At 41.1% G+C, this 54868-nt stretch carries 65 protein-coding genes, 1 tRNA gene and 4 pseudogenes (1 of these 70 cut by a window edge); 42 read left to right on the forward strand and 28 right to left on the reverse strand.

Going from position 1 to position 54868, the window contains the following annotated elements:
- Nucleotides 1–199, forward strand: a pseudogene (locus AC2VE5_RS03110) (hypothetical protein); the annotation flags it as partial.
- A 104-nt stretch (nt 200–303) separates the two neighbouring features.
- Here the strand turns inward: AC2VE5_RS03110 and AC2VE5_RS03115 are convergent.
- Nucleotides 304–435: transfer RNA gene (locus tag AC2VE5_RS03115), tRNA-OTHER, on the reverse strand.
- Nucleotides 436–620: 185 nt separating this feature from the next.
- Here AC2VE5_RS03115 and menB point away from each other — a divergent pair.
- Nucleotides 621–1454 (forward strand): 1,4-dihydroxy-2-naphthoyl-CoA synthase, encoded by an 834-nt coding sequence (gene menB / locus AC2VE5_RS03120; protein ID WP_486886438.1) that lies wholly within the window; start codon nt 621–623, stop codon nt 1452–1454.
- 178 nt (nt 1455–1632) lie between these two features.
- On the opposite strand, the gene AC2VE5_RS03125 is transcribed toward menB, so the two are convergent.
- Together AC2VE5_RS03125 and AC2VE5_RS03130 are read right to left on the reverse strand one after the other, a co-directional pair.
- On the reverse strand, nt 1633–1932 hold the full coding sequence (locus tag AC2VE5_RS03125) for a hypothetical protein (RefSeq protein ID WP_486886322.1): 300 nt from the start codon (nt 1930–1932) through the stop codon (nt 1633–1635).
- A gap of 505 nt (nt 1933–2437) precedes the next feature.
- The gene (locus AC2VE5_RS03130) at nt 2438–2989 is read right to left on the reverse strand and encodes a DciA family protein (RefSeq protein ID WP_486886323.1); all 552 of its coding nucleotides are present in this window, start codon (nt 2987–2989) and stop codon (nt 2438–2440) included.
- A 156-nt stretch (nt 2990–3145) separates the two neighbouring features.
- Here AC2VE5_RS03130 and AC2VE5_RS03135 point away from each other — a divergent pair, with 156 nt between their 5' ends.
- The 5 genes from AC2VE5_RS03135 to AC2VE5_RS03155 all read left to right on the forward strand — a co-directional run bounded on the left by AC2VE5_RS03135 (nt 3146) and on the right by AC2VE5_RS03155 (nt 7328).
- Entirely contained in the window at nt 3146–3841 is a 696-nt protein-coding gene (locus AC2VE5_RS03135) for a PspA/IM30 family protein (RefSeq protein WP_486886324.1), read from the forward strand.
- Between the two features lie 207 nt (nt 3842–4048).
- A complete protein-coding gene (locus tag AC2VE5_RS03140) occupies nt 4049–4831 on the forward strand; it encodes a PspA/IM30 family protein (protein WP_486886325.1) in 783 nt (260 codons plus the stop codon).
- 141 nt (nt 4832–4972) lie between these two features.
- On the forward strand, nt 4973–5305 hold the full coding sequence (locus tag AC2VE5_RS03145) for a thioredoxin family protein (protein WP_486886326.1): 333 nt from the start codon (nt 4973–4975) through the stop codon (nt 5303–5305).
- Between the two features lie 71 nt (nt 5306–5376).
- A complete protein-coding gene (locus tag AC2VE5_RS03150; protein ID WP_486886327.1) occupies nt 5377–6564 on the forward strand; it encodes an LL-diaminopimelate aminotransferase in 1188 nt (395 codons plus the stop codon).
- Nucleotides 6565–6893: 329 nt separating this feature from the next.
- Nucleotides 6894–7328: a response regulator gene (locus AC2VE5_RS03155; protein ID WP_486886328.1), complete on the forward strand. Its 435-nt coding sequence runs from the start codon at nt 6894–6896 to the stop codon at nt 7326–7328.
- 17 nt (nt 7329–7345) lie between these two features.
- Here AC2VE5_RS03155 and AC2VE5_RS03160 read toward each other — a convergent pair whose 3' ends face one another.
- On the reverse strand, nt 7346–7525 hold the full coding sequence (locus AC2VE5_RS03160) for a hypothetical protein (protein WP_486886329.1): 180 nt from the start codon (nt 7523–7525) through the stop codon (nt 7346–7348).
- A 417-nt stretch (nt 7526–7942) separates the two neighbouring features.
- On the opposite strand from AC2VE5_RS03160, the gene uvrC reads away from it, so the two are divergent.
- Nucleotides 7943–9886, forward strand: a complete 1944-nt coding sequence (gene uvrC / locus AC2VE5_RS03165; protein WP_486886330.1) for an excinuclease ABC subunit UvrC — start codon at nt 7943–7945, stop codon at nt 9884–9886.
- Between the two features lie 41 nt (nt 9887–9927).
- A complete protein-coding gene (locus tag AC2VE5_RS03170) occupies nt 9928–10281 on the forward strand; it encodes a hypothetical protein (protein ID WP_486886331.1) in 354 nt (117 codons plus the stop codon).
- Between the two features lie 134 nt (nt 10282–10415).
- Here AC2VE5_RS03170 and AC2VE5_RS03175 read toward each other — a convergent pair whose 3' ends face one another.
- Nucleotides 10416–11156, reverse strand: a complete 741-nt coding sequence (locus AC2VE5_RS03175; RefSeq protein WP_486886332.1) for a metallophosphoesterase family protein — start codon at nt 11154–11156, stop codon at nt 10416–10418.
- Nucleotides 11157–11299: 143 nt separating this feature from the next.
- On the opposite strand from AC2VE5_RS03175, the gene AC2VE5_RS03180 reads away from it, so the two are divergent.
- Together AC2VE5_RS03180 and AC2VE5_RS03185 are read left to right on the forward strand one after the other, a co-directional pair.
- A complete protein-coding gene (locus AC2VE5_RS03180) occupies nt 11300–11908 on the forward strand; it encodes a MiaE family protein (RefSeq protein ID WP_486886333.1) in 609 nt (202 codons plus the stop codon).
- A gap of 1 nt (nt 11909) precedes the next feature.
- Nucleotides 11910–12446: a GNAT family N-acetyltransferase gene (locus AC2VE5_RS03185; protein WP_486886334.1), complete on the forward strand. Its 537-nt coding sequence runs from the start codon at nt 11910–11912 to the stop codon at nt 12444–12446.
- Here the strand turns inward: AC2VE5_RS03185 and AC2VE5_RS03190 are convergent.
- From AC2VE5_RS03190 to ndhC, 3 genes are read right to left on the reverse strand one after another with little or no spacing between them, the layout of a single operon-like run.
- Entirely contained in the window at nt 12443–12985 is a 543-nt protein-coding gene (locus AC2VE5_RS03190; protein WP_486886335.1) for an NAD(P)H-quinone oxidoreductase subunit J, read from the reverse strand. The genes AC2VE5_RS03185 and AC2VE5_RS03190 overlap by 4 nt on opposite strands.
- Nucleotide 12986: 1 nt before the next feature.
- A complete protein-coding gene (gene ndhK, locus AC2VE5_RS03195; protein WP_486886336.1) occupies nt 12987–13718 on the reverse strand; it encodes a photosynthetic/respiratory NAD(P)H-quinone oxidoreductase subunit K in 732 nt (243 codons plus the stop codon).
- Nucleotides 13709–14071 (reverse strand): photosynthetic/respiratory NAD(P)H-quinone oxidoreductase subunit C, encoded by a 363-nt coding sequence (ndhC, locus tag AC2VE5_RS03200; RefSeq protein WP_486886337.1) that lies wholly within the window; start codon nt 14069–14071, stop codon nt 13709–13711. Before ndhC ends, ndhK begins: the two co-directional genes overlap by 10 nt.
- Before the next feature lie 283 nt (nt 14072–14354).
- Here ndhC and AC2VE5_RS03205 point away from each other — a divergent pair, with 283 nt between their 5' ends.
- The 6 genes from AC2VE5_RS03205 to AC2VE5_RS03230 all read left to right on the forward strand — a co-directional run bounded on the left by AC2VE5_RS03205 (nt 14355) and on the right by AC2VE5_RS03230 (nt 16666).
- Nucleotides 14355–14690 (forward strand): rubredoxin, encoded by a 336-nt coding sequence (locus AC2VE5_RS03205; protein WP_486886338.1) that lies wholly within the window; start codon nt 14355–14357, stop codon nt 14688–14690.
- A gap of 91 nt (nt 14691–14781) precedes the next feature.
- Nucleotides 14782–15789, forward strand: a complete 1008-nt coding sequence (locus AC2VE5_RS03210) for a photosynthesis system II assembly factor Ycf48 (RefSeq protein ID WP_486886339.1) — start codon at nt 14782–14784, stop codon at nt 15787–15789.
- A 199-nt stretch (nt 15790–15988) separates the two neighbouring features.
- Complete coding sequence (psbE, locus tag AC2VE5_RS03215; RefSeq protein WP_486886340.1) at nt 15989–16237, forward strand: cytochrome b559 subunit alpha; 249 nt, start codon at nt 15989–15991, stop codon at nt 16235–16237.
- 6 nt (nt 16238–16243) lie between these two features.
- Nucleotides 16244–16372 (forward strand): cytochrome b559 subunit beta, encoded by a 129-nt coding sequence (gene psbF / locus AC2VE5_RS03220; protein ID WP_486886341.1) that lies wholly within the window; start codon nt 16244–16246, stop codon nt 16370–16372.
- A 9-nt stretch (nt 16373–16381) separates the two neighbouring features.
- Nucleotides 16382–16504 (forward strand): photosystem II reaction center protein PsbL, encoded by a 123-nt coding sequence (psbL, locus tag AC2VE5_RS03225; protein ID WP_009634026.1) that lies wholly within the window; start codon nt 16382–16384, stop codon nt 16502–16504.
- 42 nt (nt 16505–16546) lie between these two features.
- Nucleotides 16547–16666 carry a photosystem II reaction center protein J gene (locus tag AC2VE5_RS03230; RefSeq protein ID WP_486886342.1) on the forward strand — a complete coding sequence of 40 codons (120 nt, stop codon included), beginning with the start codon at nt 16547–16549 and terminating at the stop codon, nt 16664–16666.
- A gap of 116 nt (nt 16667–16782) precedes the next feature.
- On the opposite strand, the gene psaI is transcribed toward AC2VE5_RS03230, so the two are convergent.
- Both psaI and AC2VE5_RS03240 read right to left on the reverse strand, forming a co-directional pair.
- The gene (gene psaI / locus AC2VE5_RS03235) at nt 16783–16905 is read right to left on the reverse strand and encodes a photosystem I reaction center subunit VIII (RefSeq protein ID WP_486886343.1); all 123 of its coding nucleotides are present in this window, start codon (nt 16903–16905) and stop codon (nt 16783–16785) included.
- A gap of 170 nt (nt 16906–17075) precedes the next feature.
- On the reverse strand, nt 17076–18398 hold the full coding sequence (locus AC2VE5_RS03240) for a hypothetical protein (protein WP_486886344.1): 1323 nt from the start codon (nt 18396–18398) through the stop codon (nt 17076–17078).
- Nucleotides 18399–18535: 137 nt separating this feature from the next.
- Between AC2VE5_RS03240 and AC2VE5_RS03245 the strand changes: the two genes are divergently transcribed.
- The 6 genes from AC2VE5_RS03245 (at nt 18536) to AC2VE5_RS03270 (ending at nt 26800) form a co-directional block, all read left to right on the forward strand.
- Nucleotides 18536–19015 (forward strand): hypothetical protein, encoded by a 480-nt coding sequence (locus tag AC2VE5_RS03245; protein WP_486886345.1) that lies wholly within the window; start codon nt 18536–18538, stop codon nt 19013–19015.
- Entirely contained in the window at nt 19015–20520 is a 1506-nt protein-coding gene (locus tag AC2VE5_RS03250; RefSeq protein WP_486886346.1) for a tubulin-like doman-containing protein, read from the forward strand. Before AC2VE5_RS03245 ends, AC2VE5_RS03250 begins: the two co-directional genes overlap by 1 nt.
- Before the next feature lie 12 nt (nt 20521–20532).
- Complete coding sequence (locus AC2VE5_RS03255) at nt 20533–23853, forward strand: hypothetical protein (protein WP_486886347.1); 3321 nt, start codon at nt 20533–20535, stop codon at nt 23851–23853.
- The gene (locus AC2VE5_RS03260) at nt 23835–24854 is read left to right on the forward strand and encodes a hypothetical protein (RefSeq protein ID WP_486886348.1); all 1020 of its coding nucleotides are present in this window, start codon (nt 23835–23837) and stop codon (nt 24852–24854) included. The genes AC2VE5_RS03255 and AC2VE5_RS03260 overlap by 19 nt, the downstream gene beginning before the upstream one ends.
- Nucleotides 24855–24920: 66 nt before the next feature.
- Nucleotides 24921–25769, forward strand: coding sequence for a hypothetical protein (locus tag AC2VE5_RS03265; protein WP_486886349.1), 849 nt, complete (start codon nt 24921–24923; stop codon nt 25767–25769).
- A 20-nt stretch (nt 25770–25789) separates the two neighbouring features.
- Nucleotides 25790–26800 (forward strand): hypothetical protein, encoded by a 1011-nt coding sequence (locus AC2VE5_RS03270; RefSeq protein WP_486886350.1) that lies wholly within the window; start codon nt 25790–25792, stop codon nt 26798–26800.
- Nucleotides 26801–26855: 55 nt separating this feature from the next.
- Here the strand turns inward: AC2VE5_RS03270 and hisS are convergent, their stop codons facing one another.
- The 4 genes from hisS to AC2VE5_RS03290 are packed head-to-tail and all read right to left on the reverse strand — an operon-like array spanning nt 26856 to nt 31013.
- Complete coding sequence (hisS, locus tag AC2VE5_RS03275; protein WP_486886351.1) at nt 26856–28139, reverse strand: histidine--tRNA ligase; 1284 nt, start codon at nt 28137–28139, stop codon at nt 26856–26858.
- 13 nt (nt 28140–28152) lie between these two features.
- Nucleotides 28153–29112 carry a putative 2-dehydropantoate 2-reductase gene (locus AC2VE5_RS03280; protein WP_486886352.1) on the reverse strand — a complete coding sequence of 320 codons (960 nt, stop codon included), beginning with the start codon at nt 29110–29112 and terminating at the stop codon, nt 28153–28155.
- A complete protein-coding gene (locus AC2VE5_RS03285; protein ID WP_486886353.1) occupies nt 29093–29950 on the reverse strand; it encodes an ion channel in 858 nt (285 codons plus the stop codon). Before AC2VE5_RS03285 ends, AC2VE5_RS03280 begins: the two co-directional genes overlap by 20 nt.
- A 49-nt stretch (nt 29951–29999) precedes the next feature.
- A complete protein-coding gene (locus tag AC2VE5_RS03290) occupies nt 30000–31013 on the reverse strand; it encodes a YihY/virulence factor BrkB family protein (RefSeq protein ID WP_486886354.1) in 1014 nt (337 codons plus the stop codon).
- Nucleotides 31014–31202: 189 nt separating this feature from the next.
- Between AC2VE5_RS03290 and AC2VE5_RS03295 the strand changes: the two genes are divergently transcribed.
- From AC2VE5_RS03295 to AC2VE5_RS03310, 4 genes are all read left to right on the forward strand, one after another.
- A complete protein-coding gene (locus AC2VE5_RS03295; RefSeq protein ID WP_486886355.1) occupies nt 31203–32651 on the forward strand; it encodes an NCS2 family permease in 1449 nt (482 codons plus the stop codon).
- A gap of 42 nt (nt 32652–32693) precedes the next feature.
- Nucleotides 32694–32918, forward strand: a complete 225-nt coding sequence (locus tag AC2VE5_RS03300) for a DUF433 domain-containing protein (RefSeq protein WP_486886356.1) — start codon at nt 32694–32696, stop codon at nt 32916–32918.
- Nucleotides 32915–33253 carry a DUF5615 family PIN-like protein gene (locus AC2VE5_RS03305; RefSeq protein WP_486886357.1) on the forward strand — a complete coding sequence of 113 codons (339 nt, stop codon included), beginning with the start codon at nt 32915–32917 and terminating at the stop codon, nt 33251–33253. Before AC2VE5_RS03300 ends, AC2VE5_RS03305 begins: the two co-directional genes overlap by 4 nt.
- 135 nt (nt 33254–33388) lie before the next feature.
- Entirely contained in the window at nt 33389–33685 is a 297-nt protein-coding gene (locus tag AC2VE5_RS03310) for a sunset domain-containing protein (protein ID WP_486886358.1), read from the forward strand.
- 91 nt (nt 33686–33776) lie between these two features.
- Here the strand turns inward: AC2VE5_RS03310 and AC2VE5_RS03315 are convergent, their stop codons facing one another.
- Complete coding sequence (locus tag AC2VE5_RS03315) at nt 33777–33992, reverse strand: type II toxin-antitoxin system VapC family toxin (RefSeq protein WP_486886359.1); 216 nt, start codon at nt 33990–33992, stop codon at nt 33777–33779.
- 168 nt (nt 33993–34160) lie between these two features.
- On the reverse strand, nt 34161–34430 hold the full coding sequence (locus AC2VE5_RS03320; RefSeq protein ID WP_486886360.1) for a hypothetical protein: 270 nt from the start codon (nt 34428–34430) through the stop codon (nt 34161–34163).
- Between the two features lie 349 nt (nt 34431–34779).
- Here AC2VE5_RS03320 and AC2VE5_RS03325 point away from each other — a divergent pair, with 349 nt between their 5' ends.
- Nucleotides 34780–35148, forward strand: coding sequence for a hypothetical protein (locus tag AC2VE5_RS03325; protein ID WP_486886361.1), 369 nt, complete (start codon nt 34780–34782; stop codon nt 35146–35148).
- 657 nt (nt 35149–35805) lie between these two features.
- On the opposite strand, the pseudogene AC2VE5_RS03330 reads toward AC2VE5_RS03325, so the two are convergent.
- Nucleotides 35806–36257, reverse strand: a pseudogene (locus tag AC2VE5_RS03330) (IS630 transposase-related protein); the annotation flags it as partial.
- Between the two features lie 84 nt (nt 36258–36341).
- On the opposite strand from AC2VE5_RS03330, the gene AC2VE5_RS03335 reads away from it, so the two are divergent.
- Entirely contained in the window at nt 36342–37034 is a 693-nt protein-coding gene (locus AC2VE5_RS03335; protein WP_486886362.1) for a hypothetical protein, read from the forward strand.
- Between the two features lie 6 nt (nt 37035–37040).
- On the opposite strand, the gene AC2VE5_RS03340 is transcribed toward AC2VE5_RS03335, so the two are convergent.
- From AC2VE5_RS03340 to AC2VE5_RS03370, 7 genes are all read right to left on the reverse strand, one after another.
- Nucleotides 37041–37565 carry a hypothetical protein gene (locus AC2VE5_RS03340; RefSeq protein ID WP_486886363.1) on the reverse strand — a complete coding sequence of 175 codons (525 nt, stop codon included), beginning with the start codon at nt 37563–37565 and terminating at the stop codon, nt 37041–37043.
- A gap of 32 nt (nt 37566–37597) precedes the next feature.
- Nucleotides 37598–38515 carry a response regulator gene (locus AC2VE5_RS03345; RefSeq protein WP_486886364.1) on the reverse strand — a complete coding sequence of 306 codons (918 nt, stop codon included), beginning with the start codon at nt 38513–38515 and terminating at the stop codon, nt 37598–37600.
- On the reverse strand, nt 38422–38850 hold the full coding sequence (locus tag AC2VE5_RS03350) for a hypothetical protein (protein ID WP_486886365.1): 429 nt from the start codon (nt 38848–38850) through the stop codon (nt 38422–38424). Before AC2VE5_RS03350 ends, AC2VE5_RS03345 begins: the two co-directional genes overlap by 94 nt.
- Before the next feature lie 41 nt (nt 38851–38891).
- On the reverse strand, nt 38892–39224 hold the full coding sequence (locus AC2VE5_RS03355) for a chemotaxis protein CheW (protein ID WP_486886366.1): 333 nt from the start codon (nt 39222–39224) through the stop codon (nt 38892–38894).
- The gene (locus AC2VE5_RS03360) at nt 39218–39424 is read right to left on the reverse strand and encodes a hypothetical protein (RefSeq protein WP_486886367.1); all 207 of its coding nucleotides are present in this window, start codon (nt 39422–39424) and stop codon (nt 39218–39220) included. Before AC2VE5_RS03360 ends, AC2VE5_RS03355 begins: the two co-directional genes overlap by 7 nt.
- A gap of 8 nt (nt 39425–39432) precedes the next feature.
- Nucleotides 39433–39798 carry a response regulator transcription factor gene (locus AC2VE5_RS03365; protein ID WP_486886368.1) on the reverse strand — a complete coding sequence of 122 codons (366 nt, stop codon included), beginning with the start codon at nt 39796–39798 and terminating at the stop codon, nt 39433–39435.
- A 399-nt stretch (nt 39799–40197) separates the two neighbouring features.
- Nucleotides 40198–41454, reverse strand: a complete 1257-nt coding sequence (locus AC2VE5_RS03370; protein WP_486886369.1) for an FGGY-family carbohydrate kinase — start codon at nt 41452–41454, stop codon at nt 40198–40200.
- A 96-nt stretch (nt 41455–41550) separates the two neighbouring features.
- On the opposite strand from AC2VE5_RS03370, the gene psaM reads away from it, so the two are divergent.
- Together psaM and guaD are read left to right on the forward strand one after the other, a co-directional pair.
- Nucleotides 41551–41649 (forward strand): photosystem I reaction center subunit XII, encoded by a 99-nt coding sequence (psaM, locus tag AC2VE5_RS03375; RefSeq protein WP_071994151.1) that lies wholly within the window; start codon nt 41551–41553, stop codon nt 41647–41649.
- 35 nt (nt 41650–41684) lie between these two features.
- Entirely contained in the window at nt 41685–43058 is a 1374-nt protein-coding gene (gene guaD / locus AC2VE5_RS03380) for a guanine deaminase (protein WP_486886370.1), read from the forward strand.
- Nucleotides 43059–43088: 30 nt separating this feature from the next.
- Here guaD and AC2VE5_RS03385 read toward each other — a convergent pair.
- The 3 genes and pseudogenes from AC2VE5_RS03385 to AC2VE5_RS03395 form a co-directional block, all read right to left on the reverse strand.
- Nucleotides 43089–43232, reverse strand: a pseudogene (locus AC2VE5_RS03385) (IS1/IS1595 family N-terminal zinc-binding domain-containing protein); the annotation flags it as partial.
- A 388-nt stretch (nt 43233–43620) separates the two neighbouring features.
- A complete protein-coding gene (gene mraY / locus AC2VE5_RS03390) occupies nt 43621–44724 on the reverse strand; it encodes a phospho-N-acetylmuramoyl-pentapeptide-transferase (RefSeq protein ID WP_486886371.1) in 1104 nt (367 codons plus the stop codon).
- 90 nt (nt 44725–44814) lie between these two features.
- On the reverse strand, nt 44815–45063 hold the full coding sequence (locus AC2VE5_RS03395; RefSeq protein WP_486886372.1) for a DUF3134 family protein: 249 nt from the start codon (nt 45061–45063) through the stop codon (nt 44815–44817).
- A gap of 143 nt (nt 45064–45206) precedes the next feature.
- Between AC2VE5_RS03395 and AC2VE5_RS03400 the strand changes: the two genes are divergently transcribed.
- From AC2VE5_RS03400 to AC2VE5_RS03410, 3 genes and pseudogenes are all read left to right on the forward strand, one after another.
- Complete coding sequence (locus tag AC2VE5_RS03400) at nt 45207–45803, forward strand: PAP/fibrillin family protein (protein ID WP_486886373.1); 597 nt, start codon at nt 45207–45209, stop codon at nt 45801–45803.
- A gap of 15 nt (nt 45804–45818) precedes the next feature.
- Nucleotides 45819–46870 (forward strand): annotated as a pseudogene (locus AC2VE5_RS03405) (DNA cytosine methyltransferase).
- A gap of 2 nt (nt 46871–46872) precedes the next feature.
- Nucleotides 46873–47196: an NgoPII family restriction endonuclease gene (locus tag AC2VE5_RS03410; protein ID WP_486886374.1), complete on the forward strand. Its 324-nt coding sequence runs from the start codon at nt 46873–46875 to the stop codon at nt 47194–47196.
- Between the two features lie 117 nt (nt 47197–47313).
- Here the strand turns inward: AC2VE5_RS03410 and AC2VE5_RS03415 are convergent, their stop codons facing one another.
- The gene (locus tag AC2VE5_RS03415; protein WP_486886375.1) at nt 47314–48159 is read right to left on the reverse strand and encodes a DMT family transporter; all 846 of its coding nucleotides are present in this window, start codon (nt 48157–48159) and stop codon (nt 47314–47316) included.
- Between the two features lie 159 nt (nt 48160–48318).
- Between AC2VE5_RS03415 and AC2VE5_RS03420 the strand changes: the two genes are divergently transcribed.
- The 8 genes from AC2VE5_RS03420 to AC2VE5_RS03455 form a co-directional block, all read left to right on the forward strand.
- Complete coding sequence (locus AC2VE5_RS03420) at nt 48319–48495, forward strand: LysR family transcriptional regulator (RefSeq protein WP_486886376.1); 177 nt, start codon at nt 48319–48321, stop codon at nt 48493–48495.
- 28 nt (nt 48496–48523) lie between these two features.
- On the forward strand, nt 48524–48787 hold the full coding sequence (locus tag AC2VE5_RS03425) for a LysR family transcriptional regulator substrate-binding protein (protein ID WP_486886439.1): 264 nt from the start codon (nt 48524–48526) through the stop codon (nt 48785–48787).
- Nucleotides 48771–48983, forward strand: a complete 213-nt coding sequence (locus AC2VE5_RS03430) for a LysR substrate-binding domain-containing protein (RefSeq protein WP_486886377.1) — start codon at nt 48771–48773, stop codon at nt 48981–48983. The genes AC2VE5_RS03425 and AC2VE5_RS03430 overlap by 17 nt, the downstream gene beginning before the upstream one ends.
- Nucleotides 48984–49139: 156 nt before the next feature.
- A complete protein-coding gene (locus AC2VE5_RS03435) occupies nt 49140–51209 on the forward strand; it encodes a type I restriction-modification system subunit M (protein WP_486886378.1) in 2070 nt (689 codons plus the stop codon).
- Nucleotide 51210: 1 nt separating this feature from the next.
- Nucleotides 51211–51546, forward strand: coding sequence for an element excision factor XisI family protein (locus tag AC2VE5_RS03440; RefSeq protein ID WP_486886379.1), 336 nt, complete (start codon nt 51211–51213; stop codon nt 51544–51546).
- 75 nt (nt 51547–51621) lie between these two features.
- The gene (locus tag AC2VE5_RS03445; protein ID WP_486886380.1) at nt 51622–52899 is read left to right on the forward strand and encodes a restriction endonuclease subunit S; all 1278 of its coding nucleotides are present in this window, start codon (nt 51622–51624) and stop codon (nt 52897–52899) included.
- Nucleotides 52896–53894 (forward strand): hypothetical protein, encoded by a 999-nt coding sequence (locus AC2VE5_RS03450; RefSeq protein WP_486886381.1) that lies wholly within the window; start codon nt 52896–52898, stop codon nt 53892–53894. The genes AC2VE5_RS03445 and AC2VE5_RS03450 overlap by 4 nt, the downstream gene beginning before the upstream one ends.
- Nucleotides 53891–54868, forward strand: partial view of a type I restriction endonuclease subunit R gene (locus AC2VE5_RS03455; RefSeq protein WP_486886382.1) — the start only. It continues 2019 nt past the right edge of the window; only the first 978 of its 2997 coding nucleotides appear in the window; the start codon lies at nt 53891–53893; its stop codon lies off the right edge, out of view. The genes AC2VE5_RS03450 and AC2VE5_RS03455 overlap by 4 nt, the downstream gene beginning before the upstream one ends.

Genomic DNA, 54868 nt, shown 5'->3' on the forward strand with positions numbered 1-54868 from the left:
TAGTCCAGAGTTAATGCCTGTTGAACATATCTGGGAAGATATTCGAGAAAACAACTTTTATAATCAAGCCTTTTCCTCCCTTGAACAAGTAGAAGATGTACTTTGCCAAGGCTTACTTGAACTTTCTGCTAATAGTGAGCGCCTGCGCTCTATGACTTTCTTTCCTCACCTTCAATTACTACCTCTGATCGCAACTTAGTATGAAGTCGATAACCCTCAATTCTTCGGTCTTTGCAGACAAGTTAGGAGCAAGGATGTTTTAGCGCTCTACCAATGAGCTACCCGCCACAAGTATTTGGTTTTTGGTGTAGCAGAGCGGGAATTGAACCCGCACCCCCGGCGAATTAAGGTTTTTTTTCGTTAATAGCGATAACCCTCAATTCTGCGTCCTTTTCAGGCAAAAATTGGCGCTCTACCAATTGAGCTACCTGCCACAAGTAATTAAATCATCATCTTTAAATATCAATCGTTGCGCCAAAATCTTGGTGAATCGTTTTGTACTACAAATGTAGTATATGTATTTTTAGATGTCAACAGTTGGGGCAATAATTTTAGGTTTTTGGCTCAAAGTCGCTACGCACGTTAAAATTTTCAAGCCAAAACAAGAAGCCGCACTTACTATGACAATTACTTGGGAAACCGCCAAAACCTACGAAGACATCTTCTATCACAAAGCTGATGGCATCGCCAAAATTACCATCAATCGCCCCCACAAGCGCAACGCCTTCCGCCCAAAAACGGTGTTTGAACTATATGATGCGTTCGTTGATGCTAGAGAAGATACAAGTATTGGTGTAGTCCTATTTACTGGCAATGGACCTCATACCGATGGCAAATACGCCTTTTGTTCTGGCGGCGATCAAAGCGTGCGCGGCGATGCGGGATATATAGATGATGATGGTATTCCTCGCCTCAATGTCTTAGACTTGCAACGCCTAATTCGTTCTATGCCCAAAGTTATTATTGCCTTAGTAGCGGGATATGCGATCGGTGGTGGTCACGTTTTACATCTAATTTGCGATCTAACTATTGCTGCCGATAATGCCATATTTGGGCAAACTGGTCCCAAAGTTGGTAGTTTTGATGGTGGGTTTGGCGCTAGTTATCTGGCGCGGATTGTCGGGCAAAAAAAGGCGCGGGAAATTTGGTATCTCTGTCGCCAATACACCGCCGCCCAAGCTTTGGAAATGGGTTTAGTCAATTGCATCGTCCCAGTGGAACAATTAGAAATAGAAGGCATCCAATGGGCAAAGGAAATATTAGAAAAAAGCCCGATCGCAATTCGCTGTTTGAAGTCTGCTTTTAACGCCGATTGCGATGGACAAGCGGGATTGCAAGAACTAGCAGGTAATGCCACTATGCTTTATTACATGACCCAAGAAGGGGCTGAAGGCAAACAAGCATTTTTAGAAAAACGCCCCCCTAACTTTCGCTCCTTTCCCTGGTTACCTTGAACGAAAGCTCTTAAAAACTAGCTGCTGAAGAAAACAATTTTATAACTAATAGCTCAATCAAAAATCGCACTTGTAATTAATTACAGGTGCGATTTTAATTTGAATTTAATGTCAGTATACAAACGTAGCAAATCAAAGACTTTGAGCAGACCAAAATACATTCTTTGTCCTTAGTATCCTATGCGCTGGCACTACATCTATCTAATAGCGTATTTGTTGTAGAAATACTTACTTCTTCAGATTCTAGATTACAAACTAAAGGACGAACTTCGGTTAGGGCTGGCATTGCATCGGGCAAATTCATCATATCTTCTAGATTTTCCCAAGAGGGAGCAAAGGCGGGGATCGCCAAAGCACAAGCTTTCCAGCCACCGTGAACTGAGACATCCATCAATTGACAGGTACCACCACGTCTTCCTTCTGATTTGTAATAACGGCAGTAACGGCAGGCAGATACAAGGAGATTTGTGGTTTTCATAAAAGTCTTATTGAAGAAGTATCTATGACTTCTATTTTGCTTCTAGGTAGAAACCACTCTTTCTTTATCAAAGTATTATGAGGTAACGTTTGTAGCGATCCCTAAGCAAAATTAACTTCATACTTTCTTTAGATTGTTACGATATTTAGGGATTTTTATTAATGTTTTGATACAAAATATTTAATCTAGCTAGTAATATTAGAGCCTCTAATTCGGGGATCAAAGCTAAACAGTTGCCATTTGCTGTGGCATTGGCTGCAATTTACTAAAAAACTATATCAAAAAAGAGTAATTTTAAGCTTATATCAAAGAAAATTATGTATTCTCTGAGGGCAGAAATACTGAAAAGCCCACTGTTTCTCCGTGTTTTCTGGGAGGTAAATTTTGAGTAATTGCTATTTCAAATTATAAATTCAGTAAGTTTACTGATAGTGAAAAATAAATAAATAATTAAGGTAATTCTTGAGGAATACTTGCCAATTGATCGAGAAGTACCTGTTTGCACTCAAAACTTTTTAACAGCGCAAATACAACAAACTTTCCACCGTTGTAGTTCGCCTGGAGGTGTAGGAGCTTGACATTGAGGACAAAGAGGTAAGTTATGATTTTTCTGCTGCGTCGTTTTTACCCACTGGCTAAAAGCTGCCTGAGCATCTTTGCATTTGGGTGGCTTGACTGAGCTTAAATTTGTTGGGGTTACAACACTAGGATGAGCGCCACCAAAAAAATTATCAGAAATCGCCCGATCTCTAGCAATGGTTTCAGGGCGCTGCCATTGCGCCGTAGAAAAGCGAATATCGGTCAAGGGACTAGGTAAATAAACATTCAACTTAGCTAAGATGCGCGATCGCTCCATCGTCAAAGTTTGTGCCCAAGCAGCGCTGGAAGTCGCCACCCACAAAACATTTTTTTGAATCGACAGCAATTGCGTATGAGGGGCGACAGCTTGTCCGACAATTTCCGACCAATATTGCAACGTAACTTGAAAAGGCTGCTGTTGCAGGCGGCTTTGCGCAAAAGCAATAGCTAAAATCTGATCGATTGATTTGAATGACATAACATTATTTAGAGTTGGAGAGCGATCACATGATCAAAGGAAGCGATACCATAAATTTAATTGCCCAAATGATTCTACTTAATATAGTTAGCCTAATTGCGGTAAAGGGCGATCGCCAGCAGTTGGTGCTAATAGCAACGTGAAGGGACTGCCATCATGGGACTGATTGACCGCATCAAACGAGTAATTCGCGCTAACACTAATGATTTAGTCAGCAACGCCGAAGATCCAGAAAAAGTTCTCGAACAAACTGTTGCCGAAATGCAAGAGGATCTAGTCCAACTGCGGCAAGCGGTAGCTAGTGCGATCGCTACTCAAAAACGTACCGAACGGCAAGCAAGTCAAGCAGATTCTCTCGCTCAAGACTGGTACAACCGCGCTCAACTAGCCTTGAATCAAGGTAATGAAATTTTAGCAAAAGAAGCTCTAACTAAGCGCAAGTCTTACCAAGAAACAGCTACAGCCCTCAAAGCTCAATTGAGCGAGCAAAGCAGCGTAGTTAATCGAATAAAAAAAGATATGCAAACTCTAGAATTAAAAATTGGCGAACTAAAAACAAAAAAAGATATGTATATCGCTAGAGCGCGTTCGGCGACAGCTTCGCAAAGATTAAATGAGATGCTAGGAGGAGTTAATACCAGTAGTTCCTTAAATGCCTTCGCGCAAATGGAAGAAAAAGTATTGCAACTAGAAGCACAATCAGAGGCGATCGCGGAACTAGGCACAGACGACTTGCAAAAACAATTCAACTCTCTAGCCGTTACCAGTGACGTAGATGCGGAACTTGCAGCGATGAAAGCCCAAATTCTTCCCGGTAGCAACCCAAACACCGCCCAGTTGCCTCCCTCCTAGTTTCACCGCTAAAGCGATAGCAGAATTGTTAATATAGCTAGTAGGAAAAATTGCTTAAAAATTGCTCTTGCTTATAGCAAAAGTAAAAAATTGAGCTTATGTTAAAAATAACCCCACAAGCTCGTTGGTTGAACTAAACTAGGCATTCAAGTAGCCTTGTCAATCTCCACAAACCCTTGTAAACCTGAAACGGAATTAATAATAGTTATGGGATTATTCGATCGCATTAGCCGAGTGGTCAGATCAAACCTGAACGATATGGTCAGCAATGCTGAAGACCCAGAAAAAATGTTAGAGCAGTCTATCCTGGAAATGCAGGAAGACCTAGTACAATTGCGCCAAGGTGTTGCTCAAGCGATCGCTGCTCAAAAACGCTCGGAACAGCAGTACAATCAAGCTCAAAATGAAGCCAATAAGTGGCAGCGCAACGCCCAATTAGCCTTGCAAAAAGGTGACGAAGCTCTTGCCCGTCAAGCTTTGGAGCGGAAAAAAAGTTTTAGTGAAACGGCAACCAGCCTCAAAACTAACTTGGATTCTCAAGTAGGTCAAATTGACACCCTCAAGCGCAGCTTAATTGGCTTAGAAAGCAAAATTTCTGAGGCAAAAACTAAAAAAGATATGCTCAAAGCCCGAATTAGTGCGGCTAAAGCCCAAGAACAACTACAAAGCACGGTAGGTAGACTGGGAACCAGCAGCGCGATGGCAGCTTTTGAGCGGATGGAAGAAAAAGTATTGATGCAAGAAGCCCGCGCGCAGTCGGCTCAAGAATTGGTAGGCTCGGATTTAGAAAGCCAATTTGCCCAGCTAGAATCAGGTAGCGGTGTAGATGATGAATTAGCCGCCCTCAAAGCTCAGATGTCTTTAGGTCCTGCTACATCATCTAGTACGCCCTCACTTCCCCAAGCAACCGAGCCAGTATCTAACCCAAAATCTAACGAGGTTGTAGATGCGGAATTAGACCAGTTACGCAAGCAGTTAGATAATCTTTAAGCTGCCCATACTCAAAACCACATCAGCACTCTGATAGATCGTTACTAGCAATTGGTCTATTAGAGTGCTTTGGGCATAGAAAGTAATGATTTTTAGCCGTCAGTTCGGTTTATTGTAGAAAAAGCTTAAAGAATAAATTTTATGAGTAACGCGATCGCCATTAACGATCCAGAATTTGACACCGAAGTAATCCAAGCAAGTCAGCCAGTCTTAGTCTATTTTTGGGCAGCTTGGTGCGGTCCTTGTCGTTTGATGTCTCCTGTTATCGACTGGGCAGCCGAAAACTACAGCAGTCGCCTCAAAGTAGTCAAAATGGAAGTAGACCCCAATCAAGTTACTGTTAAGCAGTACCAGGTGGAAGGTGTACCCGCGCTGCGACTATTCCAAGGATCTCAGCTAATCGCCTCCTCTGAAGGCGCGATCGCTAAACCAAAATTAATTAGTTTTCTCGATCCTTACATTCAACAACCTTGATAATCGAGTTTTCTCAAAGCGTCCTCGCCCTTAATTAATAATTTGTTCAATTGATAACATTGTTTTAAGAAATGGAATTTGCTAAACGAATAGATTTCCTGCAAGCTAATGTGTTCGCTGATATGGACAGGGCGAAGGCAAAAGCTAGGGCGGCGGGAAAAGAGGTAATCGATCTCTCCTTGGGTTCTTCTGACTTAGCAACAGCGCCGCACGCGATCGCCGCCATTGCTCAATCGTTGCAAGATCCCAGCACTCACGGTTACTTGCTATTTAATGGGACGCAAAAATTCCGTCAAGCGGCAGCTAGTTGGTACGAGCAAAAGTTTGGCATTGCTGTCGATCCAGAAACTGAGGTGTTGCCTCTAATTGGCTCCCAAGAAGGTACAGCCCATTTACCGCTAGCTATCCTCAACCCTGGAGATTTTGCTTTACTACTCGATCCTGGCTACCCTTCTCACGCGGGTGGCGTTTATCTAGCTAGCGGGCAAATCTATCCTATGCCCTTACGCGCTGAAAATGCTTTTTTACCAGTATTTGAGGACATTCCTGCCACAGTTCTCGCTCAATCGAAAATGATGGTACTTAGCTATCCTCATAATCCCACCAGTGCGATCGCGCCCTTAGCTTTTTTTCAAAAAGCTGTAGCTTTTTGTCAGCAGCATAATTTAGTTTTAGTCCATGATTTTCCTTACGTTGACTTAGTGTTTGACGAGCAAGTAGCACCCTCCATTTTGCAAGCAGATCCTGATAAAAGTGTCTCCATTGAGTTTTTTACTCTGTCCAAGTCTTACAATATGGGCGGTTTTAGAGTTGGCTATGCCATTGGGAATTCCCAACTGATTAGAGTTCTCCGGCAAGTAAAGGCTGCCGTTGACTTCAATCAGTATCAAGGTATATTGAATGGTGCGATCGCTGCTTTATCAGGCTCTCAAGCAGGGGTTAAAGCTACTAATGACACCTTCCGTCAGCGTCGAGATACTTTCATTGCTGCTTTGCAACAAATTGGCTGGCAAGTTCCTACTCCCGCCGCCACTATGTACATTTGGGCAAAGCTACCCGCTCCTTGGGCTGATAATTCTATCGATTTTTGCACCCATCTAGTAGAAACTACCGGAGTTGCGGCTTCTCCAGGCGCGGGCTTTGGGAAATTTGGCGAAGGCTACGTAAGGTTTGCTTTAGTTCACGAGCCAGCTATTCTAAAAGTCGCCGCCAGCAAAATAGCTGAAGTTCTTAATCCTAGGAAATCTTTTCATCTTTAGAATTTGATTTTTTCAAAGATTAATCAGTAGAAATTTAGAGGCGTAAAGCGGAACAATTCATTCAAGAATTTAACTTTTTTGTGGAGCTGCCCAGCCTCAGCTTCCTCTAAATATCGGCAACTTATTTGTTGATTCAACCACTTCCATTAAAAAGATGTGTTTGAAGTTTGATGTCTTAATTTAGTCGTAGGCGTTACAAATAACATTTACAAAATTATGTTATGGTTGTTAAATAAAATTCAACTTTAAAATTACAATCTAGCGCTCAATGAGTTTACAGATAAAACTCTCGATGCCTTTTTTAATCGAGTTCCATAACTAACAAACTCGTGAATAGTAGAAGAAGTATAAACGTAGAATCTGGTGTAGATTCACCCCCAAATACTGCTCCAAAACGTTTGCTAATCGTTGAGGACAATCATCTAAATCGATTAATGTTAAATGACTATTTAAGTTTTTACGGTTATCAAGTAGTTAGTTTGGCTTGTGGTGCTAATTTTTTTGATGAAATAGCGACCTTTCAGCCTCACTTGATTTTACTGGATTTGAAGTTGCCAGACATAGACGGATATACTTTATTAGAGCAACTCCAGCAAAATTTGCTGTGGCAGAATATTCCTGTAATTATTGTTTCTGCTTTTGCTTTTAGATCCGACCGTCAACGTGCTTTTAATTTAGGGGCGTGTCAGTATTTTATTAAACCAGTTAACCTGATCGATTTGAGACAAGCTATCGATCGAGAAATAGCCATTCGGGTTGTTTAATAAAGTTTGAGTAAAATTTATTTTGCTCTTTGCTCGTTTATATACTCTTCAAAAGTTAATGTCAGGTTTTGCAAATCTTGACCAACATCAGTAACAATAGTTTCTAACTGAGCAATTAATAAAACTGCTGTTTGCAGTCGATTAAGGTTGGTATCAAGGGCGCGGCGATACTGATTTTCAAATTCATCTAAATTCATATTCGTAACCAATAATATTTTGTTAAGTCTCTGAAAGAGCAGAAACTTTTATTTTTAACTCTTTAACTAATCTAGTCTGAAAAAACAGAACAATTAAGCTTAATTGCCATAATTTCATCTTAAAAATCAAAAAATTGACAGCATCTTCATAAAAGTGCAAGTGTATATTTTAGCACCTTCAAATAAAAAGTTTAAGTGTTTGCACTCAAACCTAAACTGAAAAGGAAACAAATGCGATACTTGCAACTCCAAAGCTGTCTGATGCCTGGGAGCCAAAGTAGAATTAAGAATAAGAAGCAGTAGTAATTTAAGGGCGGCAAAGAAGCGAAAAACCGTCTTTTAGCGTTGGATAGACTTTTCGCACTCAGGCTAGAGCAAAAAGCAAATGCTGCTATTAATGGTAATGGGCGTAACGCGATGACAAAAATACAGACTTTGGAAGTACCAGAACAGTTCCCCACAGAGACAACACCAGCAAAAAAAGCAATCAAGGAAACAGTCAGCTTACCCCTTGTAAAAGATCGAGAACGCCTAGCCGCTCGTCTTAAGGAAATTCCTAGAGAACCTGGAATATATATAATGCGCGACTTCAGTGATCGCATTATATATATAGGCAAGTCGCGTTCCTTGCGATCGCGCGTCAGTTCGTATTTTAGGCAAGCGCAAAAATTGAGCGATCGCATTGCGATGATGGTTAGGCAAGTAACAGAAATTGAATTTATTGTCACCGATACCGAAGCTGAGGCTTTAGCTCTAGAAGCAAATTTAATTAAGCAGCACCAGCCGTACTTTAATGTCTTACTTAAGGACGATAAAAAATATCCCTATGTCTGCATTACTTGGTCAGAAGAATACCCACGCATTTTTATTACTCGCAACCGCCGTGTAGGTAAAGAAAAAGATAAGTTTTACGGTCCTTATACCGATGCGGGGCTATTGCGGAGCATACTACGCATAGCTAAGCGTATTTTCGCCCTCAAGCAACGTCCGCAGCCATTATTTAAAGATCGCCCTTGTCTCAACTACGATTTGGGGCGTTGTCCTGGGGTATGTCAAAAATTAATTACCCCTGAAGAATACCGAAAAACCGTGCAGAAAGTAGCAATGGTATTTCAAGGGCGAAGCCAAGAATTGATTGATATATTAATCGAGCAGATGCAAAAATCCGCCGAGGAAATGAACTTTGAATCTGCCGCCCGCATCCGCGACCAAATTGCCGGGTTAAAGTCGCTCAATGCCAATCAAAAAGTCTCCTTGCCCGATGATACCGTGTCGAGAGATGCGATCGCTTTAGCTGCAAACGACCAGCACGCCTGCATTCAATTATTTCAAATTCGGGCGGGAAAATTGGTAGGACGACTAGGTTTTGTCGCTGATAACCATGCAGATGCGGGAGCTATTTTGCAAAGAGTATTGGAGGAACATTATCAGACGGCGGATTCTGTAGAGATTCCGACAGAGATATTAGTCCAGCACGAGTTGCCACAAACTGAGCTACTGGCTGAAGTATTGAGCGAAGTCAAAGGGCGAAAAGTGGCAATACTCACTCCCCAGCGTTCGACGAAGGCAGAATTGATTGAAATGGTCGAACGCAATGCAGAATACGAATTAGCGCGGACGCAGAAATTAAGCGATGCTAATTCCCAAGCAATGGAAGACTTGGCAGCAATTGTAGACTTACCTGAATTACCACGCCGCATTGAAGGTTACGATATTTCCCATATTCAAGGCGCAAATGCTGTTGCGTCCCAGGTAGTATTTATAGACGGATTGCCTGCCAAGCAATACTATCGTCATTACAAAATTAAAAATCCTACCGTTACTGCTGGACATTCCGACGACTTTGCAAGTCTGGCGGAGGTTATTGGGCGACGTTTCCGCAAATATGCTGAAGATCCACAACTAGCGCGAGTCGGGAATCCCGATTGGCCCGATTTAGTGATGATTGATGGCGGTAAGGGGCAATTGTCATCGGTAGTAGCAGTGTTGCAAGAGCTAAATTTGCTAGAAGATTTGCACGTAGTTAGTCTGGCAAAGCAGCGAGAGGAGATATTTTTACCAGGGGAATCTAAGCCTGTGGAAACCCAAGCAGAGCAGCCAGGAGTGCAGTTATTGCGACGATTGCGGGATGAAGCCCATAGGTTTGCTGTCACGTTCCACAGGCAGCAGAGAAGCGATAAATTAAAGCGATCGCGTTTAGATGATATTCCTGGTTTGGGATACCACAGACAAAAGCAATTACTCGCGCATTTTCGATCTGTTGATTATATTCGTCAAGCTACACCGCAGCAATTAGCTGACGCGCCAGGGATTGGCTCGCATTTAGCCCAAGAAATCTACAATTACTTTCATCCTGCGTAATATGAAATTACTATCTATTCGTACTCAAAACAGTAAATTAAATGACTAATACAATTGACTACGATTTGAAAGAAATACTAACTAGGCTAGATGGCAGGTTCGATAAGCTAGAAACCAAGATAGACAAGCTAGATGGCAAGATTGTTAAGGTGGCTGAAGACCTTAGCTACTTTAAAATAAAAGTATCTGAGGATTTTGGCAGATTGAGAACAGATTTAACGAGAGTGGAGAATTCTTTAACAGGGGAAATTAAAGTCTTAGCAGAAAAAGTTGATGGTATGACTAAGCGAGTAGACACCCAAGAATTTATCAATCGCAAGTTAGGCAAAATCGAGCTTGTAGGAATGTCTAACCAGCACTCATTCAACATTCCTAAGCCAACTAGACGCTCGTAAAGCTTTCTTTTAGTTTCTGCGGAGATATTATCGTCAAGCATTATCTTCTCTCACGCATAAGTAAACTAGCTTACAGTCTGACTAATTAGCGATCACAATATAAATATTTGCTTCCCTTAAATTAAAAGTTCGCCTTAACGGCGTTTAATTTTTGATGGTTCAATACTTGTGACTGCTTCTTTCAACGTCAAAATCCGGCTGCGCTGCTGATGAACGTTGAATTGGTATACTTGATTGTTTGTAATATCAAATCCCGTCAACCAACCGCTTTTAGGGTGATAAGCGCCAGTATCGATATCAACCCAACCTTGTCCTTGAGCAAGTTTCCCTGGCACAACCCCAGGGAGAGTAAAAGTAATCGTATGACCAATCACAATTAACTTATCGCTAAAGTAAGGTGTTTCCATGCTGTGAAATTCATCTCGTATCCAGCAAAGCTGATCGGAAGATTGGGCTTCTAAGGGCATTTTGGGGTCAACCCCAGCATGAACTAATAAAACATCGCCTAAATCTAAGTAAATAGGCAAGTTTTTCATCCATTCCAAATGTTCTTCGGGAATGGTCGAATCTGGGTAGCTGGTAATAGTTGCATAGCCGCCACTATAAAGCCATGACTGTTGTACTTGGGCAGACATTGCACCGCCGCTTACAACGTCAAGTAGCATCTGCTCGTGATTGCCCAATATACAACCATTAGCGTTTTGTTTGACAAACTCTACTACTTTCGAGCTTTGCGGTCCTCTGTCGATTAAGTCGCCGATAAAATAGATTTCATCTTCTTTACCAGGGGCGATCGCTTCCAATAACCCCATTAACCCGTTATAGTGACCGTGTACATCCCCAATGACGATACGGCGATGACTCGTTTCCTGCATTACAATTCGATCCTTAGTTTTAAAAATTACTGAATATTATTACTACAACTTGTTTAACTTAAATTCTGGAAATAAATAAATCAAGCCTACTACCCTTAATTGTAATTCCGTCTTAATAATTTGATATACAATTTTTAATATTTATGACAGTAAATGTATCTCAAGCAACAGCGACAATTAACGCCCTTAAGCAGCCGACGCGCTGGGAATGGGTAGAACAAGCGATCGCAAACTTGGACATTATTTTGATCGATCATTCGCACTGCGAACGCAAAGCGGCGGGTGTTGCCTTAAACTTGATGTTCCGCTATCCCTCAAATACCCTCTTAGTCCGCAAACTTACAGCGATCGCCCGTGAGGAGTTAGAACACTTTGAGCAAGTCAACCAATGGCTAGAAAAACGGGGCATTCCTTTAGGGTATCTCTCGTCGCCGCCTTACGGTGCGAAGTTAAAAACCCAAATCCGCCATCAAGAACCGAATCGCTTATTAGATTCGTTGCTAGTTTCAGGTTTAATTGAAGCCCGCAGTCACGAGCGACTGGGCTTATTAGCCGAACATTGTCCCCATCCCGAACTCTCTCAATTTTATCGCGGTTTAATGGCATCGGAAGCCCGGCATTACGGTATTTACTGGCTTTTAGCGGATACCTATTTTGATAGTAAAATTGTCAGCCAAAGACGAGAAGAATTAGCCATTTTTGAGAGCAAAACCCTTGCAACGCTTCACTTTGAACCAAGGATTCATAGTTAAGATGGTTCGATCTCAATACCAAGACTTTGTAATTCGCAATTGGCAAACGCGCGATAGCGGAAGCGCGCACACAGGGGTTCGCACTTCCGCATCTGAGGTAATTCGTTCGGTATTTGCCGATTACGGTTTACCTTGGGAGCCAAAAGATGCAGATCGAGATGTAATTGAGGTAGAAGAATGTTATTTAGCCACTGGGGGCGAATTTTGGGTAATTGAACGGCAAAATATCATCGTCGGGACGGGGGCATATTACCCTACAAGTCGCGGTAACAATGCCGTAGAAATTCGCAAAATGTACCTGTTACCAATAGCTAGAGGGAAGGGATTGGGAAGATATTTGTTGCAAAAATTAGAAAAAGCGATCGCCAGACGTGGTTTTGAACAAATCTGGATAGAAACCGCTAGTGTTTTAGCCGAAGCCGTAAAACTGTACGAGACTAGCGGTTATTTGCTTACAGAAGGTGTAGAAACTCCAAGATGCGATAGCGCAAGCGCGCACGCAGGGCTTCGCGTTTATTTCAAATCGTTAGGAAGCTAAAAAGCGTCTTGCAACTCGTAAAAGTCCGGGGAAATGTAATCTTTCCGCAACGGCCAACCAACCCAATCTTCCGGCATCAAAATCCGCTTCAAGTTCGGGTGTCCTTCGTAGACAATCCCCAACATATCAAAGGTTTCTCGCTCTTGGAAGTCGGCAGTTTTCCAAATCCAGTATACCGAAGGCACTCTAGGATCTGTTCGCGGTAAAAAAACCTTAACGCGCACTTCTTCCGGGCGATCGGCGTTATCGCTGACTTTAATTAAGTGATAGACGCTAACCAAATCTTGTCCAGCGCCTAAATCGTAGCCGCACTGAAATTGCAAGTAATTATAGCCGTAAGCATAAAGCGCCGTAGCAACTGGTAGTAAATACTCACGGTCAACTTTGATAATTTCTGTCCCACTGCGATCGCGTTCTATCGCCTCATGGGCAAAACCATTTTTTGTTAACCACTGAGATGTTTTACCAGCTTCTACTAACTGAGATGCTTCCGCCGTAGGTGTTTCTTGGGTTTGTTCTGGTGTTGATTCCTCAGCCATTTTATGCCTGCTCCTTCTCTGTTTGCTGTAAAGCTGGGGCTACAGGCATTCCCATTCCTTCCCTCAATTCTTTTGGTGCGGTGGTGCGAGTTGCTGACTGCAAATACTTTCCTGTCAATACTGAATCAACTACCTTCATATTGTGGGTAGTGCTGTAGTAGCGATGAATTTGCTGAATTTGACCGCGCTCTTGAATGGAATTGTTGCTAATTTTTTTCCGCAATTTAATAATTGCATCAATAATTGCTTCGGGGCGGGGCGGACAACCAGGCAAATAAACATCTACAGGAATTAGCTTATCTACACCTCTGACGGCGGTAGGCGAATCGACGCTAAACATTCCCCCGGTAATTGTGCAAGCACCCATGGCGATTACATACTTGGGATCGGGCATTTGCTCGTAAAGCCGTACCAACTGGGGAGCCATCTTCATTGTGATTGTTCCCGCAGTGATGATTAGATCGGCTTGCCGGGGGCTAGAACGCGGAATTAGACCAAAACGGTCAAAATCAAACCGCGAACCGATGAGCGCTGCAAATTCAATAAAACAACAGGCAGTACCAAATAGTAAGGGCCATAAACTCGAAAGTTTCGACCAATTGTAGAGGTCATCTACGGTAGTGAGAATGACATTTTCTGAGAGATCTTGAGTAACGGTAGAGCGATCGATCGGGTTAATAATTCGCTCTTGCTGCTCGTTAGTATTGGGTGTCTTATTAGTATTCAAGACCATTCTAAAGCTCCTTTACGCCAAGCATAAACAAGGGCAATCACAAGAATTGCAATAAAAATCAAAGCTTCCACAAATGCCAAAAGTCCCAGGCGGTTAAAAGCTACAGCCCAAGGATAAAGAAATACGGTTTCTACATCAAAAATGACGAAAACCAGCGCGAACATATAGTAGCGGATGTTGAACTGAATCCAAGCGCCGCCAAAGGGTTCCATACCCGACTCGTAAGTAGTGCGTCGTTCGGGGCTGCGACCACTAGGGCGGAGCAGTTTAGACGCGGAGAGTGCTAGGGCGGGAACCAGGCTACAGACTAAGATGAAGCCTAGTAAATATTCATAACCACTGAGGACAAACACTTATAATTACCGCTCTATTTTGTAAATATTTTTGTTACTTACTTGTACCAGTATATCGAGCTAGTTGTCACCACTGCCGGAAAAACAAGTAGTTGGCTTTATTTGGTTAGCTTTTGGTGACTATAGAAAAAAATAATGTTTACAAGGAGCGATCGCCTACCAACTGAACAACTTTCTAGGCAAAGCGGAAGAATCGTTAATTGATTTATTTGAAAAGCTGCGCCCTATGTCATAATTTTTAACAGATATTTAAGCAACTGGTCTACAATTTACCATCTAAGCCATGAGCGACCCTGCTGTTGAAACTAAAGTGCTAGACCGCTATGAATGCCGTGCCTGTGGCTACGTTTACGAACCGGATAAGGGAGACAGCAAACACCCTATCGATCCCGGAACGCCTTTTACGCAATTGCCTAGCTCTTGGCGATGTCCGGTGTGTGGTGTGAGAACTTCTCAGTTTGAGAATATTGGTCCATCAGGCACAGCGTCGGGTTTCCAAGAAAATCTTAGCTTTGGATTGGGTGTAAATAAACTAACGCCAGCGCAAAAGAATTTACTGATTTTTGGCGGTTTGGCTTTGGGCGTATTATTTTTTCTCAGTTTATACGGGTTACAATAACTACCCAATTATTAAGTAAAGTTACGATTTTACTTAATAATTGCGATCGCATACTGCAATTAATTTTTTTCAATAAACCTGACAAATACTAATGCTTTCATTTTTCAAACTTTGGCAACGAGTTGTCGTACTTTTGGCAGTTGTCGTACTATGTATCGGTTGTAGTAGTGTAGCGACCCTCGATCACAACCCCTGGCAAGTACTGACTGTACCATCAGAAGCTAATTTTCAAGATATCACTTTTACAGACGACACCCTGCACGGCTGGCTTGTCGGTAGCAAGTCAACAATTTTAGAAACCCACGACGGCGGCGAATCTTGGCAGCAAGTTAGCCTAAACTTAGACGAAAAAAATAATCTATTTACTTCTGTAAGTTTTGATGGCGACGAAGGCTGGATCGTTGGAGAACCTTCTATACTGCTCCATACTACCGATAAAGGTAAATCTTGGTCGCGAATTCCTTTAAGTGAAAAATTGCCAGGTAAGCCAGATACTATTATTGCTTTGGGTGCTAATTCCGCAGAGATGACCACCGATGTTGGCGCTATCTATCGGACGACCGATGGCGGCAAAAATTGGAAAGCAATGGTTCAAGAAGCCGTAGGCGTGTTGCGGAATATCGCTCGCTCAGATGATGGTAAATACTTAGCAGTTTCAGCAAAAGGTAACTTTTATTCTACTTGGGAACCTGGTCAAGAAGCTTGGCAAGGACACAATCGCAATAGCTCAAGGCGTGTTCAAAACATGGGTTTTGGCAAAGATGGACGGTTGTGGATGTTAGCGCGTGGTGGTCAAGTTCAATTTAGTCAGCCAAATACGCTAGATGAGTGGGATGAAGCTCAATATCCAGAGTTTTCTACTAGCTGGGGATTAATTGACCTAGCTTATCGGACACCAGAAGAAATCTGGTTGGCTGGTGGTAGCGGCAATTTGCTCTGTAGTTTTGATGGTGGCAAAACTTGGCTCAAAGACCGCGAAATTGAAAATGTGCCATCTAATTTGTACAAAATAGTTTTTGTCAAACCCGATCAAGGATTTATTATTGGTCAGCGTGGCGTGTTACTAAAATATCAAGCACCCGTTGAAGCAGCAGCTTAAAATTGAATTTTGTAGGTATATATTCCTATAAAAAAAAGATACAGCGACTCATAAGTTTTGATGTGAGTTTCGTAGGATAATAGTTGTATCAGGCTGGAAAAAATTAGCTTTTAATGGAGAGGTATTACTTTATTATTTAGGTAAGTAATACTCAGTGATTCATCGCACCATCGATATTTGTTGAAAAGGAGAAACTTGAATGTCAGGAGTTACCGGAGAGCGTCCATTTGGGGACATCATTACTAGCGTTCGTTACTGGGTGATTCACAGCATCACTATTCCAGCATTGTTTATTGCTGGCTGGTTGTTCATCCAAACAGGTCTAGCTTACGATGCTTTTGGTACGCCTAGACCAAACGAATATTACACGCAAGGACGGCAAGAATTGCCCATCGTGCGCGATCGCTACGGGGCCAAACAACAAATCGACAAATTTATCGGTAAGTAATTTAACATGAATGAAACTAATCAACCAATTCAATACCCAATTTTTACAGTTCGCTGGATAGCCGTTCACACTCTTGCTGTACCATCAGTATTTTTCTTGGGTGCGATCGCGGCTATGCAATTTATTCAACGATAGGAGAAACTGATGCCAGAAAGATTACCGAATCCTAATAGGCAGCCTGTTGAACTAAACCGCACTTCGCTGTTTTTAGGCTTATTACTTGTTTTCGTGCTTGGTATCCTGTTTTCTAGTTATTTCTTTAACTAATAAAATAGGCTACGGTTTAGTTATTAAGGGAGGATAAAAATTGTGAATGCAAGCGGTAGAATTCCTTTGTGGGTTGTAGCCACTATTGCTGGACTAGGTGTAATTGTTGTTGTCGGAACTTTCTTTTATGGTTCTTACACTCACATGGGTTCATCTTTGTAATAGATGAGTTAGAAGTTAACTAACCTAGCCATAAAAAACAAAAAATTGCTACAAGCAATTTATATTAAAAAACCGCCAATATTGAAAAAGGCGGTTTTTTAATCTTTGGAGGCTACTTAGTCGTTTACAGTATCTTCTCGTTCAATGTACAAGAACATAAATATTAAGCCTATAGCTGGAAAGACTAAGCAAGTTAAGGGAACTAAAAGCGATGGCAAGAAAGAAGCTGAAAATAACATCAGTTAAATCTCCTAGGTCGATAAAACAATTATTGCAATTGACTTTACTGCAAATTGTCATCAATTAGCCAATTTATCAAGATTTTTAACAAAACTGCCAATAATCTTCCTTGGCTTTTCGCCGGAATCTATCTAAAAGTAGACGTAATTTTCAGATAATGCGATCGCAGTTAGTTTTTCTTGATAGCATAGCAAAAGCGACCAATACTAGCTTTATTTACTGTTATCAATTCTGTGGTTATAGATTTTAAGCCTTGGAAAAACGGTAGTAAATTATTAGTCTTTGCACCGTCAAAACTTGATTCGTTGGAGTTCCACTTTTGCCACCATCCCCAGGTTTTTAAGTCTTGGGGAATAACGTCTACTGTAAATAAGTAAACTCCTGGGTCAATATCTTTAGAATTAATATTAGTTACAAAACTAATGTTATTTTTATCTGTCTTCCAGCCATTTAGTTGGATTGCTTTTAATCCCTTTACTGGTTGAAAGTCTTTTTTTATTGTGTTGAAAGACTGCGCCACCGAACGAATAGTAACCGCCGCAGGTTCAATTGGTAGCGTATAAGGTAAGGGATTATAAGGTACTTGATAATTTATACGATGATTATCATCAGTATTTTTGTTGATATTAATAATTTCAATCGGTTGCTCGTCTACTTTCACCATTACTTTGCCATCATTAATAGTTTTTAATCGCCGGATTCCCTTCGGCAAGGCTGGTAAGTTTTCTGGTTGAAAAGCGGATGCTTGACTGACAAGTTGCGGATAAAAAATTGCAAATTGCTCATCATTAATTAAACTATTGCTAGTCTTTTTAATTTCGTTAAAGTAGTTATAAATATTACCGTAGCTACCTAGTACAAGCACGTAAAAGGGTCTAAATTGTTCTATTTTTTTACCTTGAGTGTTATAAGCAAACTGTGTATTTTGGATACCAACATCGTAAACTATGCCATCAAATTCGCTTCTAATCGCCAAAATTCCGACAGCGTAACCTTTTTGTAAATAATCTTCCTTCAGCTTTTTCAAAACTAAATTAGTATCAGAATCTTTTTGATACAAATCCGTGACTATAATAGAAACTTTATCTTTACCAGCAGGTGTGATCGCACTTTCAATTTGACTAACTCTAAAAATTGGATTGTCTCCAGTATAAAATCCTGGTAATTTTGCTTGCAAATAAGCTTGTCGATTGATTTGTTGCTTGGCTGTACCGAAGCGAAAATATTGAACTTGCGAAGTTTTCCAAGTGGTTGTGGAAGCTCTATCTAGCAAATCTAATGTTTGCGCGTAACGACTATTTGTAAAGTTTTTTGTAAATCCCTGCATTGACGGCGTACCATCAATTTGAATGATGGTAGTTACAGACTCTGACTTCTGGTCAATAGCTGAGTTGTCACTTAAAGGTACGCAAGTAGGAATGACAGTTTTAGGTTTACAGGAAGTCATCAACAAGCAAGCTGCGATCGCAACTAGCCATCTGAGTTTAATCATGCTAATTTGTACCGTAAGATGCTAAAAATATACTTTAAATTTAAGATTTTTAACAGGTATTTAGACAATCGTTACCGTAGCATAAAATACTAAATTTTAACAGATATTTTGGCTCCACCTGTAGTTTGGGAGGAAAAATGGAAACGTGGATATGGGAAGTTATTAGAATTGTTGTTGTCAGTTTAATTAGTGCAGCAATCATGTTTTTACTACAACCTTGGCTTTATCAAAATGGCATTATTCCTTTAAATGATGTAGAGCCAGAAGCTTGGGTTGGTGATAATTATATTATTGGTGCAGTTACAGTATTTTCAGTTTCAATCATTGCTGTTATTTTGTGGTACGTAATAGCTGCCAAAGCTAAAGTTCAAAGTGCTAAAGAAACTTCATCAATGACAATAGTTTGGTGGATATTTCTACTTTTGCCAGTGCTTAGTATTTGCGCGGCAATTTACTTTTTTAATGATAGCAACGATGCCTTACTATCCCTAACCGGATTTTTTGTTTTTGATATTTTACTTATATATTGGTTTTCTACTGCAATAAGTTCTCCACGCTCGTTGATGTTCGTTGTCCCTGGAGCCTTTTTTCTGCGTAACTTATTTGGTTTAAGATAATGACACTTTATATTATTGCAATTGGCGGAACGGGCGCAAGATGCGTCGAAGCGGTAACTCAGTGCGCTGCTGCTGGGTTGTATACACAAGAACCGATTAAAGTTCTGTTTGTAGACGCTGATGAGTCTAACGGCAACTTATCTCGCACTAGCGAAACTATCAAAATTTATCAAGAATGTTACGAATTAGTTAAAAATAATGCTCAAGTTCCCTGGATGAAAACACCAATAGAATTATTGAGCTTTTGGTCGCCATTTAGTAATAGTACAAATAAAACTCTAGGCAGCTTTTTAAACTACAACAGTTATAAAAATAACCACCCAGCACTGGGACATTTATTTGATGTTTTATATACTAAAGACGAACGAGAAGCACCCCTTGATGTAGGGTTTAGAGGCAGACCAGCAATTGGTTCGGCAATTATTAGTCAAGTAAATTTTGATGAGTCAGAGCAAGAACCTTGGGCAACATTGATTAAATTAATTCGTGCGGATCTAGGTACGGGGAAGGCAGTAAATATATTTTTATGCGGTTCAATTTTTGGAGGTACTGGAGCTTCAGGCTTTCCGACAATTGGACGGTTATTAGTAAATAAATTGAGTAGATTAGAAGGACGCAATCGCTTAAAAATTGGCGGGCTATTGATGCTACCATACTTTGCTTTTTTAGTGCCAAACGAGCAAGATAGTAATGGAATATATGCCCGCGCCGATCAATTTTTACTTAATACCGAATCTGCCTTACGTTACTACGTAAACGAAGCTCAAAGTACCTTTGATGCTGTTTATATGCTAGGAAATCAAAACCCTACAAACGTTCGATTTAGTGTTGGTAAAAATAGCCAATGCAACGAACCGCATTTTATTGAATTGTATGCAGCTTTAGCCGCCAAACACTTTTTACTTAATTCCGCAAGTGGCGAACCAGGAAAAGTAATATTAATGGGGCGTAATTCTCCAGGACGAGTTACTTGGAAAGATTTACCAGATACCGAGGAGGTAAAGCAAAAGCTAGTAAATACAACTCGATTCGCCTTTGCTTGGATGGCGAATCTTGTGCCAGAACTTGCCTACGCCAGCAAAGTAGGTGTCAAGGGTTTTCAGAAACAAGCACCTTGGTTTTCTAGTTTCTTTCGCCCCGTACAAGGGTTATTTGGCATGATTGGAAGTAGAGAAATGCAGAGCTTGCCAGAATTTAATGATGCAGCCGAGCAAGAAGCTATTGAAACTATTAAAAAATGGTGTAATAGTTACCTGCGTTGGTTGAATAAGTTGCATTTTTCGGGAGATAATATTGAGCTATTTAGACCAGAAATGTTCACGGGAAGTGAAAGCAAGCTAGGCACTGAGAACTTTGCTGGGCTTGTATTTGATGATAGTAGAGATAAGGATAAGCGATCGCAAGATACTATTCAATTATTAAAGGAAAGATTGGATACGAGAAATTTGGGACAGGCGGGAACCGTTGGACTAGCTAAAGCCCTTTATTTGCAGTGCAAACCTTAAATAAAAATACTAATGAATAGCGATCGAGTTGAAGAAAATTCTACCTTTTTACTGCCAAAATTGAAACCAGATACCGATCTTAAATCTAGTTCGGCTGGACAGTGGGATATTAGACAATCTATAGAGTTTCAAAATGTTGCTAAAAGCTTAGAGTTTAGCGCAGGCGGGCAAGATATTAAAAGTGTAAGTTCTATTCCCAATATGTGGGCGCGTCCCCTTTCCATGGAAATGGCATTACACATTAATGAGTATCCCATCCGCCGCCAAATGATCGAACAATGGCAAGGAATGTTAGCGGCTATAGCCCTAGCAGAAGTGCGCGGGTACGATATTAAAACTAAGTTATTGGAGTTAGGTAACTTAAATCAGTTTGACGATTTTGCTCGTTCCTTAGTGGAACTTCTACCTTCACCAATCAACTCTTTATATAGCCTCAATGGGAAGCATCCTTGGCAAGATATTTATGTATTTCTATGGCAAGGAAAAGCTGTAGGGATGACCTCGCCAAGCACTTTAGTTTGTCCTTCTGAAGAAGGCGAATGGAGGGGTTTACCTTGGTGGAATAATGGGCGCTTAGGTTCTCCCGTTGAGTTTCTAAATGCTGATGAGAAGAATCAACTAAGTTTATGGCTAGAGAAATTAAGGCGCGAGTTATATAAGCATAGTGGTAATCGCAATCCTTTAAATACTATTGCTGGGTTGATAATAGAATTTCAAAATAGCTTGCATTCTAATTCTAGCTTGATAGAAGTACCAGAAGAAACGTTAAATTTTGCTTTGAGTGTTAATCCACAGTTTTTTGGCGATGAGCTTAATAGAGGCGTACTAAAAGCTTTGAATACACCACTTAAAGCTCAACCTAAACCTTCAAGCGTACGTTTGATTCCGAGCCTGCAAAGACAGAATGTTCGAGAATTATTAATTATTGACCCAGATATTGATAAAAAGTGGAATCAGCCGCCTCAAAATATTTGGATACACGATACAACCAATTTAACTAGCTTAAACTTAGAGGCTTTACGTAAAAAACAACTAATTTGGAATGTGCGCTGGGTAGAAGCTCAAAACTTATTAATGCCAGATTTTTATTTGGTTGCTCAAGAAAATGCTTTCCCCGGCTGCTTGCTTCCGGCTGGGTGTCAAATGCTAAGTTACAATGGACAGCGCATTACCCCATTAATTCCTATTAATCCAATTTTATTAGAGTACTTTACGCCAGAAGATTTAGTTAGAAAAATTAGTATTGAGCCTATTAATGGTAATACTGGAGTGCGGGTAGTTGTAGATTTACCACTTTATGGATTAGATGGGGGACAATCTACACAGAATTATCGTTTAGTTCGCGAGTATCCAATTAGTGAAGAAAATGTATTATCGGAAGTTCCGGTAGTAGAATTATGGCCCAATTTCAAAGCTGATAACTGGCACGAATATTACGCCTTTTATTATGATGGAGAATATGCAGATGATACCTTTCAAGTCCAACTACCAGATGCGGTGGAGCCTCACCCCTTCAATGATGGTAGAGGAATTTATCAAATTGCTCGATTAACAGAATTTCCTACTTATATTAGCTGTCATAATAGCTTACGAAATCAACTAGGCTTAATGCTGCTAAAAACTCCCCACACCGTAGGCAAAACTCACGCTAGTGATTGGACAGTTGGGGTCGATTTTGGTACGTCTTTTACCAACGTATACATCAATCGCGACGATGTAGTTACACGATTGACTTTAGAGTCGCTGCACCTCATGGTAACAGAGAGCGATGCCGATGCGCGCGATCGCGTTATGATTAATTATTTCATTCCCACCGAGCCGCCATTCCCCCTGTCTAGCGTTTTGACTACTAAAAAAAGCTCCAGAAAAAGTGAGGAGCAAACTAGACAAGTTTTAGATGGCAGGATTTATATTCCCAAAGATAGCTCTACATTTAAACCTGACGAAGAAGGAATTAAAACCTATTTAAAATGGTCAACAGAAAACCTAAACTTCAACCGATTATTTATAAAAAACTTAGTGTTACAAATTACCGCCGTAGCCGCTAAAAATGACGTTAAAAAAATCCAGTGGTCTTTATCTTTTCCTTCAGCTTTTTCTAAAAATGATAAAAATAGGTACGTCAAAAGTTGGCAAGATATAACCAAAGATATCCAAGCTAAAACGGGAGTTGAGCAAAGCTGTCCAGAGGCTGGCAATAATAGCTTCTATCGGACTGAAAGCTTAGCAGTTGCTCAATATTTTGCTGATAAAGAAGGGGTAAACTTAGTCAATAGTACCTGTATAGATATGGGGGGTGGAAGTTCGGATATCTCTATTTGGGAAGAAAATAATCTCGTTCATCAATGCTCAGTTCAATTAGCAGGAAGGGATTTGTTTGCTCAGTTTTTGGAGTTAAATCCTAAATTTCTCAAACGACACTTTGAAGTTGATATATCTCAATGGCAAAACTTAAGAGGTGCGAAATTCTCGGCGAAATTAGATGTTTTGTTACGACAAAAAGGTGATTATTGGCTCAATCATCAGCGAGATTTAGTTGCAGAAGATAAAGAGTTTCAAGAACTTATTCAACTTACAGCCATAGGAACTGCGGGACTCTATTATTATGTAGGGATACTTCTACGAGTTTTGCATACTGAAGGTAAATATAACAAAAATAAAATTACCCCAGTTTATTTAGGTGGAAATGGCTCTCGTTTCTTGCATTGGTTAGCAGAAGGAGGAAGATTTAATCGTAGCTCCGAAGCAAATGAGCTATTAAGTAAAATTATGAGCTTAGCCTCAAAATTTGATGATACTCATGAAGATACTCTGTTAAGTTCTGCACCCAAAGATGAAGTAGCTTGCGGATTAGTATTGAGTGATAGTAAGCTCACGGGATTAAAAAACAAAGGCGATTTGGTTTTAATTGCTGGCGAAGTATGTAGCATTAATGGTGAACCTATAGACTGGGATTCTCGTTTGACTATTAGAGCCAATGAACTTGATAGTTTGTCTATAGAAGACAAAATTGAAGACTTTTCTATTCCAGAGGAATTAAAGCAGTTACCTAAGTTTTTCTATGCTTTTCATGCGGCTTTACGAATACTACAAATTGAAGGTATTAAACCCCTAGAAGGCTACAAAGTTTTAAGGGAATACTCAGTTGATAGAGATAGATTAGAAAATCAAAAGTTGTGGAGCGACACGAGTAGAGAATTAACCGCATCTTTGCTCAAAATCCGGGGAAATACAGATGATATTCGGATTGAGCCACCCTTTATTTTGGCATTAAAAGCGTTATTAAGTGTATTAGGTAAACGGTGGGCAGAAAAATGGAAAAACAGAATTTAATTAAGTATTATTGTGCTTTATTTTTAGTGCTAGTTGTATTAACTGGCTCTAATAGTGCAGTCGCTCAAACTTCATCCCCGACTTCTATCCCTATAGATAAACCAACTATAACTGCATCCCCAGCGATGACGCAAAGCAGCGAACAACCAAAAGCGGAATCTAACAATAATATGCTTTTCCCCTTACTGCTCTCTATAATTGCACTAGCAGCTAGTGGAGGTGCGATCGCATTAACAATTCTCAAAAATAAAGAAATTGGTATCAGCACAAGTTCGCTGGATACTAAGCTTAAATCCCTTGAAAAAAGATATGCTGACCTATTGATTTCTCAGTCTACTTCATCTCCTAACCAACAACCTGACAAGAGTATTCGTAGTTATGAAAATTTCAGTAATACCAATGTTTATTTAGAAGTAACTATTGAAGGTATTGCAGCACGAGTAAGTGAAATTGAAAATAGCTTACAAGTAGCGCAAAATAACAATCAATCAATTAATTATTCTCAGAATACATATTCCTACAACCAATCTCCCAATTTAAAAGCTGATATTGATCCCTTCAAGCAGACGGCTCATTTATCTCAGTCTAACGTTACTCAATCGCTAGAAGACTTATCCTATATTGAATTAGTAAACACCTATAATAGCAATCCAAAATTATTAGAACAAAGAGCAATTAAAGTTTCTGAACCTACAGATAGCATTAATAGAAGGCATACTGATAGTAGCCAAAAAATAGTTTTAGAAAAAGCTAATAACTCTAATTATTGGGTTATACACAATGACATAGATATAAGTTGCTGGCTACTACCAAAAAGCAAGCTAAGAATCGATCAGTTTAGATACGAAACAACCAAAGCATTGTTTGAATGTCAGGGCTATCAACCAGAATACTCTAGCTTTAAGCTAGTAAAACCTGCTAAAGTTATTCCTCTTTCTACTGACGAGCAAACATGGCAACTTGAAGAACCAGGTATTCTTGAATTTACCCAAGAAGCTTAAAATTACTATTTATACAGCTAAAAAACATAATAACAGTAAATCTACGAGCTAAATAATCTTTGTATCATGTCATTTAAGGAACAAGAATTAGTTGAAGCTTATAATAAAGCTCCGAGTTCTTTACTTAGTAAGGTTGTAAAAGTTTCGGTTAAGCAAGAAAGTATTGCAGCAACTAACAGCGATTCAATTATATTAGCAAGTATCGGCAACGGTAATTACTGGATTGTTGATAATTTCGATACTAACTACTGGTTGATACCGAAAGCAAATTTAAAAATTGAGCAATATAGGTATGAGACTGTAAAGTTATTGTTCGACTGCAAGGATTATGAGCCAGAATATAATAGCTTTGAGTTAGATAAGCCTGCTCAGGTATCGATGCTTGCCAATAAGTGCGAATGGAAGCTTGAAAAGCGAGGTATATTAAAGTTCATTAATCCTTTAAAACCTACGGATGCTCAACAAAAAGACAATTTTGAAACTATACCTTCTAGCTCCTCAGACACTGCCAAAGATCAACTACTACAAACGTTACCTTATGCTAAGTTGTTAGATATTTATAATCACAATCCGAAGTTACTAGAGAAAGATGCCATTAAAGTATTAGAGACTACAAATAGTATCAGTAGAAAGCGCACTGGTATCAGTAAGCAAATAGTTTTAGAAAAAGCAACTAAATCTAATTATTGGGTGGTGTACGATAATACAAACAAAACCTGTTGGTTATTTTTCAATAATAATATGAGAGTTAGTGAATATAGGTCTCAAGATATTCAAGCTTTGTTTGAGTGTTATAACTATCAACCAGAATACTCAAGATTTGAGCTAATAAAACCTGCTAAACTGATTTCTCTTGCTACGGAAGATCGAAAGTGGATAGTTGAAGAACTAGGCATACTTAAATTTATTTTATAAAAACATTCTTGTTCATAACTATGACCTGGTTTAGTTGGTTATTACTAATATTATGCATAGCATTATATTTGAGAGTTCGTAAGCTTTCTCGAAAAGTTAGAAAGATTAAGGAGGTTGAGTATTTATTGGAAAATCAACGGCATACAATTCTTGATTTGTATGCTCAACTACAAAAGCAACATAATTTAGTTGAAGACTTAACTTACCACCTAAATCAAAAAAGTAGTGGCAAAAAAAAGTATTTACAGCGTAAGTTATCAGATAATCAGAGTAGTGTTAACGAAGTTAATAGTATTAGCACTGTTATTTTAAAAGAGCAAGAATTAATTGAACTTTATAACAGCGAACCAAGTTCGTTATTGAGTAGTGCAGTAAAAGTTTCGGTTAAGTCAGAAAACTTAATAAGTATAAATAAAAACGAGCCAGTCTTACTTGCAAGTATAGGTAATGGTAATTATTGTTTAGTCCACGATACAGATACGAGCTACTGGTTGCTACCAAAAGCCAACTTAAAAATCGACCAATATAGATACGAAACAGTCAAACTATTATTTGAATGCGATGAATATGAATTAGAATTTGACGATTATCGCTTAGACAAGCCTGCTAAAGTATCAATGTTACCAAACGAACGAGAATGGAAACTTGAGGAGCGCGGTGTACTGAAGTTTTTGAACTCGTTATATGAGGAACTTGTCAATATTTATAATCGCGATCCAGATGTATTGGCTGCGTATACTATTACTAAAGTTGCTGCATTTATGAACGACCATCAGCAAGTTATTCTAAAAAAAGCAGTTAGTTATGATTACTTAATTATTGATGGAAAAGACGAAAATTATTGGTTAGTACCAAAAGAAGAAATAAAAATTAGTTTTTTAACCTATAAAGAACTTCAAAAATTATTTGATTGTGACGATTATCAGGAAAATCATTCAAGTTATATACTTGCAAAGCCTGCCAAAGTATCTGCTATTTTGGAACAAATACATTGGCAGTTAGAAGAACGAGGCAAAATTAAATTTTTCTAAGATTTGAAGTTGCTTAGAAAAATTTTGGGTGAAACAGTGCAAGGATTTATTCTAATTAAATTCTGTGGCTGTCGAGTTGCTGGCGTAAATTGTCTATATTAGCAAGTAAATCGGCTTGAGAATTGGGGGTTTGTTCTTTTGATGCCATCCACTTGAGCTTGACACTGGAAGTTGCAGATTCCTCCTCTCCAATAATTAAACACGCGATCGCACCACTACGATTGGCGCGCGCAAATTGCTTTTTAAACCCGCTCCCACTTAAATCTAATTCGACGCTAAACCCCGCTTGACGCAGCTTTTGCGCTAATTTAAGAGCTTGAGCTTCCGCCTCATCGCCTTTAGAAACTACATAAAAATCTATTACTGGCGCGGGGAGTGGTTGCAGTTGTTGCAGCAATATAATCAAGCGCTCTAAACCAATCGCCCAGCCTACCGCCGGAGTCTCTGCGCCTCCTAATTGGCTTACCAATCCATCATACCGACCACCACCACAAACTGTTGCTTGCGCTCCTAAGTCGTCGGATATGATTTCAAAAGCAGTTTGAGTATAGTAATCTAAACCCCTTACCAAGCGCGGATTTACTTTGTAAGCAATATTTAAACTTGTTAGCAACTGCTGTACTTGCTCAAAGTGTTGCTGAGAGTAAGTACCCAGATACTTCAAAATACTCGGAGCATCTTGAGCAATTTCTTGAGTACGTTTATCTTTACTATCGAGAATGCGTAAAGGATTGCGAGTTAAACGCTCCTTTGAATCAGCGTCTAATTCATCTTTGTAGGGAGTGAAATAGTCAACCAAAGCTTGGCGATAGTGCTGTCTATCTTCAGTATTGCCTACAGAATTGATATCTAAGTGGAGATTTTTTAAACCCAAAGTCTGTAAAATGTCAGTAGCGATCGCAATTACCTCGACATCGGCTCTAGGATCGGCACTACCCAATACTTCTACCCCTAACTGGTGAAACTGTCTTTGTCTTCCAGCTTGGGGACGTTCGTAGCGAAACATTGCCCCAGTATACCAGAGGCGCTGTACACCTCCTTGAGCGTGGAGGCTATTTTGAATATAAGCGCGTACTACTCCGGCTGTACCTTCTGGGCGCAAAGTAATTGAATAGTTCTCGCTGCGGCTATTGAAAGAATACATTTCTTTCCCCACAACATCCGTTGCTTCGCCAATTGAGCGTTTAAATAACTCCGTCTGTTCAAAAATTGGGGTACGAATTTCTTGATAATTGGCATGATTTAGAATATTTCGGGCGCATTCTTCTATTTTTTGCCAGTATTCTACTTCTGTGGGCAATATATCCCGCGTACCACGTAATGCTTGTATTGCGTCCATAATATTTTATTTGTCACCTGACACGATTTTTAGCATCAAGAAACTTTAGTTGTTGGTAAAGTGTAGCAATTCTCGGTAACTGTGTACCCGCACTATGCACCATCCGTAAAGGGTTGCCAAAAATTGCTTCTACTTCCAAAGCTCGTTTTTCGTCGTAGTCGATTTTCATGCTAGTGCGGTAGGGCTTCATTTTAGCAGTATGTTCGAGCATTTGGTCAATAAAACTATCGGGAATAGTGCGATCGCACTTTTTCGCCCCCGCAACCACTTCATTCATCAATTCTCTAACTAAAGCCAATGTACTAACATCTGCCATTAGCGCGCTCGTTGTCGCATCCAAAACTACCGAAAGCCCGTTGTAAGGAATATTCCAAACTAACTTTTGCCACCTTGCGAGTAACAAGTCTTCGGCTAATTGAATTGGAATCCCCGCCTTTTCAAAGTCAGCGCCAATACTCCGCATTCGCTCAGAAATACCCCCAGACTGATAATTTGGGCTATATTCGCCTAACTTAATTTCTTTGTAGTCTAAATGACGAATATGTCCCGCGCCCACCTTATTAGAACAAAGAAAGCACAACCCACCCATTACCCTAGAATTGCCCACAATTCGGGCAACCTCTGACTCAACTCCTAATCCATTTTGCAAAACTAGCACCACGCCATTGTCTTTAACTACTGGGGGTAAAAGTTGAGGCAGTAAATGATTTTGCGTTGTTTTTAGAGCCACTACTACCACATCGCATTTAGGCATTGTAGAAGCGCTATTGTAGGCATTAACGCACTGCAAACTAAAGTCATCGCCCTGGGATTCAATAACTAAACCATGCTCTTTAACGCGATCGTAATCGCGATGTAGCAAGAAATGGACTTCTTTACCCGCGCGTTGCAAGCAAGCGCCGTAGTAGCCACCCAGCGCCCCCGTCCCTAGAATGGCATAGGTATTCACTTTATTACTGTAAAGGCTTGACATCGTGAAAGTGGCTGTAGTCAATATAACGATCGCCATTGGGCTTCCACACCAAGATATCAACAAAACGCATATTCCAGAGAATATCTTGACTTGCAAAGCGATAGTGAGCGTAGATATTTTGTCCTACGGTTTCATCTAATCCTGTTAGGGTAACTAAGATAGTCGTTTCATCCTCAAACAGCGACTCTTGGCTAACTCCATAAAGGGGACTACGCTCGTCTATGGGATGTATTGCCGTCCAGGATAGGGAAAAACTAGGGTTTTGACTGCGGAGTAGCTTCAGATCGTAGATGCGGCGGATAAAATCGCCCTCGGAAGTAATTTCATCTCTAGCTAGACTGACACGCAGAGATGCTTCTAAAATCAAGTTGCGGCGCTTGTTGGCAGTACGAAACATTAAAGTTGGTACGCCTTCAAAAGGTGCAATTACTGCTACTCGACTAAAAATTACTCTAGCGGTAGGGCGCGAAAATCGCGCAAACATCAAGCCTGTCGCCATCGTCACCCCAAACAAACCAACTAAAGACTCCGCCGTAACTAATAAATGGGCGTAAGTTGTCTTGGGATACATTGCACCATAGCCAATCGATGCCATAGTTTGAACGCTGAAAAAAAAGGCATCGAGGAAGTGACCTGGACGCGCATTTTCAATTCCATCGCCTCCGGCTATATAAGCTAGGGCAAATAAAGCATTAGCAAGAATATACCCGGTGCAAATTAACGTCAAAAAACCTACCCAAGGCAGCGTCAGTAGTAAATGGTATGGATCGTTCCAGTAGTTGTACCATGCCCCTAGCCCTTCTATATTCAATCGTCCGTTTTGCTTGACAAAATACACGATGTTTGCAGAAAAGCGACGCTTTTTTTTTCATAAAGGTAATTGGTGCTTAAGGTCGTCGGTTCTTGGTTTTACGTTTGGTAAAGCGTCTAAATAAATTACGGACAAAGTTAGGGGACGCAGACTTACGCTGAGAATTTGGGAAACTCGTACTTGGCTTTATACCTTGTTCGGCGCGATCGCCTTGAGTTATAGGTATAGCATTTTTATCTGGGACAATTTGCGATCCGTATCTGCGAGCGTAGACTTGAGTAAATTCTGCCCCAAAGAACAAAATCTGCGCCGCATAATACACCCAAGCTAAGATAATTACTAGGGAACCCGCCGCGCCGTAAGTCGAACCAAAGCTACTATTACCCAAATACAAGCCTAAGCCATATCTACCAATAGAAAATAGCAGAGAAGTAATCGCCGCGCCAATTAAAACATCGCTCCAAGTAATTTTGACATCGGGTAAAAATTTGTAAATTAGTCCAAATAGTACGGTTGTAACTACAAAACCTAGAACGAAATTAGCAACTTGTAATAGAGAAGCAATTACGGGAAACAACTGACCTAAATAAGCTACAACTCCTGACAACAAAGCGCTAAGTAGGAGAGAGACTAAAAGTAAAAACCCAATTCCTAGCACCATCGAAAATGATAAAAAGCGAGCACGGATAAAAGTACCTACACCTGCTTTTGGATCGGGTTGGACTTCCCAAATAGTATTGAGCGCGTCTTGCAGTTGAGCAAATACACCCGACGCGCCAAATAGCAGCACAACAACACTGATAGCCGATGCTAAACCGCCGCCTTCTTGGGGTTTAGCCGCGCTTTCAATCGCTGTTTGAATAAATTCCGCACCATCTTTACCAACTAAGCCTTGAATTTGTCCAACAATTTCACCTCTAGCTGCGTCTTCGCCAAATACCGCTCCCGCAATTGCGATCGCAATGATTAATAGCGGTGAGAGGGAAAAAACTGTGTAATAAGCTAAGGCGGCGGCTAATCTTGAAGCTTTATCTTTGTTCCATTCGTCAAATGTTTCTTTCAGCAGAGTAAATATTGTTTTTAATTTCACTGCCAATTCTCCTTACTGTAGGGTGCATCTTTAGATAGTAAACTTAGCTCTTATTTCTGTAATGCCCTTTTAGCAGGAGATATAGCAGTTTTAGATTAGGGAAAAGTTCGTAACAAACGTAACTGCTCCAAACACTACAGACTTGTAAGAAAGAATTTAAGATACTACCTAGTATTTGGAGTAACGAGTATGGGCGGCAATATTCACAGTAATAGCGTTGACGACCAGCAAGAGATTCCTGGTTCAATTCCCCCAGAACCCGGCACAAATTGGCAAAAAGTAATCGCGCGTTACTTTCAGTTTGACTATTACAAAACCAACTTTAAAACTGAAATTCTGGCAGGGATCGCTACTTTCATGACTATGAGCTACATCTTAGTAGTGAACCCGATTATCTTGTCCAACGCTATTTTTCTCAACCAACAAGGAGACTTATTTTCGCAGTTAGCTGTTGCAACGGCGATCGCTTCCGCCGTAGGAACGCTCTGTATGGGCTTATTTGCCAACTATCCTTTTGGTTTAGCTCCTGGAATGGGAACCAACGCATTTTTTGCTTTTTCGGTAGTTATCGGGCTAAAAATTGATTGGCGATTAGCTTTATCCTGCGTATTTGTGCAAGGACTAATATTTGTTGCTTTAACGTTCACCGATGTCCGCCGCCTGCTGATTAAAACTATTCCAGACACGATCAAACACTCTACGGCGGCGGGTATTGGTTTATTTATTGCCTATATTGGACTATCGGGAGATCCAGCAACCGGGGGCGCAGGGCTGATTGTCGCAAGTGTTGCCACCAAAACCGCCTTTGGGAACTTAAGTCAACCTGCAACATTAATGGCTGTGGTAGGGCTATTAATTACCTCTGCGTTTGTAGTGCGGCGCGTCAGAGGGGCTTTGCTATTAGGAATTTTTGCCACCGCAATACTAGCTTGGATTTTGGGCGTTGCTGCGCCACCTCAAGGTATATTTGCTTTGCCGCAATTACCGAAAGACTTGTTTGGACAGGCAATTACAGGGATATCGGGGCTTAACCCCAGTAATATTATTGACTGGTTGGCAGTGCTACTTGTGTTTTTATTTGTAGATGTTTTTGATACCGTTGGTACACTTACAGGAGTAGGAATGCGGGCGGGTTATATCGGCGCAGATGGAGAATTGCCCCGCGCCAATCGCGCTTTAACGGCAGATGCGATCGCAACTACGGTAGGGTCATTATTTGGAACTTCTAGCGTCACTACCTATGTAGAATCTATTTCGGGTGTACTTGAGGGCGGGCGGACTGGGTTTACCGCCGTTATCGTTGGAATTTTATTTATACTTTCTTTATTTTTTGTCCCCATTTTTCAAGCTATTCCAGCCTTTGCAACTACCCCGACTTTAGTAATTGTGGGCGCAATGATGCTCTCTCAAGTTACAGAAATCCGATGGGACGATTTATCTGAAGCTATTCCGGCATTTTTGACTATGTTTATGATTCCCCTTACTTATTCAATTGCCGAAGGATTAGCGATCGGTTTTATTGCTTACCCGTTAGTTAAATCTTTTCAAGGTAAAGGTCAAGAAGTATCGTTAGGTACTTGGATTATTGCGGGTGTTTTTGTTGCAAGGTTTGTCTTTATGACATTGCGTTTTAACTAACTATCTATACTAAAACAATGACTCGTCGTAAAGTGAAGTTGTATGTCGAACTTACTAGAGAGAATTACAGTCAACCCCAAGCAATGCGGTGGTCGTCCCTGTATACGGGGAATGAGAATTAGAGTCTTAGATGTGTTGGATTTGTTTGCGGCAGGGCTAAGTGCTGAACAAATCTTAGAGGAAATGCCCGACCTTGAAGCAGAGGATCTTAAAGCGGCTCTAATCTATGCTTCACGCAAACTCGATCATCCAGTGTTGGTTGCATGACTATTTGGGTTGATGCACAATTATCACCTGCGATCGCAATCTGGATCGCCAGCACTTTTAAAATCACAGCCTTGGCTCTACGCGATATTGGTCTGAGGGATGCTGAAGATATTGTAATTTTTGAGGCGGCAAAAGCTCAAAGTATTATCCTTATAACCAAGGATAGTGATTTTGTTGATTTGGTCGCTCGTTTCGGCACACCACCACAAATTATCTGGTTGACGTGTGGAAATACATCGAATGCTCGGCTGCAAGAAATTCTCGGTACTACTTTGCTAGAGGCATTAGAGTTTTTGCAAGGAGGTGAATCGCTAGTAGAAATCAGTGGGAAATAGTGACTCAGCCGCAACAACTCACTGCGCCCAACGAAAGTTTGAAAAGATAAGAATCGCTCGCCATCAATGTATAATACAGTACAATTGTTTTAGCTTGGAACAAATCCTCAACGGGCAAGGGTAGGAGGTTATTTTATGAAACCCGTTCGTGATCGCAAATTACTCAATACTGTTGTTAGTGTTGGAATTTTGGCAGTTACTTCGCTTTTGACAATGAATTTGGGTGCCAGTGGCGCTCCAGTAATTACATCCGTCGCCACACCAGGATGTAATATCAAACGCAATATTTCCGTTGCTACAGGCAAAAAGCTATATCACCTTCCGGGTATGAGAAATTACGAAGCAACGATTATCGACCTAACCAAAGGCGAAAGATGGTTTTGCACAGAAGCAGAAGCGAAGTCCAATGGCTGGATTAAAGCCCAAAGGTAGTTATGACATCACGGAAAAGTGGGAAGTCTCTATTGCCAACTTTGCCTACTGGTGAACAGAATGCTTAGTTAACTTGTTGCCCTCCATAGCATCAAACAGGTAACGGCGGCACTAAGAAGTTCGTAAACAGCCGCACATCAAAGCTGGTATCTGCTAGAGAATTTACTAATCGTTCATCCAAAGTTAGTAATGGTGCGCTAACTTGCCGTGCCAGTGCTACATAGCAGCCATCATACGCTGTGATGTTGTAGTCCAAACTAATTTGAACGGATTGAGTCATCAAGTCTTTGTAGGTTGGCTCGAACATACTTCCATAGTGTGTTAGCGCACTCAATGTAAAACAAGTCAGGGACGAAGAACTCAGCAGATGGAGCGTTTAGATGGTCGAATAGCTGATTGACTTTTGGGGTTAATGGGTCAGAAATAAATTGATTAATGCAAATATTAGTATCCAATACGCCTCTTAGCGAAGCCGTCATCTGTTGCGATCCTCTCGAATTAAAACAGTGCTATCTGGTAATCCAAAATTAATCGGGTTAACTTTAGGACGGCTACGAATCCTTTGTAAGATTTCCGACATGGGCTTTGTCTGCGGTTTTTGAATTCTTTTTAGCTCATCGGGCTGAAACCCTTGCTTCAGTAAATAAATTACTGCTTCATTAAGAGTAAAATTGTTTTCAGCAGCAAGACTTTGAATGCGATTATACAGTTCGTCTGGCAAGTTTTCAATTTGAAGGGTAGCCATTACATGCTCAGAGCAGCTTAATTGTTACATTGTCAGCGCTTAACCCAACCCTGTAGGAAGCAGAGGTTATCTGCGGCTTAACTTGGTCTTTATGCCACAAGTATTTGGTAGGAAATCCACTTGAAATCTATCTGTCATAAAAGGTAAAACTTTTTAGCTTCTCTCAAAAGAGATCGCCATTGTAGTATTAAAAAGCTCCATCGGTTAGTTTCGGAAATGAGGCTAAACTTTATAACGGGTAAAGCTCTTATAACCAATCACTTAGCACCTGATGAACCCCGTCAAAGATCCGAAAGACTATATAATTCAAACTGGTACAATTTGCCTCTGCTTAAAATAATTCCTAGCTATGTCTAGTTTGTATACAGAAAGCTCTGAAAAGTGGAAAAGTTTTGCTTCGATAGATTACTTTACTCAGTTCGTCAAAGCTTGGATTGCTTTTAATGCTTGGTATAAAAATTACTATTCATCACTCAAAACTGATAGAGAAGCAATAGATGAGATAAAAGCTAATGATAATAATTTTCGCAATAAGCTTGTTAGCCTTCTAAAGAATCAAGGCAACGAGGGTGCTGCCTTCAAGTCACGTATTGCAGAGCTTCATTTAGAGTTGGAACGAAAACATATATTTAATAAAAAAGATGAGCGCATAACTTTTGAAAAAAATACAATTCAAAAGAATCCCAATAGGCAAAATAATTTTGAAGCAACCGTTTAATATACAAGGTTGAAAGAGAAATTTTAGGAAACCCGCAAAAAGAACTGCAAATTTATATTATTTGTCAAAATGGCAATAATAAGTTTACTCATACTCAAATCAATGGTTTTAATATAGATGATCTTATTTGTCAGCAAGCTTTCATAAAACTGACGCAAACTCAACAAAATAATCTCAAAGCTTGCTATGGAGAGATCGCCCCATCGAAGCCAATTAATTTGCTGACTGATGAAATTGATAACTGCATTCAAATGGAAAACCTTCACTTTATTAACGATCCAGATAAGCTTTGCAAAGGCATTATAGAGATTTTATATAAACTTAGAAACGTCTTGTTTCATGGCAAGATTATTCCAGACAGTGATACTAATAAGGTTTACGAACCTGCGTATCAAATTTTGTATACACTCATTCAAGCTCTTTGACAGCTTTTTGAATTTTTTAGACTATATAGTGTTTAATTCATGAACTTAGCCGATATCCTGAAAGACTCAGATTACAAACTTTCGCAATTTACTTCCTCTGAAATTGAGCAGTTAGAGCAGACTATTACTCTTAAGGAAACCAAAAGCGGCAAAGTTCCCTACACGATTTGTTTGGTGCGCCAAAAAGCAATTAAACTTACTCCCGATGAAGCGATCCGGCAGCTATATCTACGGGTTTTGACAGTCGGTTATCAATGCCCGCTTCCTCGACATCCACAATTTGAGCAGCAGATTTTGTCTGCAATTGCTCCTGAAAAGCTTGACGTTTTAGCTCATCCCGTTCTCGGTATCCGTAGGTCTTTTTTTTCGACTGACACCGATTTTTTGGATTGCGTCACTAATGCGAGGGCTGTGTCACATTCTCACCCCACAGTTTTCCTATCTGGGCTTTGGTTTTACCACCATGCTGCCGAACACACTCACGAAATCTTTGCCAGTCTGTAATTTTATGTCTACACCCTTGCTGATAGTTCGTGATTGCCTGACAGTTCCCAGTTTGTTCTTCTCTTTTGAGCCACAGGTCTAAGGTATTGCTACTGAGGCTTGAACATCTTTCTTCTGTTCACCTCGTTTGACTGCCGCAATTGCTTTTTGGCGCAGGTCTTCACTGTACGGGGATGGCATAGCCGCTCCTGAATGCTCTTCTACCTTCTACTATAACGTCCTAACTTATCTCTGTAATGCTATACCATTGCGAGCGAGCAAGGATTGTTAGCCTTTAAGTGGGCATTTGAGCGCCAAAGCCCCAATGGTGGTTTTGGGGTTTCGCAATATCCTGAATTAGTTGCCTTTTTTGGTTCCTATGCGCGGAGTCTTCTGTTACTAAACCAGGCAGATTTTAATACTGAGGCTAAGGAATTGGCTCGTTATTTACCGCAAAATTTTCGCACCATGGAAAAACGCTGGGAGGAACGGGAGGCGAGTAACCCAGTAACAAACCAACTTTTTTGGTCGGCATTTTGTTACCACTTGATTCACCTCGTTCAAAAGCAACCTCGATTAGAAACCAAAGCTAGAAGTTGGAGCGACAGAGGTTTGCAGCGTCAACGAGTTGATGGCAGTTTTCTTGAGAAAACTGGCAGCGATATTCACTACCAACAAGTGAGTTTAGAATTATTGAGCTTGTATAGTTTTTATGACTCCAAAGGTAAGACCTATATTCATCCTTATTTAAGCAAAGGTTTTGCTTGGCTTTCGCTAAAGGTTTTAGCCGATGGCACAATTGATGTTTCGAGCAATACGCGCACGGGTAGAGAGCAAGAAAAAAATCCGGCGGGGGAATTCAAACAAGGTCGCTTTGGCAGCCCGTTACCATACATCTACTGGAGTTATCTAGGCGGGGGCTTAGAAGCTAGACAGATGGCTTCACGGCTTGCTCAGGCACGTAAAACTCGTACTTAGCAGCCTTTAGGGTTGAGATAAGCTCGGCACGATCGCGCGATCGCTACCATCGATGCAAGTATTCATTGCCTGAATGGCAGGGACAGCAATTTCTCGGCGCAAACCTACTACACACTCGGCAAAGCGTACGGGTAATAAGCTTAGACGACAATAATCAAGGACTTCGGCAATTGTTTCTTCTGGGCTATTAATACTAATTCCGACTACGCAAGTTGCCAATTCATTGGGCTGCCTAACTTGCCTGCAAGTAATTAGAGCATCGGTTGCCAAGATTTTGGTTTGCCTTTGGATGTCGTAGACGCAAGTAGATAGGGTTTTGGGAAACAAGGCGGTAGCACAGGCATTCGATACTGCATCGGCAGAAATATTGAGAGCTAGTAAGCGGGCAGCGCAAAAGCGATAATCATTGAGGTAGGAAGAAGAGACAGATGCCGCCATAGCCGGATTTAGCGCTAATCCAGACATCACCAAAGGAGTAGCTGCTAAATGCAACCAATTAGACTTACGATTATTTTGCTTAGGACTAAACATATTACTCAGAGTTACTTGAGAAAATTTTAAGGCTAAATAGCTGATTTCTGGCGATCGCTAATTAAATTAGTCACAGCTTTTAAAACTTCCCCATCTATATAGGGCTTAGTTAGGTAAGCATTAGCGCCTAATTCTAGAGCAATTTGTTGGTATTTTTCGCTGCTGCGAGAAGTAAGCATAACCACAGGAATTTGTTGCAGTACAGAGTCTTGCAAGCGATGGCTTAAAAACTTAAATCCATTCATACCAGGCATTTCGACATCAGAAATTATCAAGTTGATAGTTGGGTGCAAATTATAAAGCGCGATCGCTTCAGTGCCATCACTAGCTTGTAAGACTTGATAGCCAGCTTTTTGCAGCATCACGGCTAAGTTATGGCGCACGGTAACAGAATCATCTATTAGCAAAATTTGGGATTTGCGATCGCTCTCAAAAGGGCTCTCGTTATGCGTAACTACGGTGGGCAATTGGTCGATTAACGCTGTACTGTCAAGCATCAAACTTAAACGCCCGTCCGCTAATACACAACATCCCAACACATAATTAGGTGGAGTAATTAGTTTACCTACAGGTTTAATTACTAATTCTTGTTCGCCTAAAATCCGATCGACTTCTAGCCCCACTAATTCCGTGCCTTGACGAACTAAAAGTACGGGCAATTGCTCGGAAACTAAAAGATTTTCTCCAAACTGCAAAATGGTTGATAATTTGCGAATCGGGACTATTTGCCCGTTTCCTGCTAGTTGACAAACTTTTTGACCATTATGCCACTGTTTAATTTGGTCAGGTAGAGGCAAGATAATTTGCTCAACAGCTTCAGTAACAAAACCACAAACGCGATCGCCAACTTCAATTACTAAGACTTTGGCAATTTTGAGACTAATGGGAATTTGTAGTAAAAACGTTGTGCCTTGCTGCGCTTGCGATCGCACGGTAATTGTTCCTTGCAAGGCTTAGATTCTGCTACTACTACTCCATGAGTGTTGGACTCAAAGCGGTATATTAAAACTCGATCTGCTTGCAAGTTATTGCGAATTTCGCTGACTGTGGTTTCAAACAATGCCTCTAAATTAGGTGACTGGTGCATTTGTCCAGTAATCGCCAAAATTTTTTGGCGTTGGGTTCTCAACGCGCCTTGAATTGCACCTTGGCTGCTGCGGACATTATTTTGTACTGGTACGTCGGTTTTTGAATGTGGGGAATTTTGAGAGAGCGCCAAGGGTTCTGAAATACTCGGTTTGTCGCTGTTGCGATCTTCAGAACGAGAAGAAAATAGTTTAATCATTGTGGGGTTAAAAGTTTGAATAAGGGTGAGTAAGTGAGTTTTTACGCAAGTTGCCTAATTTTGGGCGAACGAGCGATCGCTTGCGCCTCGAGAATAATTGTGCCAGAATCGCTCAAATACCCCTGCATAAACTGTAGTAATTGGGCTGGAAATAACTGCACTTTGGGAGATTGAATCAACTCTAGTTCATGCCATTCAATATCATTTACTCGGTCAACTACTAGCCCTAAGTATTGATTGTCAATGACTGTTACTACTAATGCCATAGTAGAAGCGGAGGACGGATCTAGTCGCTCGATAGACGGTAATCCCAGTAAATTATTTAACGCGATCGCCCATAGCATTTCGCCACGCCAGTTGTGAATACCTAACACGCACGGGGGATTTGCGGGATTGGCAATATACCGCTTTGGGGTATTTGCAGTACCTCTGCAATGTCTTCAACTTTTAACAAAGCTGCTAAGTCTTTATTCAAGTTAAGGTGTAAAAACTTTTGTCCTGGAGTTTGAACTTGAGTAAAGTCTATTGCCCGATCTAAAGTGCTTATGAACGCTGGATCTATGGGTATCACCAAGACTATTCCTAATTTTTCATTAGCTGTTGCACCAGTTGAATTAATTCAAGCCGATCTACAGGTTTAGGTAAGTAAGCATCCGCACCTAGCATATCGCCCCACATTTTATCTACTTCAGTACCTTTAGTCGAACAAATCACTACCGGAATTTGACGAGTGTGGGGGTCAGTTTTTAGTTCGCGGCACAACTCAAAACCACTTTGACCTGGTAAAATAACATCTAAAATAATTAAGTCTGGTTTGTACTGAATTAATTTATCTTGAGCCTCCTCGCCACTAGGAACGCTAATTACATCTAAGCCTGCTTGCTGTAGATAACGAGTCAATAGTTGAGCTTGGAGTAAGCTATCTTCAACAATTAGGATAGTACGCATGAATCCACCTGAAAAATAAACTTTGAATTAAGGCAGAAGGCAGTAATTCAATTACCTTTTAATAGATTACTTTAACCACTGTAGACTAGGTGCTATGCGATCGCTGCGGGCAGCTTCAGACCAATCTTAAACGTCTATTTTTTATTAGGGCAATTAAGCGTACACTTTGTGGTACTGGCGAAGGATTAACTATCCTCATGCTGACCCATTTACTATAAGTATCCTGCATTTTGGCTTGTAAATCTTTTAGGTATTGCTTTCTGGGCGTTACTCCGTCACAAAGTTGGAACAAATAACAAGTCGCTTCTGGGGAGATTTATTCTCAGCATGATGCTTTGGTTTTGGATCGTTAATTTCGTCTTACTTTGCTTGATGCAGAAGATATAGACTGCTTTGAATCTATCTACTTTTAATAGTCTGCATTGCTAGTAATGCCGTACCGTAAGCGGCGGCGGTATGGATGGGAGAAAGCATCGTCACTTGCAAACAAAATCCTCGTATTCTCGTCCAAACACTATTTTTTGCGCCACCTCCCGCCGTGTAGACGCAAGTTAATTTATCCGCGCCTAATTGCTGCAAAAGTTCGTAACCTCTAGCTTCGATTCGCGCCATACTTTCAAGCAAACCGTGCAAAAACTCTACATCACTATCTGGGCGCGGTTCTAGTCGTGGTGGTAAGAGGGGATCGTTAATTGGAAAGCGATCGCCCATTTTTAACAAGGGATAATAATCAAGGGTGGTTGTATCTGTATTAATTTGGCTGCTAAGGCTTGCCAACTCTGCATCCGTGAAAAAATGTCTCAGCACTGCACCACCTGTATTAGAAGCACCGCCAGTTAGCCACAAATCCCCCAATCGATGGCTATAGATTCCAAATTCTGCATTTTCTACACGAGTGCGACTCAATAGCTTAAGTACGAGAGTAGATCCTAAAGAAGTCACCGCTTCTCCAGGCTGTTTAGCTCCACTAGCCAAAAATGCTGCAATACTATCGGTTGTACCCGCACAAACTACGCAATCGCTCCGCAACCCCAAAGCAGCCGCAACGGCTGGCGTGACTTCTCCTATGGGCGTACCAGGCGCTAAAACTTGAGGTAATAACGGCATTACAGAAAGATTTTTTAACCAAGTTGGATATACCAACTTTTCTACGTCATAACCTAGCTTCAAAGCATTGTGATAGTCACTAATTCCTAGCTTGCCATGCAATAAATAAGCCAAATAATCGGCTTGATGGAGCAAATATCGCCCTAGGTTAAAAAAAGGTTGTTCGCTCATCCACAGCAGTTTAGCAAGGCTAGAAGTGGCGCTAAGGACAATATTATTGGCAGGTGCAATCGCCTTCAATCTTCCCAATACTTCAATTCCTCGCCCGTCGTTGTACAGCAAGGGTTGATTGAGAACGTTTCCTAGCTCATCGCAGAGCATTACGGTGGATGAAGTGCCATTAATTGCGATCGCATTAATTTGAGTGCGTAAATCCCCAGGTAGCTGTGCAATCAGGTTAAACAAAGTCTTTTGCCATATACCAACCCAAAATTCCGGCTGTACTACCTCAAAAAGTTGCTCAACTTCCGCCTTAATCATCCTGTTTTCATCAATAACAACCGCCCTTGCGCCCGATGTTCCGAAGTCTATCCCCAAGTAAAAATTCATCTTTTGTTACAAAATATTTCTCTATTTAGGCAATGTAGCCGAAAGTAGGGAACGATCTATAAAAGTGAAATCCGTTCATATGCGAGGGTTTAAACCATGTCTTCTATATCCGACATCCAAATCTATGCAGCGCTACTTGTTGCATTAATTCCCGGCGTTTTGGCTTTGCGCCTGTCAACGGAACTTTATAAGTAAAGTTGAACTAAAAGCTATTTCTAAGGTGAAGGGCAATGGCTAAACCATTTTGCCCTTCACCTTCAACTAATTTTAAACAGATGTCAGCCCAGCTAAAAGCTTTTCGTTGCTCCTTTTTGGACTTTTTAGACGATCCATTTTATACAAGCGAACTAGAGAGCGTTCGTTATATTGTGGATGGTTTATTAGTGATCGAAAATGGTTTAGTCAAAGAATTAGGGGATTATGCGAGTTTACAAGCTAAATATGTAGAAATTGAGATAGTTTCCTATCCTGGAATGCTGATTATGCCAGGATTTATCGACACGCATATTCATTTTCCGCAAACAGAAGTACTCGCCTCTTACGGCGAACAACTGCTGGAATGGTTGCATAAGTATATATTTCCTACTGAAAGAAAGTTTCAAGAATTTGCCTACGCTCAAAAAATAGCAGCAATTTTCCTTGATGAATTACTCAAAAACGGTACAACTACAGCGTTAGTGTTTGCGGCGGTTTATCCTGAATCTGTGGAAGCTTTTTTCACTGAAGCTCGCCGTCGCAATCTCCGGGCGATCGCAGGTAAAGTAATGATGGACAGAAACGCTCCAGATTATCTCGTCGATACTCCCGAAACTTCTTACCACCAAACCAAGCAACTAATTGAAAAATGGCACAAAAACGGGCGTTTACTTTATGCTGTAACTCCCCGTTTTGCAATAACTTCCAGTGAGAAACAACTAAAGGTAGCAAGTAAGCTTTTAGATGAATTTCCTGATGTTTATTTGCACACCCATCTATCCGAAAATTTAGACGAAATTGCTCTAGTTGAGCAGCTTTTCCCCGAAAGTCATGGTTACTTAGATGTATACGATCGCGCGGGGTTAGTTAGAAATCGCTCTATTTTTGCTCATGGCGTTCATTTAACTGACGCAGAATTTGTCCGATTGTCAGACGCAGAAAGTGCGATCGCATTTTGTCCAACTTCAAATTTATTTTTGGGTAGCGGATTGTTTAAGCTACAAAAAGCAAAGTCTAGAGAGCATCCAGTTAAATTAGGTTTGGGTACAGATGTAGGCGCGGGTACGAGTTTTTCCCTGCTGCAAACGGCGGGTGAAGCATACAAAGTTGCTCAACTGCGAAAGCAAAAACTATCTCCCTTTCAGGCTTTGTTTTTAGCAACCTTGGGCGGCGCAAGAGCATTAGGATTAGAAGATAAAATTGGAAACTTTGAAGTCGGTAAAGAATCAGACTTTATAGTTATAGATTCAAGATGCACAGAGCTTTTAGCTTTTCGTAACGGTGAAGCTACTGCAATATCGATAGAAGAATTAGCCGAAAAAGTATTTGCTTTAATGGTGGTAGGAAGCGATCGCTCTATTTGTGCTACTTATATCTTAGGAAACCTAGCTTACGAGCGACCTAATTAGTTTTTTCAACTTGAACAACATCCTTCCTACACGCCTTACTTCATCGCTGTATCCTCGATAGGATTGATAGTCATCAATAAACTGCCGACGACCATCGGCACAGATCTAATTTTGTTTTCCTTTTCGATGCCCATTCTTTCGGATGTGAGTTGCTCTACAGTCAGGGCATTGCATAGTGTTTTCCTCCAATATCATCTTTCAATTATGCAACGCCCAAATTTTTTAGTGCTAGTCGTAAATAGCTCGGCGATCGCTTCGGGATTGCTAAAAAAAACTAAGGGACGAGCATTAGCAGAACCAAGCCTACCCCTCTTTTGTCACTTTCAGGAGAGTAAAATCTAGAACCTGCTTTAGCTCAGGATTTTGGCAAAATGACTACAAAGGAAGTCTGATGTGAGAAAATAAAGTTTAAAAGCTTTACATTACAAGCTTTTTCAAGTTTTAGTTTGTTTTTTCCTTACTCAGAGTGACAAAAGAGGGGTAGGATGCTTTCAAAATCATTGAACCGTGTTACGAACGCGGCTCATAAGTTTTATTTAGAGAAAAACTAAAACTAATTAAACTAACTATTGACAACCGTTACTAAACACAACAGCACCAAAATACCGCTAATTCCGTAAAAGGTAGCTACTACTTGAGTTTCCGACCAGCCCGAAAGTTCTAGATGATGGTGTAAGGGAGCCATTTTGAATAAACGTTTGCCTACTCCGTCCTCACCTTTTGTGGCTTTATAATAAGTTACCTGCGCCATTACAGAAAGAGTTTCGACCAAAAATATCCCACTTAGTACAAATAGCGCCCACAAGGTATTAGTCAACAGGGCTACCGATGCTAAAGCGCCTCCTAATGCTAAAGAACCCGTGTCTCCCATAAAAACCCGCGCCGGGTTGCGATTGTGGACGAGAAACCCCAAGCAACTACCGCTCATACAAGCACAGAAAATCATTAATCCTGGGGAACTTGACGCCACCAATACACCTAAACCCAATAGTGCGATCGCGGCGGTTCCTGAAGCTAAACCATCAACGCCATCTGTAAGGTTAGTCGCATTACTTTCTGCTACTAATACAAACACTGCTAAGAGCCAAAATAACAAACCTAAAGGCAACACAAAATTGAAAGGCAAAGCAACATTAGTAATACTACTTGCTTGACTCCAAGCCAGCCACAAACAAAACAGCAATCCAAAGCCAACTTGCAAAGCTAGTTTCATTTTAGGAGAAATACCTTTATTGGATTTGTAGCGCAAAATCTGCCAGTCATCTAGCCAGCCAATTAGTGCATAACCGATTGTCAACGCCGATACTGCAACTACGTCTTTACTCCAGCTAGATAGCAACAGCGATAAAGTAATTGCTACAGGCACAAAAAACACCCCGCCCATAGTTGGAGTACCAGCTTTTTTTAAATGAGCTTGCGGTCCGTCTTCTCTAACAATTTGCCCAGTTTTTAGTCTCACTAACATTGGTATTACCCAATACCCCAGTCCGGCGGTAGCGATCGCACATAGCACCAATGGTAGAGTTAGAGAATTTTGCTGCCAAAATAAGCGCTCTGCTACAATATCGCTCGTTATTGCCCCCGCCCCTAGCACTATACCGAGAGTTATCAGTAAACTAATTCCCGAAAGATGGAATAAAGAGCGAGGAGATGATTTAGCTTCCACAATATTTTTTATACCAGTAATTAGCAAGGAAGAAGCTCTAAGTATGTTCTCAAAGCTTCTTACTAATAACTAAACTCGTGCCTAAAACAGTTAACCAACTTCTTCTTCGGCTGGCTCATCACTGTCTTCAAAATCGTCATCATAGCTAGGATCGTCAGGATCGATAATATCGGCAATATCAGAGAGTGGCTCGCCTTGAGCTATTTCAGCTTCGGTGCGATCGCGTGCCACTAATCTACCACTAGCTCTTAACCAGTCTAAGATTGACAACTCGTTTTTGGCAGGAATTACCGATGCTACTCGATTGCGGGGCTGTTCTTGTAGGGGCGAGTTGGGCATAGGGAAATGTTTAAATAAACGGCTTCAATTATAGTACAAAGTTTAGCATTATTTAGAGGTTCATTATTTTTCAAGGGTTCAGCGTATTAGGTGGAAAAGGGGATAATAGTTAGCGTAGGAAAAGCAGAATTATCATTAAGGCGATGTTTGGAAAATCAGCACTAATAGAAGCGATCGCCGGGAAAAATCGCGGTTTAATAGCCACTGAGTCAGAGAAACAGGCAATATTGATGGCGATCGCGAACTTAGAGGAGCGCAACCCCACGCCGCGCCCTGTAGAGGCTTCTGAGCTACTAGATGGCGACTGGCGGCTACTCTATACGACAAGTTCCGGCTTATTAAATATTGATCGCTTTCCCTTATTAAAACTCGGTCAAATCTATCAATCGATTCGGGTTAAAACTAGCAGCGTTTACAATATTGCCGAGATTTACGGCTTGCCCTACTTAGAAGGCTTAGTCAGCGTGGCGGCGGAGTTTGAACCTCTCTCCGGGCAACGGGTACAAGTAAAATTTCAGCGCTCGATTTTGGGTTTGCAACGCCTAATAAACTATCAATCCCCCGCTAGTTTTATTCAACAAATTGAACAAAGTCAAAAGTTTACAGCCCTTGATTTTGCTCTCAATAGCCGCGAACAACAAGGGTGGTTAGATATCACTTACCTAGATAGCGATATGCGGATTGGGCGAGGTAATGAAGGTAGCGTATTTGTACTAACTAGAGTTCAAAGTGCAATTTAACGTAAAAGAGAAGGTATGAAGTTTGAGATTGTATCGCTTTTTTCTGGTTGTGGTGGGCTTGATTTAGGGTTTTCTCAAGCTGGCTTCAATGTCGTGTGGGCAAATGAATTTGATAGAGATATTTGGGAAACTTACGAACAAAATCATTCCACCACATTTCTAGATAAGAGAGATATTAGAAAAATTGATTCTCAAGAAATCCCCGATTGTGTTGGGATTATTGGGGGCCGCCTTGTCAAAGTTGGAGTGAAGCTGGGACTCAAAGAGGAATTAACGATGAGCGAGGGCAACTTTTCGCTGATTATGTGCGGATTTTGCAAGATAAACAGCCTTTATTTTTTTTAGCTGAAAATGTCTCAGGAATGCTGCATAAAAAACACAGTAGCTCAATTGAAAGTATTGTGGAATCATTTAAAAAAGCTAACTATATTGTCTCTTTTGAATTACTCAACGCTGTAAATTACAATGTTCCTCAAGATCGGAAACGGGTTATTTTTGTTGGCTATCATCAAAGCTTAAACAAGCAGTTTGATTTCAACTCAATAGTTAAAACAATTTCTGTTCCTACCTTACGCAAAGCAATATGGAATCTGCGTGAAACAGTACAACCTGCTAATAACTTGAAAACTCAAGCTTGTGCGATCGCAAATCATGAATATATGCAAGGCGGATTTTCTAGCATTTATATGTCACGAAATCGAGTCCGTGCTTGGGATGAACCCTCTTTCACAATTCAAGCTGGCGGTCGTCATGCGCCCATACACCCGCAGGCGAGTAAAATGATTCATGTAGGGCTAGATAAGTGGAGCTTTGACCCTGAATCTCCCGCCCCATATAGAAGATTATCTATTAGAGAGTGTGCGAGGATTCAAACTTTCCCCGATAATTTCATCTTCTATTATAAAAATATAATTGCCGCCTATAAAATGATTGGGAATGCTGTCCCTGTCAATTTCAGCTATGCGATCGCCCAAGCGATAAAAGAAGACTTATTTAGTAGTGAGCAAGAACAAAAAAGCGACCTCACAACATATTTACCTCTACAACTCAGCTTGAATCTTATATAAACATGACAAATATTTTGCAAGCAGTTCGAGTAATAATTAATAATAAAATTCCAGATGTAGTAAGTTTCTACCGCAGCACAAATAGAATTAATGCCGTGGGCGATGCTTTGGAAGCCTATATCAAAGATATATTTGCTGACACTGTAGGCGAGACTAACGAAAATTATAAGCGCGAAGTTTATAGCAAGTTATTTTCCTATTCTGGAAATGCTAACAATCCCCCGGATCTAATGATAAAGGGAGGAGATGCAATAGAAGTTAAAAAAGTAGGAGTAGGAACAGCCAAAATAGCCCTAAGTAGCTCTTATCCTTACCTAACTTACTGAATAAGCTCAAAATCTAAATTGCATTCATATTGCTTTGATAGCGCGATCGCACTATCGCAGAAAATTATTACTTGGGATGCGATCTCCTGAGCGCGGTTTTATAGTTATAGCGATAAATTAGCGAAGTCTTTGACTCAAAACTGTAGCAGTTACAACTAATGCTGCACCAATAAAACCCCGTATTCCAAGCTGCTCCCCTAAAAACAAAAACGAGAAAAACGAAGCAAATACTGGCTCTAAAGTATAAAGCAAAGCAACTTCATGAGCAGGAACCCAACGCCCAGCCATTGCTTGAGACCAAACTGGAGTTGCCGTCCCTATTAAACCAAGATAAAGAAAAGTACCAAAGTGAGCAGTAATGTCTTGACTATAGCCAGCAAAATGCGGCATTGCCCAAATAATACCGATTAGCGCCATTACCCCTAGTTGAACTGCAACTAGGGGTAAGGTAGGATGGCGTGGTGTCAGCCACGCTAAAGTCAAAATATAGACAGCAAAGCTAAGTGCGGCAATAAAGGTCAAAGCATCTCCCCAACTTAGCCCGCCGCCTTCCCAGGATAATAAACCGATACCAGAAATCGCCAGTCCCGCCGCTAATAAAATCTTGGCTGTTAACTTTTGACCTAAGAAAATGCTCAAAAGCGGCACCAAAATAGCATTGAGGCTAAGAATAAAAGCAGAACGGTTGGCAGAGATAGTTTCTAGCCCCAATACAGTAATACTGGTCGCCAAAAAACACAAACATCCTAGCAGTACGCCCGCTCCTAACAAGCGAATATTAAGTTGGCGCAGCCAACCAACAAAGGGAACAGCAACAATGGCAAAGCGAGTAGCAACAATTACCGCAGGTGGAAAGTCGCGCAAGAAATACTTAAGTACCGAAAAAGAAGTCCCCCAAACTAAGACTGTTAGCAGTATTAGCAGGATGCCTTGGTGGTAAGAGGTTTTAGAGATTGCAGTCATTGTAATTAGTTCAAGTGATAAACTCATCTTGAATTAGGCGATCGCAAATCGGCAAAACATAAACTTAATCGCATCCATCAATGAATTTGATAGATAATTGCCTTGTCGATTTTAAGAATTTGCGACAATACAAGCAATTGTTGTAATTAGTTGTAGTACATGGGTTATGACCGTCACAGCCAATTAAAGCTCTCCCAACTGTATGTTTTAATTGCCGTCGCTGCTAGTGGCAGTTTCAGCCAAGCAGCTTTACAGTTGCAGATGTCGCAATCTGTCGTTAGTTATGCAATTTCTAGCCTGGAAGCCCAATTAGGAAAGGATTTCTGCCTTTCGTAGTGCTGCAACTTATATTTTACCAGAGGCGATCGCACAGTTTTGCCGCCGTTATCCGGCGATCGCGTTTAGTATTACGGAGTACGACGATCGCCCAGAAGTAGAAAAAACTCTGCGTACAGGACGCGCCGATCTTGGTATTACTTATTTACCAACAAGTTATGAGTTTGAAACTTGGGAGTTGATGCGAGACAAATTTATAATTATGTTTCCGCCAGATTTTGAGCCACAAGAGCAACTTCTTAGTTGGCAGCAATTAACCACCTACCCCTATAATCATGGCTCCCGATGGTGATGGCTGCGATGCAATGGTTTATGCTCACTGTACCAAGTATGGAATCAGCTTACAAGCTACTTACCATATTCGCTCGGATGCGACGATTGTTAATATGGTTGCTCAGGGATTAGGCGCGGCTATTAGTCCTCGTCTGGCTGCCGAACCGATTCCTCAAGGTATTAGCGTTTATAGTTTGCCAGTTCCACTATTTTGAGTCATCTGCGTTGCTGCGGTGAGAGATGCTTGGCTGTCTCCGGCAGTATTTACCTTTTTGGATCTGCTTAAAGCAACGCTACGGGCAAAATAGCTATGTGTCTTCTAAACCCTCAGAGTTGGCTTATCATTGTATCGATTATTGTGGTGTTATTTAATGGCTCGGACAGAAAACGTGAGACAGCTTGCCAATTTTATTTGGAGCGTTGCCGATCTTTTACGGGGCGATTATAAGCAGGCGGATTATGGCAAAGTTATTTTACCTTTCACTGTACTGCGGCGGTTGGACTGCGTTTTAGAACCGACTAAAGATACTGTAATGGAATTTTATGAAAGTAAAGTAAAATCCATGAATTTGAAGAATCCAGAGCCGTTACTCAATCAAAAGGCTGGTGTACCTTTTCATAACATTAGCCAGTTTACTTTTCAGAAGTTACAAGCAGACTCAGATAACGTTGCAGCCAATCTGAAAAACTTTATCAATGGCTTCTCCGCTTCGGGTCGAGAAATCATTGAGTATTTTGACTTTAGCGATCGCATTAACCGTCTGGATGAGGCAAATTTATTATTCTTGATTGTTAAAAAATTTGCTGAAATTGACCTTCATCCTGATGCCGTCTCAAATATGGAGATGGGTTATGTGTTTGAGGAATTGATCCGTAAGTTTTCAGAATTATCGAATGAAACCGCAGGAGAGCATTTCACTCCGCGTGAAGTAATTCGACTGATGGTAAATCTGCTGTTTCAAAATGACCGAGAGGTTTTAACGCAAAAAGGCATTGTCAAAACTATTTACGACCCTGCCTGTGGAACTGGTGGGATGCTGTCGGTTGCAGAGGAGTATATCAAGGAACTGAATGAAGATGCCAAGCCTGTAGTCTTTGGGCAGGAGTTAAACCCAGAGTCTTACGCTATTTGCAAATCGGATATGTTGATTAAAGGGCAGGCTGTCAGCAACATCAAGTTTGGTAATTCTTTTACCAATGATGGATTAGAGAGCGAAAAATTTGACTATATGCTGTCTAACCCGCCGTTTGGGGTGGAGTGGAAGAAGGTACAAACCCAGGTAAAAGCAGAGCATGATAAGAAGGGCTTTGATGGGCGATTTGGGGCGGGTTTGCCACGAATTTCTGACGGCTCGTTTCTGTTTTTGCAACACATGATCGCCAAGATGAAACGGAACAATGGCGGTTCACGAATTGCTATTGTATTTAATGGGTCGCCGCTATTTTCCGGCGGTGCAGGTAGTGGGGAAAGCGAGATCCGCAAATGGATTATTGAAAACGATTTGTTGGAGGCTATTGTCGCCTTACCCGATCAACTGTTCTATAACACTGGGATTTATACCTATATCTGGATAGTTACCAATGCCAAAACCGCAGAACGTCGGGGCAAAATTCAGCTAATCAACGGTATTTACTATTACAAAAAAATGAGCCGCAGTCTAGGCAACAAGCGCAATGCGATCGCCGATGGGGTGGAGTTGATGCCTAATCAGATTGCTGAAATCACTCAAATATATGGTGAGTTTCAACAGAATGCAACTCGCAGACTGGAGATTGACGGCGCAATAAAAGATGTATTAGTTAGCAAGATTTTTGACAATGAGGATTTTGGCTACTGGCGAATTACGGTAGAGCGCCCGTTGCGGCTGAATTTTCAAGCAAGTGAGGAGCGACTGGCACGCCTGCAAATGGAATCGGCGTTTGTGACGCTGGCAGTGCCGAAGAAGCGGGGCGGGGCTGCGCTAGAAGAAATTGAGGGAGGGAAAGCATTACAAGAATCTATTAGAACAGCATTGCGAGGTTTAGGGGAAACTCTCTACAAAAATCGGGATGAGTTTGAAACGGCTTTGACGGATGCGCTTAGAGCCGCAGATGTGAAAATTGCCGCTCCAGTAAAAAAGGCGATTTTGAATGCGCTATCGGAGCGAGATGAAACTGCGGAAATTTGTATGGATAATGACGGCAACCCAGAGCCAGATGCAGACTTGCGAGACTATGAAAATGTGCCGTTGAAAGATGACATTGACAAGTATATGCGGCGGGAAGTGTTGCCCCATGTGCCGGATGCCTGGGTAGATGAAACTAAGACGAAGATCGGGTATGAGATCCCTTTTACGCGACATTTTTATGAGTACGTGCCGCCGCGTCCATTGGCGGAGATTGAGCGAGAAATTAAGGAATTGGAAGATGAAATTCGAGGAATGTTAGAGGAAGTGCTGTGAAATGGATAATTTAGAGTTTTATCGGCAAACTATCGAAAATGTGCTACGGAAGTATGCAGAAATTCCCTCCGCCTATGAGGAGATTGACCAGTATCTAATTATTGACAAAGAGCGCAATCATTTCATGCTGTTTGATGTGGGTTGGCAGCAAAAACGACGAGTACATGGTTGTGTGACTCATGTGCAAATTATCGATGACAAGATTTGGATTCAAAGAGATGGCATTGAAGATGGAATTACTGATGAGCTAGTTGAAGCGGGGATTGCCAAGGACAAGATTGTTTTAGGGTTTCAACCGCCCAATGTGCGTCCTCATACAGGCTATGCGATCGCATAGCTATCCCTATTTAACCAATTGCCCCACGAAGCAAAGACATGAAGAATTTGAGGAATTCTAAAGGTGGTGATTTAAGTGCTTAAAACTTATGACACTTGGAAAAAAATTAGACTCAAGCATATTTCAAGAAGTATTGGACAATATGGAGCAAATCTGTCTTCAGGTAATTATCTCGAAAATGGCGTAAGATTTTTGAGAACAACTGATATTCAGGATAACGGGGAGCTTATTGAGTCTGAACTAGGTGCGTATGTTGATAAAAGGTTAGTTCAGGATTATTTACTCAAACATGGTGATATTTTATTCTCCAGAAGTGGAACATTAGGACGTTCTTATCTACATACAAATAAAGTTACTGGTGACTTTGCTTTTGCTGGATACTTGGTTAGATTCAATATAAATTCTTGTACTCACCCGAAGTTTATTTTTTACGTTAGCAAAAGTAGTGAGTTTTTGGCACAAATAGAAGCAGATGCCATACAAACAACTATTTCAAACTTTAATGGGGAAAAATACGGGAATATAAAAATATCAACTCCCCCTTTAGAAACCCAAGAAGCGATCGCCCATTTTCTCGATTGCAAAACCGCCGCCCTAGACACCCTGATTGCCAAAAAACAACGCCTTATCCAACTCCTCGAAGAAAAGCGTACCGCCTTGATTAACCAAGCTGTTACTAAAGGACTGAATGCGATCGCTCCGATGAAAGACTCCGGTATCCCCTGGATTGGTGGGATTCCTGAGCATTGGAAATCATTGAAGTTAAAGCATATTTCAAAAATATATCGAGGTAAATTTACGCATCGACCTCGAAATGATCCAAGGCTGTATGGTGGCTTATATCCTTTCCTGCAAACTGGAGATATTGCAAGAGCAGGTAAGTTTATAGAAAACTATAGTCAAAGCTTGAATGAATTAGGTAAAGAAGTTAGTGAATGTTTCCCATCCCAAACAATTGTCATGTCGATTGCCGCAAATATCGGTGATATAGCAATCACCTCCTTTGATGCTTACTTTCCTGACAGTGTGATTGGCTTTACACCGAAACCTCTACTATACTCAGATTTTTTATACTATCTGCTGCTATCAATGAAGTTAGCTTTTGAACAAGAAGCTACCGAAAATACTCAAAAGAATTTGAATATTGAGCGAGTTGGAAACATCGATGTTCCGCTACCGCCTTTAGATGAGCAAGATCAAATTATTAAGCACTTGGAAGATTCCCTGAAGAAACAAAATGATATTAAGAAGCTTTTGAATCAACAACTAGAAAAACTCCAAGAATATAGGAGATCGCTCATTACCGCCGCCGTCACAGGCAAACTTGAGATTGAGGGGGATAACGCTGCATGACCCTGTGTGCAGCCTGGATACGTCATACGCCCACAGGCGATCGGGAGTTAGTTTTTGCCACCGATAGCTGTCTCTCCGCCGGAGAACGCTGGGAAGCTGGAGTAAAACTGTTTGAACTGCCCCGTAAAGACTGCTTCATTTGCTTCGCTGGGGAAACTTCACGGGCATACCCAATGATCCTCAACTTGATTCATTCTCTTGAAGCCTCGCCTGCCCTAAAAAATCCTCAAACCGATTTGCTAGATATAATGCGTCATGCGGAAGATTTGTTTACCGATCTTGCCCAAGCAATCAATCTCACTGGGCATAGTAGTCCCGATTATGAAACTGCTAGAAGTGAAGCCCAATTTATCTTTGGCGGCTGGCGCTGGCAGACCAGTGAATTTTATGTTTGGCGATTGGCGTATGATTCAACTCCTGTCAAAGAGTGCTTCGTCGCCGAACGCTGCTTTTTAGATGACTCCGAGCCTGTTTGCTTCATTGGCGACCTCCAGCGCAGTGACCTAATCCAAGAAATTTATCAAGAGGTTGGCGAGGCAGACATCAAGCTAAATATGCAACCTCTACAACTGCTGATCCGTAAGATTCGGGACATATCCCCTGGTACTTCTGGGATTCGCGGCGCACCTCAAATTGGCAAAGTCTATCGCTCTGGAAACTCTAAATTATTTGGGGTTATGTGGCAGTCTAGCGAAGGCAAACCCCACTTCCAGAGCCGTCCTGTGCTAGGCATCCAAAATATGGTGCATCATTACTTCGACCCAGACACCTGTGAACTCATCAACGATTGTCCTGGTAAAAGACCTAATATCAGCGAGCTTTTGAATGAAGACGAGCAACGGTTTATCAACAACTGCTACGACGCAGAAGAAAATCTAAAGTTAGACTTAAATGAATTCCAAAACGGTAAATTGCAAGAAATTCTCCGTCAAGTTGCTTATAAGAAATTCTTAAACGCGGTAACTATGACTGACTTATCAGAAGCAGAATCATGACAACCACAACTCCCACCACTGAAAAAGCTTTTGAAGAAGCAATTATTGATTCCTTAACGACTGATGGAGGCTATCAGTTGGGCAGTAATGCCAACTTCGATCGCGAACTTGCCCTGGACAAACTTACCCTTTTGCAATTTATCCACAATTCTCAACCGCAAGCCTGGAAAAAACTAGCCGAGATTCATGGCAGCACTGTTGAGGAGAAGTTTATCGATCGCCTGTACCAAGAATTGAACCTGCGGGGAATGCTAGATGTCCTTCGTTATGGAGTTATAGATTATGGCGTGCGCTTCAAACTCGCCTACTTCAAACCCGCCAGCAACCTCAATCCTGAAACCCTAGCCCTTTACAACCAAAACATTCTAACTGTTACCCGTCAGCTACATTACAGCATCCACAGCCAAAACTCCATCGATCTGCTTCTTAGCATCAATGGATTGCCCGTTACCACCGTCGAACTCAAAAACCAGTTTACTGGGCAGGATGTAGAAAATGCGAAACAGCAGTACAGCAGAAGTCGCCACAGCCACGAACTTTTGTTTCAATTCAAAAGCCGCGCGATCGTCCACTTTGCCGTAGACTCCGATGCCGCCTGGATGACTACCCGCATCGACGGCAGCGACACTCGTTTTCTACCCTTTAACCAAGGCTACAACAAAGGAGCAGGCAACCCGCCCAACCCCAACGGCTACAAAACTGCTTACCTATGGGAAAACATCTGGGCAAAAGATAGCTGGCTAGACATTGTGGGGCGCTTCTTACATCTTGAGCAGGACGCGATCGCTCTTAACGGTAAAATCGTCAAAAAAGAGAGTTTGATCTTTCCTCGCTTCCACCAGTTAGATGTAGTTCGCAAATTAACTGACGATGCTAGAGCCAAAGGCGCAGGGCAGAACTACTTAATTCAGCATTCCGCAGGCAGTGGTAAAAGTAACTCAATTGCGTGGCTTGCCTACCAACTTGCCAATCTC

This window comes from Aliterella sp. E5.1 (assembly GCF_057473825.1).

What these genes read in the sequence shown, in the direction of transcription:
- menB (WP_486886438.1), top strand. Translation starts at nt 621, where the DNA reads ATGACAATTACTTGGGAAACCGCCAAAACCTACGAAGACATCTTCTAT.
- AC2VE5_RS03125 (WP_486886322.1), bottom strand. Translation starts at nt 1,932, where the DNA reads ATGAAAACCACAAATCTCCTTGTATCTGCCTGCCGTTACTGCCGTTAT.
- AC2VE5_RS03130 (WP_486886323.1), bottom strand. Translation starts at nt 2,989, where the DNA reads ATGTCATTCAAATCAATCGATCAGATTTTAGCTATTGCTTTTGCGCAA.
- AC2VE5_RS03135 (WP_486886324.1), top strand. Translation starts at nt 3,146, where the DNA reads ATGGGACTGATTGACCGCATCAAACGAGTAATTCGCGCTAACACTAAT.
- AC2VE5_RS03140 (WP_486886325.1), top strand. Translation starts at nt 4,049, where the DNA reads ATGGGATTATTCGATCGCATTAGCCGAGTGGTCAGATCAAACCTGAAC.
- AC2VE5_RS03145 (WP_486886326.1), top strand. Translation starts at nt 4,973, where the DNA reads ATGAGTAACGCGATCGCCATTAACGATCCAGAATTTGACACCGAAGTA.
- AC2VE5_RS03150 (WP_486886327.1), top strand. Translation starts at nt 5,377, where the DNA reads ATGGAATTTGCTAAACGAATAGATTTCCTGCAAGCTAATGTGTTCGCT.
- AC2VE5_RS03160 (WP_486886329.1), bottom strand. Translation starts at nt 7,525, where the DNA reads ATGAATTTAGATGAATTTGAAAATCAGTATCGCCGCGCCCTTGATACC.
- uvrC (WP_486886330.1), top strand. Translation starts at nt 7,943, where the DNA reads ATGACAAAAATACAGACTTTGGAAGTACCAGAACAGTTCCCCACAGAG.
- AC2VE5_RS03170 (WP_486886331.1), top strand. Translation starts at nt 9,928, where the DNA reads ATGACTAATACAATTGACTACGATTTGAAAGAAATACTAACTAGGCTA.
- AC2VE5_RS03175 (WP_486886332.1), bottom strand. Translation starts at nt 11,156, where the DNA reads ATGCAGGAAACGAGTCATCGCCGTATCGTCATTGGGGATGTACACGGT.
- AC2VE5_RS03180 (WP_486886333.1), top strand. Translation starts at nt 11,300, where the DNA reads ATGACAGTAAATGTATCTCAAGCAACAGCGACAATTAACGCCCTTAAG.
- AC2VE5_RS03185 (WP_486886334.1), top strand. Translation starts at nt 11,910, where the DNA reads ATGGTTCGATCTCAATACCAAGACTTTGTAATTCGCAATTGGCAAACG.
- AC2VE5_RS03190 (WP_486886335.1), bottom strand. Translation starts at nt 12,985, where the DNA reads ATGGCTGAGGAATCAACACCAGAACAAACCCAAGAAACACCTACGGCG.
- ndhK (WP_486886336.1), bottom strand. Translation starts at nt 13,718, where the DNA reads ATGGTCTTGAATACTAATAAGACACCCAATACTAACGAGCAGCAAGAG.
- AC2VE5_RS03205 (WP_486886338.1), top strand. Translation starts at nt 14,355, where the DNA reads ATGAGCGACCCTGCTGTTGAAACTAAAGTGCTAGACCGCTATGAATGC.
- AC2VE5_RS03210 (WP_486886339.1), top strand. Translation starts at nt 14,782, where the DNA reads ATGCTTTCATTTTTCAAACTTTGGCAACGAGTTGTCGTACTTTTGGCA.
- psbE (WP_486886340.1), top strand. Translation starts at nt 15,989, where the DNA reads ATGTCAGGAGTTACCGGAGAGCGTCCATTTGGGGACATCATTACTAGC.
- psbF (WP_486886341.1), top strand. Translation starts at nt 16,244, where the DNA reads ATGAATGAAACTAATCAACCAATTCAATACCCAATTTTTACAGTTCGC.
- psbL (WP_009634026.1), top strand. Translation starts at nt 16,382, where the DNA reads ATGCCAGAAAGATTACCGAATCCTAATAGGCAGCCTGTTGAACTAAAC.
- psaI (WP_486886343.1), bottom strand. Translation starts at nt 16,905, where the DNA reads ATGTTATTTTCAGCTTCTTTCTTGCCATCGCTTTTAGTTCCCTTAACT.
- AC2VE5_RS03240 (WP_486886344.1), bottom strand. Translation starts at nt 18,398, where the DNA reads ATGATTAAACTCAGATGGCTAGTTGCGATCGCAGCTTGCTTGTTGATG.
- AC2VE5_RS03245 (WP_486886345.1), top strand. Translation starts at nt 18,536, where the DNA reads ATGGAAACGTGGATATGGGAAGTTATTAGAATTGTTGTTGTCAGTTTA.
- AC2VE5_RS03250 (WP_486886346.1), top strand. Translation starts at nt 19,015, where the DNA reads ATGACACTTTATATTATTGCAATTGGCGGAACGGGCGCAAGATGCGTC.
- AC2VE5_RS03255 (WP_486886347.1), top strand. Translation starts at nt 20,533, where the DNA reads ATGAATAGCGATCGAGTTGAAGAAAATTCTACCTTTTTACTGCCAAAA.
- AC2VE5_RS03260 (WP_486886348.1), top strand. Translation starts at nt 23,835, where the DNA reads ATGGAAAAACAGAATTTAATTAAGTATTATTGTGCTTTATTTTTAGTG.
- AC2VE5_RS03265 (WP_486886349.1), top strand. Translation starts at nt 24,921, where the DNA reads ATGTCATTTAAGGAACAAGAATTAGTTGAAGCTTATAATAAAGCTCCG.
- AC2VE5_RS03270 (WP_486886350.1), top strand. Translation starts at nt 25,790, where the DNA reads ATGACCTGGTTTAGTTGGTTATTACTAATATTATGCATAGCATTATAT.
- hisS (WP_486886351.1), bottom strand. Translation starts at nt 28,139, where the DNA reads ATGGACGCAATACAAGCATTACGTGGTACGCGGGATATATTGCCCACA.
- AC2VE5_RS03280 (WP_486886352.1), bottom strand. Translation starts at nt 29,112, where the DNA reads ATGTCAAGCCTTTACAGTAATAAAGTGAATACCTATGCCATTCTAGGG.
- AC2VE5_RS03295 (WP_486886355.1), top strand. Translation starts at nt 31,203, where the DNA reads ATGGGCGGCAATATTCACAGTAATAGCGTTGACGACCAGCAAGAGATT.
- AC2VE5_RS03300 (WP_486886356.1), top strand. Translation starts at nt 32,694, where the DNA reads ATGTCGAACTTACTAGAGAGAATTACAGTCAACCCCAAGCAATGCGGT.
- AC2VE5_RS03305 (WP_486886357.1), top strand. Translation starts at nt 32,915, where the DNA reads ATGACTATTTGGGTTGATGCACAATTATCACCTGCGATCGCAATCTGG.
- AC2VE5_RS03310 (WP_486886358.1), top strand. Translation starts at nt 33,389, where the DNA reads ATGAAACCCGTTCGTGATCGCAAATTACTCAATACTGTTGTTAGTGTT.
- AC2VE5_RS03315 (WP_486886359.1), bottom strand. Translation starts at nt 33,992, where the DNA reads ATGTTCGAGCCAACCTACAAAGACTTGATGACTCAATCCGTTCAAATT.
- AC2VE5_RS03320 (WP_486886360.1), bottom strand. Translation starts at nt 34,430, where the DNA reads ATGGCTACCCTTCAAATTGAAAACTTGCCAGACGAACTGTATAATCGC.
- AC2VE5_RS03325 (WP_486886361.1), top strand. Translation starts at nt 34,780, where the DNA reads ATGTCTAGTTTGTATACAGAAAGCTCTGAAAAGTGGAAAAGTTTTGCT.
- AC2VE5_RS03340 (WP_486886363.1), bottom strand. Translation starts at nt 37,565, where the DNA reads ATGTTTAGTCCTAAGCAAAATAATCGTAAGTCTAATTGGTTGCATTTA.
- AC2VE5_RS03350 (WP_486886365.1), bottom strand. Translation starts at nt 38,850, where the DNA reads ATGATTAAACTATTTTCTTCTCGTTCTGAAGATCGCAACAGCGACAAA.
- AC2VE5_RS03365 (WP_486886368.1), bottom strand. Translation starts at nt 39,798, where the DNA reads ATGCGTACTATCCTAATTGTTGAAGATAGCTTACTCCAAGCTCAACTA.
- AC2VE5_RS03370 (WP_486886369.1), bottom strand. Translation starts at nt 41,454, where the DNA reads ATGAATTTTTACTTGGGGATAGACTTCGGAACATCGGGCGCAAGGGCG.
- psaM (WP_071994151.1), top strand. Translation starts at nt 41,551, where the DNA reads ATGTCTTCTATATCCGACATCCAAATCTATGCAGCGCTACTTGTTGCA.
- guaD (WP_486886370.1), top strand. Translation starts at nt 41,685, where the DNA reads ATGGCTAAACCATTTTGCCCTTCACCTTCAACTAATTTTAAACAGATG.
- AC2VE5_RS03395 (WP_486886372.1), bottom strand. Translation starts at nt 45,063, where the DNA reads ATGCCCAACTCGCCCCTACAAGAACAGCCCCGCAATCGAGTAGCATCG.
- AC2VE5_RS03400 (WP_486886373.1), top strand. Translation starts at nt 45,207, where the DNA reads ATGTTTGGAAAATCAGCACTAATAGAAGCGATCGCCGGGAAAAATCGC.
- AC2VE5_RS03410 (WP_486886374.1), top strand. Translation starts at nt 46,873, where the DNA reads ATGACAAATATTTTGCAAGCAGTTCGAGTAATAATTAATAATAAAATT.
- AC2VE5_RS03415 (WP_486886375.1), bottom strand. Translation starts at nt 48,159, where the DNA reads ATGACTGCAATCTCTAAAACCTCTTACCACCAAGGCATCCTGCTAATA.
- AC2VE5_RS03420 (WP_486886376.1), top strand. Translation starts at nt 48,319, where the DNA reads ATGGGTTATGACCGTCACAGCCAATTAAAGCTCTCCCAACTGTATGTT.
- AC2VE5_RS03430 (WP_486886377.1), top strand. Translation starts at nt 48,771, where the DNA reads ATGGCTCCCGATGGTGATGGCTGCGATGCAATGGTTTATGCTCACTGT.
- AC2VE5_RS03435 (WP_486886378.1), top strand. Translation starts at nt 49,140, where the DNA reads ATGGCTCGGACAGAAAACGTGAGACAGCTTGCCAATTTTATTTGGAGC.
- AC2VE5_RS03440 (WP_486886379.1), top strand. Translation starts at nt 51,211, where the DNA reads ATGGATAATTTAGAGTTTTATCGGCAAACTATCGAAAATGTGCTACGG.
- AC2VE5_RS03450 (WP_486886381.1), top strand. Translation starts at nt 52,896, where the DNA reads ATGACCCTGTGTGCAGCCTGGATACGTCATACGCCCACAGGCGATCGG.